This is a genomic window from Myroides odoratus (assembly GCF_001549985.1).
Lineage (GTDB): Bacteria > Bacteroidota > Bacteroidia > Flavobacteriales > Flavobacteriaceae > Flavobacterium > Flavobacterium odoratum_A.
In genome coordinates, this window is the sequence record NZ_LROZ01000010.1 from 1 (window position 1) to 57,671 (window position 57,671).

Consider the following 57,671-nt stretch of genomic DNA (forward strand, 5'->3'; position numbering starts at 1 on the left):
GTTCCATCGGTATTAGCAAGTAAAGTTGTAACGGTTTCATTGGCTTTTACTAATTGATCTAAGTTGATTACTTGATCATTTCCCGTAGCATCTTTGTATACCAAATCTGTTCCGTTATAGGTCACATTGCCCTCAACATCTTTGGCAACTTGCTCGATAATCTCTTTTACTTTCTCTGGATTGTTGTTGACAATCGTTTCAAAGTTGTTCGCTACAGAAGCTGGAATATCGATGATGGTTTCTGTACCATTTTCTGATTTGTAGGTATACGTTCCATCGGTATTAGCAAGCAAGGTAGTTACGGTTTCATTGGCTTTTACTATTGTTGATAAAAGCAATTCGATTCTTGAACCTGAGCGGTCAAGGTATTCAAATCGAGTACCATCATAAAATACATTTCCTCCTGTTTTATTGATAAGATTTTGAACCGTCTCATTTTTGACAATTTCTTCAAAATTCTTAATTACTAAATCACTAATATCCACATCGGATACGATTCGCACCCATTTTGTGGCATTCCAATAGTAAAAACCAGGAAGAATATCTCCTTGTTTTTTACTAGCATACACTACTAGACTCTCTACATTTCCATTGGAAATTGTTTGGGTATCACCTGTACTTTCTAATGTTATACTTGGAATAAGTAAACCTTTATCTTTAGAAATAATCGTAAGCTCCGCAGATTTGTTTGGTGTTTTTGTACCAATACCAACTTGAGCTTTTAGGGACAACACAAATAAAAAAGCTGCCACACAAAGTAATTGTCTTTTCATAATTCGTTGATTTATACAAACGAATGTCACAACAATTACCTCAAAAAGAGTTTACATTTGTTATTCTTTAGAGCAAGTTAACAAAATTAAAACACTTTGTTAATTCCCTCATTTAGCACGCTAACAATTCAATACCCTCTCGATTAGCCCCCTATTTATAAGGGATGAGGAAAGGAGCAATTTTATTTTTACGTTTATCAGTTCCTTCAACTTTTCTTTCTTAGTTATCTTGTTCTGAAATAAGATAAACGAACAGCATAATATCAAATTATGGAGTTTATGTTTGGAGAAATAGATAAAAACGCGGCAATAAGAAACGATAGAAACAAAAAAAGAGAGAACTTTATTGGTTCTCTCTCTTTCTTTAAGTAGTTAAACTGTATTTTACATCTTACAGCAGGATGGTGAAAAAAAATATTTCAATAGCAAACCTAAACGTTCTTTTTTAAATGAAGGGACTTGGCTGAACGAAGTCCCTTTCATAAACAACATCTGACTTTAGATAAGTCAAGCATCAAATCAATGTAATATGTAATACTAAAAATGACTATTATTGGTTGTAAATGGTAAAGAGGGAAACGAATGAATGTTCCCTCTTTTTTGGCTACCTGTAAATTTTAGATCCCACAGCAGGATCGTAGGAAAAAATAGTTGTTTTGAAATTTATTATTTTGATAAAACAAAGGATCTACCCGCTGTTTTATGGTAAGTTTCTTACAAAATGAATCAAACCGAATAGTTCTTCTTCTTTTTAAAAACGACACAATACCTTACTCATTTTTTGGAAGCTCTTTATTTAAAAGAGACAACACCAGCTAAATAAAGCCCTTTTAACCTCCAAAAACTTCAAGGTATTGTTGTCGTTACAGTAATCCCCATACAAATTTGACGTAATTTGTCTTTTTCTATTATTCCCTCGATAAAAATCGAAGCGAGTAAAATTATATCCCTGATGTCCTAGATGAAATTTAGTTAAGTTAAACAATACCTCTTTGGTTTATTGAAAGTTCTTACTAAAAGGAACAACACGATCTGCAAAAAAATCCTTTTCCTTTCAAAACCTCAAGGTATTGTTTTCACCATTTCAACTATGACCTTATTTTTCGATTCTTTTAAACGTTAGATTACTATTTTTATTAACTAAAGCAAAACAGAACAATACTTTGATTGTTGTTTAGAAAGCCCTTTTTTATCAGAGCGCAACACAAAATTTAAGCCCATTTATTTCAACCTACTCAAAGTATTGCTGTTTTACTTTCATTCAACATTCATTTTATTTATGTAATCTAGTAGTTCGCTGTAAATCAGTAGAATTTCGTACTCTATTTATCTATTTAGTATGATAAATTCACTTCGTCTATTTACTTGGTGTTCTTTTGTTGAACAAGGGACTCCATTACTACATGAATTGAGTAATTGAGTTTCACCATATCCTTTTCCGGTAATGCGTTGAGCCTCTATTCCTTGGTTAATTATCCAACGGACCGTTGCTTTTGCTCTGCGATTCGACAAACTTAAATTATACGCATCTTTTCCTCTACTATCTGTATGAGCGCGTACCTCTACTTTTAGCGTTGGATGCGCTTTCATCATTTCCACTATCTTCATTAATTCAATTTGTGCATCAGGGCGGATTGCTGACTGATCAAAATCAAAATAAATAGGATTTAGTTTTAAACTTTTAAATAAATCATCCGTTGGATTTTTTGTTTCTTGGATGGGTACTAATCCAATATTGTGTTTAGAACGTTCTTGGTGTTTAGCCTCTAGTACAAGTACTTCTTCTGAGGTGTTATACTGTGCTGCTTCTGCTTTTATATGGTACTTTTTATGACAGAGCAAATCTGGTATTTTATATTCCCCTTTGTCATTTGAAACTTGAGTAGCAATTACGTGATACTCATTATCGTAAATAGTGATTTTAGCTTGATTTAGTACATTTTTAGTTTCTGAATCAAAAACAATTCCTTCTAAAGTAGTCTGACATATTTTTTCGATAAAAGAATAGATATCGTCTCCCCCGCTACCTCCTGCTCGATTCGAGCTTATGAAACCTTTATTTTTCTGAGGATCAAGATAAAAACTAAAATCATCAAATGGACTATTAAACGGAGTTCCCATATTATGGACAGGACCTACCTGCCCGTCATCCGTAAGCTTTGCCACGAATAGATCAAGCCCTCCTAATCCCGGATGACCATCAGAAGCAAAAAATAAATACTGATCATTTGAAATGAAGGGAAATGATTCTCTCCCTGCGGTATTAATTTTATCGCCTAAATTTTCAATTGCTCCATATTCACCTGTTGAAGAAATGGATACTCTAAAAATATCCGATTGCCCTAGTGTACCCTGGCGATCTGAAGAAAAATAAAGCCATTTATCATCAGGAGTTAAGGCCGGATGAGCCGTATTAAAATCAGCTGAGTTAAACGGCAATTCGATTACTTCTCCCCATAAACCGTCCTTGTTTTTGGTTGCTTTATATAATTTCAACAAGGAAGATTGATCCGTATTATTTTTTTGTTTTCCTTTTTTATTGGAATTGTTACGGGTAAAATACATCGTATTGCCATCTTTCGTAAAAACAGCCGTAGCATCATTTACTTTGGAATTGATTTCTTTTGCAAATAGTTTAGGCGTCGAGAAAGAACCATCAGCTTTTATTGCTGCCGCATATAAACTAGTGAAGTGTTCATCCGTCCATTCGTGAACAGGCTTCGTTGTCTGTTCATTTCGGGCTGATGTAAAGATCAGTTGTTGATTGAACACCGTTGCTCCATAGTCTGAATAAGTGGAATTCAAAGCCAAAGACTTCATTTCATATCGATCTTCTTTATGCTCAATTTCAGCTAAGAAATTCTTATTTAAATTAAAGAGTTTAGCTCGTGAATCAGTTGCTTCTAAACGGGTGAAAGCTTCCATCATTTTGCTTGACTTTTCATAGTTCCCAACTGATTTTAAAGTCTGTGCATAGCGATAGAAATATTCTGATGGAATTTCTTCTTTCCCCTTATCCTCATACTCCCCTTCAAAAAGTTGTTGGTACCAGGTGTTGGCCTCGGTTAATTTCCCATTAAAATAATAGGAATTAGCTAGTTTTTGTAACAAGTCTGCATTGCTATATCCTTTTGTAGCAAGGCGTTCATAGCTTTTAATAGCCTCACTATACGCTTGGATATTGTATTCTTTATCCGCTTTTTTTTCCGTTATTCGTTGGGCATGCATGTTGACCCCAGTCAAAAAAAATAGGCTTAATACACTTATTCTTAGTAGTTGTTTTTTCATAATCTGTCCATTTATACCAACGAATTTCAAAGTATTTGCTTTAAATTGAGTCTATTTTTGTTATTCCTATGAACAACTTAACAAAACTAAAATAGCCGTTGTTGCTTTGTTTTATTGGCTAACAATTAAATACTGCCTAACATCCTTTTTGGAATACTGCTTTAAAAGATCCATTCATTTTAATTCAATTGTAGATTTTTCTTTGATTTCATATTCTCCTTGTGGACCTAAGATTTCATCGTTAAGCCTATTGCTTTACGAAATCAAAGAAAAGAAAGAATGTGTTTTTGACTTGTCTTTTTTACTCTTTCTTATCCAACAATTAAAAAAATGAACTTACTTATTTTACCATTTAATACTAGTTGTTTTACTATCTGTCTTATGCTTAAATCAAAACTCATCATAAAGTCAAAAGGATAGGTATTATTTTGTTATAATCGAGTACGTTTAAGCTAAGAAAACAAAAAAATAAAAGTATCCTAACAAAAATGAACTCATAAATTACTGTAAAACAACATTTTATATTTATATATTTTTTCTCTATCAAATGAAATATTTTTTCAATATAAGGTGTTGCATTACTAGAAATGAAACAAAAAGTCAGTTTCCACTAGTGTTATTTAATTTTAAAAGGATAGGAATCGCTACGAGAAGTGCTCTCTTTGCTTTTTTACTTATAAACAAAGTACCATAGCTAAATTGTACTAGTAAAAAAAGCCACTAACAGTTAAACTGTAGTGGCTATACTAATTGTAGTAAAATTGTATGTCAAACAAGCTAAATCAGCTTGATGTATTCAAAAGGCGTCATCCCTGTAACTTGTTTAAAACTCTTAAAGAAAGAAGCTTTAGAGTTAAAGGCACTTTGATAAAATAGTTCATTTGCTGTAAATTGCTTTTTATCTTCATGACTGTTAATCGTTTCCAATATTACATTTATTCTAAGTGAATTGATATACTCTCTAAAACTCATTTGGTGTATATAAGTAAAGTACTGCGCTAAATAATAACGCGAAATTTTGGTTTTATGTGCCAATTCACTAATCTTGAAATCTGCATTTAAATACGCTTTTTCCTTTAAGATGACTTGCTTTACTTTGATATCAATTTGAGCTAATGTTTCATCGCTTAATTTGACTTTTTCATATTTCCCATCATATGGATCCCTTTGCTCCTCTTCTGGCTTACTTTCTTCTTCAGCTTGTACTAACCGGAGGGCAAGTTCAACATCACTGTAATCTAATCCCCTATTGTTTGTTTCGTATTGGAAAAAAAAGGAAGTTGAAACGCGATAACGAAGGAAAAGGACTGTAAAATAAAAGCAGATCAAACTAAACAGTATAGCGATAAAAAATACAATAGGATCATTATTATACACGATTGAAATAACCGTGATACTAGAAAAAATAATTAGAAAACTAATTAAATAAGATAGAAATTTAATTAGTTTAAAATTATCTAAAGGGGTTTGATTCAAGAGGTTGTTTTCCTCCTTGAGGATAAAAAAACTTTTGATCGCATAGAATAAGAGGTAAACAATAAGGAATACGTATAAAAAATAATGTAGCGTATTTTGATCAATCGCAATATTTCCTTCTGATAGAAAAAAGATACAGAAAAAGACCACAAAAAATGAAATAGCGAGATAATAGTAATCTTTAAAATAATTTCTAAACAGAGGTTGTCTTTCCTTATTTCGATAATAAGAGAGCAATAAAAATACATGTGGCCCATAGAAGATGAAGATAGATATCCATAGCGGATGAACTTCAAAATTCTTAGCCATTAAAAATTGTCCGAGTACGAGTACAATCTGAATAAAAATCAAATAACTTAATATACTTAAAAGTCGAAAAGCATCATAATCAATAAGTGATTTTTTAGCTTTTATATAACGTCTATGTTCTTGAATTCCAGCTAGTAGAATAAGAATACCAAGAAAAGTAATTAGAATATACATATCTATAATTTGTAAAGAATTAAACATAAATTAAGCAAAGACAAGATGTTTAACACTAAAATTATATTAATACAATATCAAATTTAATAAATTTTCGGACTTATTCAATAGTAAAATCGCAAAATTCGACTTTTTATGAATATTGGTACCTTAAAAGGATATGCATATTTATTTAAAGCCTTATCTTTAAATAAAAAAAATGTTAAATACCAAAGCTAACACCTCCTTAAAGAAGAAACTTTTCTTATGTCTCATTATACTTTTAATCGGGATTAAACTAAGTATAAACATGAAGTACTCTTATGCTGATGTTTATTTTTACTTGATCGTGCAACTTATTCTAATACTCATTAATATTAGTAGTTATAGATTTTATTTCCTTTTAATTGCTTTAGAGGTTGGCACGATTCTGTTATTCAAACAGCATTTTATTACTAGCAATGCCTATTATCTCATTTCTTTTGGTCTTACCTTACTAGGTATCCTCTACTTCCTAAAACCTAGTAATATCAATCAATATCGCTATCAGCCCATTCATTTATATTTGCACCATACTTCTATTGCTACGCTATTTTTAGTGCTTATCAACGTATTAATCAATGTACGGTATGGGTTAAGTGAAGTAAATCCGTTTTTGGAATTTACCTCTATTTTAATTCAGATTTACATTCTCGTTTATTCTGTATTGACTTTGATTCATTATCTAAAGCACAATCTATTCCAGACCCTGATGATTGATTTCATTAAAGAAAAAGAGTATTCAGAGATAACAAAGCAAATCCTGTATTTTTTTGAAACGAATATACCCGTTTATCTAAACCCAAGTTTTAATATTGATACCTTAAGTCAGGAAATTGGTGTTCCAGTACATGAAATATCAAAGAAAATAAACAATGAATTAAATACCAACTACTATAATTTAGTGGCTTTTTATAGAATTCAACAAGCGACAAAGCGAATGAAGGAAAAACCGAATCACAAAATTGAAGTGATTGCTGAGGATTGTGGTTTTAATTCAAGAGGTACGTTTACCAAGTATTTTAAACAATTTTTAAAATGTACTCCTACGGAGTATCGAAATAAAATGGGACGTTAAACTCAATAATGATCTTTTGGGTCAAAGAAATAAATTCTAAACTCTCTGATTTTATTTGTTTTCTTTTTAACTAGTTTAAAACAAATATGATACAAAACTATACTGCTAAACCCTTATTAAGTTTCTTAAAAAGGGCCAGTAATAATTGGTTCAAATTTTTTTAATTGATTTTAAACCCTCGAAGAGCGATTAATTTCCATTATCTACTGTTCGATGTTGATGATTAAGTTATTACGCCATAGCACCGTTGACACCAATTATTTGTCCGCTGATCCATTTGGCATCATCATTAGCAAGAAAAACCACAATTTTGGCAATATCTGCTGGTTCACCCAAACGGTTAAAGGCGTTTAGTGAGGTCAGGCGGTCAATTACTTCCTGTGGTTTGCCTTTCGTGAATAATTCGGTGTTGGTCGGTCCGGGAAGGATAGCGTTTACATTAATTCCTCTCGCGCCAATTTCTTTGGCAAAAACACGGGTCAATTGCTCCACTGCACCTTTGGTAGCAACATATATACCATAGGTTGGCATCAACAACCTTGTCGTAGTGGAAGAAAAGTTAATGATACTGCCATGGTCAGCAAGTTTAGTTGAAGCCTCACGAAGCGTATTGAATACACCTTTTACGTTAATGTCGAACTGGGAGGTAAAGTCTTCGTCCGTAGTGTCTTTGATTAGCTTGGTGATCATGATGCCTGCATTGTTAACCAACACATCGATTCTTCCATAGTGATTAATGGCATGGTCAAATAATTGTTTTACCGCTTCGGCATTACTTACATCAGCTTGTAAGGCAATTGCATCACCCCCGTTGTTTTTAATGGAATGAACTACCTCTTCTGCAGCCGCTTTTCCATGAGCATAGTTTACGATAACTTTTGCACCAGCAGCAGCTAATTGTTGTGCTACTTCAGCACCAATCCCTCTTGACGCTCCCGTCACAAGGATTACTTTATTATTTAATGTACGCATGATACTTTATTTTAGTGTTAATTTCATAAGACAAAGTTGGTCTATTCGTAATCCTGCTAACGTACAAAAATCATAGCAGGTGTTGCAAATATCTAAGAAAGGCTATTGAAATATTGTTTTCTATAGCCAGCAGGGCTGATGGACATATGCTTTTTGAAGTAATTGCTGAAGTGAGGCGTTTCCAGAAAACCTAAACGAGAGGCAATTTCTTTAATGCTGAGTGCCTCGTCTTGTAGCATTATCTTAGCTTCTGTAATATTTTTGTCAGCTATCCAGGAGCTAATGGTTTTTCCCGTTTTACTGCTGATGACACTTGACAGGTAGTTCACATGCAACGCCTGCATATCCGCATAATCCTGAACCCTTAGCTGGGTGTTTGTTTTTCCACTGATTAAATCCCGGAAGTGATGTTCGAGACTTAGTTTAAATTTTTTTACAATTTGAGAGCTTCGATTTCCTTCGGATATAGGGTTATAATCCTGAAAGAAATATTCTTTGATTTTTAATAGCAAAGCAATAACTAGTGCGCCGATGATTTTATTTTTATAAAGAGCATTGCCTTTATACTCTTTATATAGCAGGCCACACAGTTCTTCCACTTGGTCAAATTGATGCTGTGTCAAAATACGCGGTGAGACAACTTCTGACAGTAAAAAAGAAAAATCAGAATAAACATCATGGTGCACATATTCCTTTAAGAAACCTTCTCCAAAAGTGATCAGGCAGGTATGTTCCAGTTTCTCCCATTCAAATATCCGATAGTTCCCCGGATTGGTAAAGTAGACCGTGTTGGAAGTCACTTCAAACCGCTGGTCGTCGATTGTATAATGCCCAAAGGCATTTTTAATAAAAAGAAAACTGAAGTAGTTCGGGCGAAAGGGTTCCGAACGAAAAGGTAAATCTTTGAAAGTCTCTTCGAGATAATGAACGGTAAAACCCGATTCTTTTTCTAGGGAATCGGTAGACAGACCAAGCTGTTGATACAGCTCGTGCAACGTTCGAGCATTTATATGACCATTTGCCATTACTACTTACATTTGAGTTTAAATTTACAAAATTAAGTGTGTAATGCTGTGTTTTATATTGAATGATTCAATAGTAAGTGCAGCTTTTTTATATCTCATCCGCTTTTGCTCATGCTATCTTGCCCTACAATATAGCCTTACCTAAACGCAAAAAGGCTCCCGTAGTGAAAATTGTTTGCTAGATTTCGATGAAATTATTTTTATCAATACAAAGCTTGTCATAATTTCTCAGCCTTAGATAACTCAATTGAGTTGTGCTTTAATCAAAATAACAGACAATTAAAGCGTTAGGGATTTCTTTATACAACTAAAGAGCAAAATCTGATAAGAAGGAATAAAATGCTCTATAGTTAAACTACCTACTTTGTTAATTATCAGTGGTTTATTTTTAATGTACAGTAACAATCTTTACATTTAGAATAACCAATTTTAAACTATTTATTATGAAAAATTTACTTTTAGTACTAGCATTTATGTTCTCTATGGGAGTATTCGCTCAAGGTCCCAAGCCTCCTGAAGAAGGTAGACCAGAATTGTGTTATTATACGTTTTCTTTTGAACCTGCATGTCCTCTTAAAGTTGTTACATCTACTGGTTTTGGCGATTTACCCCATGCAAAATATTCTCTGGAAATTTGTGGAAAAAACATAAGCTCAATGGGATCGAAAGCAATTATTCAAATGGTACAAGATTATATATGTGAGCATGGCTATTTTCCTATCTATGTAACAGTTCTTAATCAAGAGTTTATATAATATAGATTAAAAAAAGCATCCATTAGGGTGCTTTTTTAAACTTGTTTATTATCTAGCCAAACTCCTTGTTGAAAGATAAGTTTCTGCATTACTACATACATTTAAACCCTTGTTATTACTTCAATTGTGTACTTATCATTTGAGAGATACATCTTCGTAGATGAACTTACTTTCTATGACTGTAAGTGAAGATGAACAAGGAAAAATATAAGGAGCCAATCAAAGTTTACAGGCACTTAATACGATAGTTGTTCCTCTTTTTAGGGACGTTATGTATTATTGCAACCCTACTCTATTCGTTGTTAAGTGTATTAGCTATGGAGAGTATCTTTTACTTGAAAAAAACAATTCGGTAGCTAATTCTCTTTTTTTAAATGGATAATTGAGTAGGGTATCAATGGTTTTTAAATAAAAAAAGAAGAATTAAATAGGGGTTATTTCTATTTTTATACCTTCGTAAAAAGAGTAAAATAATTTATGATACGACAAATAGCAGCCAGTGATATGAATGAAATCGTTAAAGTACTTCGTCAGGTAAAACAAGATATGTATTCCAAAGGCATTGATCAATGGGATGAGCATTACCCGAATGAAAAGACGATACAAGAAGATTTAGATAAAAAACAAGCCTATATCTACAGTGAAAATGGAGAAGTTTTGGCTTATATGGTCATAAATCAAGAATATGATATAGAGTATAATGATTTAAATTGGAGTACCTCTACGCCATTTATTGTAATCCATCGTCTTTTTGTAAAACCTACAGCTCAAGGAAAAGGGATATCTAGTCAGATGATTCAATATGTAGAACAATATGCAATAGAAAATAACTATGCTTCCATTCGTTTTGATGCTTATGCTTTAAATAATACAGCTAATGCTGTTTATCTCAAAAAAGGATATACACTTGTTGGTACCGTACAGTTTAGAAAAGGGGTTTTTAATTGTTATGAAAAAGGATTAAATTCAATTAGTTAGTGAGATATACTTGTTTGTAAAATGAACATAAAAACCATCTCTAGGGATGGTTTTTTACTTTAAAATAACGCATCCGTAAGTTCTTTTACTACCATTGCTCCAGCTAGTGATCCACTAGCAACAGCTGCAGCTACTGATCTGAACGGGGTTGTATTATCTCCACAAGCATAGATTCCCTCAATTGTCGTTTTTTGAAAAGCATCTACCTTGATGTGTCCTGATTCTGTTCGTTCACAACCTAAATCAAACGGCAGGCTACAATGTTGTTCAAAAGGCACTGCTGCGTAGACTGCTTCAACATCTAGTTTGGAATTATTTTGAAAAATTATCGCTTGAACATGGCCCTGATCATGTTCTATTGCAATCACAGGATCTGCTATAATTGAAATCTTATTTTGCTCCAATTTATTTCGTTGTTCTTGAGAAAATGCAGGTCCTCCATGGGTTGCAAGGGTAATATGTGGAGTTAGATTTTTTACCAAAGAAACCAAATGAAGGGCTTTATCAGAATGAGCTAAAATAGCCGTTCGTTTATTTTGAAATTCATAACCATGACAATACGGACAATGGATAACAGATATCCCCCAACACGTTGATAGACCTGGTATAGCTGGTAAATGATCCTGAATACCTGTAGCAAAGATTAACTTCTTACTGCTAAAAGTGTGCTGTGTTGCTGTTGTGATTTCAAATCCTTCGCCTGTCTGTTGAGCAGAAAGCGCTAATCCTTCGTAAAAGGATACCGTTTTGTATGCCAACACTTGTGCTTTGGCTTTGGCTAAAATGGCAGCAGGTGTTTGCCCATCTTGGGTAATAAAATTATGCGAATGGGGTGTTTGTCTATTACAAGGCAACCCACTATCTAGGATTAGCACAGATTTTAATAAACGCCCTAAAGCCATCGCTGCTGAAAGTCCAGCATAACTTCCTCCAACAATAATTACATCGTATTGCTCTTTGTATATCATGGTCTTTATTTTTATTAATGCAATTGAGTTGCAATAATAATGATTAAATTTGTAACTGCAACAATGTTGCATTAATTTTTTAACCCATGAAACAAACTAGAAATACGCAAGCAAAGACCGAAATACTCAAGCTCATCGAAACTTCAGAGGTGGCATTATCACCTGCGGAAATACTCGCAATACTAAATGGAATATGTGATAGAGTTACGATTTATAGAGTCCTTGATCGCTTAACGGAAGAAGGCATTATTCATAAAATAGCTACGGTAGAAGGAGCCATAAAATATGCTATTTGTCAAAACTGCACGCTAGAAAAACACAACCACAATCACCTTCATTTTACTTGCGAACGTTGTCAAACGACGACTTGTATTACGGCAGTGGAACCTTCTTTTACCTTACCTCCAACTTACAAAATCAAAAGTGTAAATTTTACTATTTCGGGGATTTGCCCTGAGTGTAACTAAGGCTAGCGTGAAATAAGAAAAAGAATAAGGAGCTTTTCTATTTATTCTTGATTTTTTCTCTGTGTTTCAAACCAAATGCAATAAGTGAAGTTAATACCGGATAACTTTCTTGGGCATGTGCTGTTAGTTGATAAGAGACTGTAATGGGTTTAGTCTTGTTTACCGTTCTTGTGATAAATAGGTTGTCTTCCAATGCTTGTAATTCACTAGACAATACTTTAGGTGAGATTCCCTTCGCTTTTTCTTGCAAGTCTTTGAACCTCATTTCTCCCTTGGTGTGAAGATGATGAAGAATACAAAATTTCCATTTTCCACTTAATAATTCAAGAGCATCTCGTAGGGCCAAAATGGTTTCTGTAGGTACTGGATCGTTTTTTATTGCTGTCATATGGTTCGTTACTAACCTCAAAGTAAGTCATAGCAAAGATAAAAGAAGTGCGTCTTACTTTTGTATAGAACCTAATAAATATACAATGAAAGTAGCTTTAATCGCCAATATTTCAATCAATGGCAGAATCTTAGTATCTGATAATCCTGCCCATCAATTGCCACAAGAAGCACTAGCTTTTTACCTGGAAATGGCCCATCAAGTTGGAAACCTAGTTATAGGAAGACAAACCTTTCAAACTTTCCAAAACTTCCCACAAGAAGTGAAAGATCTTTTTGAGGGAATTGAAATTATAGTCCTCTCCAATACGACTCAAGTCATAGAAGGGTATGTCGGTGTGGATTCACCAGAACAAGCAATAGCCTATATGGCCCAAAAAGGAATAAAGGAAATCGCAATTGGTGGAGGAACAGGAACCTTCAATGCGTTTATAGCAAAAGATTTAGTAACGGATCTCTATTTGAATGTAAGTCCGATACTCACAGGAGAGGGAGATTTTTTAGGTAGGAATCATCCATTCCATACGGCATTTGAAATGATAACCCACAAAGAAAAACAGGGTTTACTTCAGTTGCATTTAGCCAAACCTAGGGATTAAAATGCAAGCGTTGATTCATGAAGTATAGTACAACAACCGCTCCTAGAGGTGTTGATCATCATTGCTTAGATTAATACTTGTAGGAACAGTTGTTGATCCTTTAGGAACTTGTATTTCCCTCAATTTTGATCCAATTAGATTAGAAAGGAGAGACAGTTTTAGACTTTAGATACACCCAGGTTTTGCTTAAATAGGGAGTAAAAATAACTAATAGGATGATAATGAATAACATCCAGCACATAAGTTCATAATAATCCATCGCATACCTCAATTCGATTTGCTTGTTTAAGTCAGTAAACAAGAGCTTTGTACTGGCTTGCTCTGCGGGTGTATGTAGGAGTCCCCTCCCCTCTAATTTGCTCGTGCCTTGCGTTAATTTTTGTTGTAGCCATGGATTAGCATAATTTAAATAATCCGCAAAACGGCTCTGATGAAGATTGCTACTATAGAGGGAATAGTAATTCATTAAGGCAATACTCGTCGTATAACCCAGATAGCGGATAGCTAAACAAATAGCTGCGGCTGAAGCTCCTAATTCTACAGGCACAGATGCAATACAATAAATAATCGTAGGCACCATCAATAGTCCCACTCCAAATCCTTGACAAAACAATAGAACGTAGTAGGAATTTGTATTCGCTGTGGGAACAAACAGCCAGTACATCCCCAGGTGGTAAACAAATAGAAAAAGGAAACCCAAACTCCAAATTAAGCGCATAGGCCATCGTTTTAATAACCAAATACAGGCAACTACGACACCTCCTACTAGTCCAATTAGGTTGTAGACATTGAGATAAGACAAATGTCGAGGATCTAAATGAAGGGAGTTAATAAAGTGCGTATTGGTTATACCTGATGCAAAACGACAGATGTATAAGATAAAGAGCAAAAACAGTCCAATCTTAAAGTTTCTATAGTTCCATACCTCCCAATTGATGTAAGGTCTTTTTAAGTGTTTCTGGCGAAGGACAAAAATTGTTAGCGCGAGTAGTATCCCCAATCCTACCCAACGAATTGTTTCATCCTCAAACCAATAGTACTGTTGTCCATAAATTGCAATATACCCAAAGAGAACAATTGCAACTGCATAAAGGACAAAGCTCTCCCAGTCCAAACTATACAAAGGCAACTTGCGATTCAGTCGTACGTGATGCATGGTAAGCATAATCAAAATTAAACCTGGAATAAAAGAAAAGGCAGCGGCTTGATATAAAAAAGCATAGTCGTACTGATCAAGTAAATCGGAGGTAATAAGCTGATTAAATGGGGTTGCACAGATTAAAATACCGTAAAAACAAGAGAAAGATATTTCCCTAGCTTTTGAGCTTTCTAGTCGTATATACAGCGTTGAGATACACAGATTTACCGTACTCGCAAACAACATTCCTTGTAAAAAACGAATAGGAAATACAATACACCACGCTTGCACATGATACAATACAAGGCAACCTAAGAGTTGTAAAACAGTAAAAATAATGAAGTATTCTTTCGTTGCGAGATAGATAAAAAAACGTCGCTCTAGACTATAAAAAGAGACGAAACCTGCATACAGTAAGGAAACTGAAAATTGGATATCTCGAGGATCACATCCAAAATAACCTGCTGCTGCAGTAGCATTGGCAGCAGGTAGAAAAAAGAGCACAATACTCGGCATCAAAAGTACAAAAAGGATGACGCGTACGGCCCATTCTGGGACCCAATCAACGAATAATGCTGTTGGTTCGCTATTTTGCATGGACTTGTTTTTTTGAAATCAGCACCTGAACATTCATCCCCGCTTTGAGCAATTCTGCTGAATCACGAGGGGCTGTAATCTCGATACGCACAGGGATTCGTTGTACAATCTTAACGAAGTTCCCTGTAGCATTATCGGGTGGTAATAAAGAGAAGCTCGATCCAGTAGCCGGTGCAATTGAGATTACTTTTCCTGTAAATTGAGTATCTGGATAAGCATCTACTGCAAGGATTGCTTCATCACCTAAATGGATGTTTCTAATCTGTGTTTCCTTAAAGTTGGCTACAATCCATTTAGGTGTTTCATCATTGACCATATAGGTTAACACTTGACCTGGTGAAATCATCTGTCCTAAGTCTATACTTCGCTTGCCCATTCTACCGCGATAAGGAGCGGTAATGACAGTATAACCCACTGTGAGGTCTTTGTAGTTTTGAAGTTGCTCCAATCGAGCAATTTCTTGTTCTAATACTTTCTTCTGTGCTTCGATGTCAGCTATGCTAGATTTAGCTGCTTGTGCATGTTCTACACTACTTTGCCAAGCACTGCGATCAAGATCGAGTTGTGCTCGTTTTTCTTCTAGCTGTTGAGCAGTAGCTGCGTCCGCTTGATAGAGTTCATAATATCGATTGTAATCTAATTGCTGTTGATTGTATTTAGACGCTCGTCCTTGGATTTGACTTTGAGCGGCAGCGGCAGTGAGCGACAAAGTAGATTGACGAGCTTCTAACTCTTTCAATTGTGCATATTGTTTCGCTATATCAGCCGTAGTTTCTGCCTGTGCATAAATATACTCTCTGTTATCTATGATGAGTAAGGTATCTCCTTGAGCAACTAACTCATTTTCCTCAAAGCGAACCTCCGTTAGGTAACCTCCTACTCTTGCAATAACAGGGTTAATATACTCTTGTACTTGTGCATCATTGGTCTGCTCGTATTTCCAATAAATCCAAAGGGTGTGAAGCCCCCAGATACAACTAAAAAATAAAACAACTAATGCGATGTAACGGGTTACACGCGTAATAAAGCGGTCTGTAATTCTAATACGTCTCTTAGTATCCATTATAATAATCCTTTGACTTGTTGAAGTGTATAATAGTGGTAAAGGCTATCTAACTTAGCCGCTTCTAATTCAAATTGTGTTTGCAAATGCTGTAAATTCGCATCTAATAAATCAGTAAGTAAAGCCAACTTATTGAAGTAGGTCTGTTTCATGATACGGGCATTCTCCGCTGCTTGGGTACTGTTCTTTGTACAAACTTCTATTTGTACTAAAGATTCAGTATAGCGCAAATAGGCTTCTTGTACCTCTTGTTTTATCTGATCTTGTACATAGTGATGTTGTATTTCTTCTTTTTCGTGTTCTAAAGCACGACTGCGTACTTTATGCGTATTGTGATACAGAGCGGAAATAGGAATGGATACTTGTACGCCAAGGGTTCCTAAACTATACCAACTGGGGTTATAAGGGTATAAAAAGATTTGCGGATTGGCCATGGTAAAATTCCCTATTAGTCCTATACTGGGTTTATTTTGCGCTTTTACTTTCTTTTGCTCAATTGCACTAAGGGCTAAATCTGTGGTTGACAATACTTGTTTATGAGCATGTACAAAGGCAATCTCTAGCGCCTCTTCATAGGATTCTAAAGGCAAAATTGCTGTTGAGCAGGCTACTGGTTTGATAAAGTCTGTATCCTTGCGTCCTAGGAGTAGCACTAATTTTTGATTTTCAATTAGAATGTCATTTTCTATCTGTACCAATGTCATTTCGCGCTTAGATACTTCCATCGTAGCGCGTAGTACATCACTTTTAAGGATAACGCCATGTGCATAGCGCTTTTTTACTTCGGCTAATTGCTCTTGTTGATCAGCAATATCGTGCTGAATAACAGTTTTAAAACGCAAGACTTTAGCTAGTGTCAAATAATGTTTCGCAGTCTCTAGGCGAACTTCTGACTGAGATAATTCGGCCATAACGGCTGTTTTTTGCTCTTGGGTTTTGCGGGTTGCTATTTCTAAATTCTGACGGTTTCCACTGTAGAGGTTGAGATACATCGAAACTCCTGTATGATAAAGCGTATGAATAACCTCATGCTGTTCAGGCTTGTTGAATATGCCATCCGAATACACGGGAATGTTACTGGCCTTTTCTACTCTTGCTATACCATTAAATACAGGGTATCTTCCCATTTCAGCATCTTTTGTGTTTTCTCTGCTGATCTGCTGTGCTTTGTTGTGGAGTAAGGCTTGCTTACTTTGGACGTCCGTTTGTTGCCAAACGTCAGATAAAGTTAGATTGATGGTGTCTTTTTGAACCATTGACGGGGTAGTGATTTGACCATAGCCTATCAAAGTACTACAGGCAAACACAGGAAATAGAAATTGACTTCCGAGATTCATATACGATTTTTAAACGGCGCAAAAATAAAGGGAGTACACTATATCTTGTACTTCGAAAATAGTCAACCTTTTATTGAAACCAGACAAAAATCATTGCTACTTTTGTACTTCAAAATAAGTAAAAGAACCCATGAGAATCATTGATTCCTTAGATTTTATAGATACGGTCCAAGATGGTGTATTTGTAACACATGAAAAATCAGATAAACGCTATCCCCTACACCAACATCAAAAGGGACAATTAACCTATGTAGAGGGAGGAATTACATATGTTACTGTAGATAATATTACCTATGTGGTTCCGGCTAAATATTTCTTCTGGATACCGAAGGGAGTTCCCCATATACTCAAACTGAGTCACTCAGCTACTGTATTGCGTTCGCTCTATTTTTATACCCAGGATGATGCCAAGCATCCTTTTTACGCTGAACTTGGCATCTACGCAGCTTCTGATTTGGTCGTGGAAATGATTGCCTATACGGAGTGTTGGCACAATCAGATGGTAAACCCTCAAACACCAAACTTTGAGTTCTTACAAGCATTAAAAAATATACTTCCCTCTTCTATAAATAAGAATATGCAGTTACAGCTGCCATCTAGCGATCATCCTCGTATCATTAAAATAACAGATTACTTGGACGTACACTTTGGCAAGCAATTAACCTTAGCAGCGATTAGTGATAAATTTAATCTTAGTGAACGTTCAGTTTCTCGCTTATTTCAAGCAGAACTTCAGATTTCGTTCTTGCAGTATTTAAAAACAGTACGTATCGTAAAAGCCATTGAATTGTTGGTAAAAACAGAACATTCTATTAGTGAAATTGCCAATACGGTAGGATATGTAACACTAGGATCATTTAGCAATGCTTTTCAGGAATATACAGGAGTACGCCCCCTTGAAATGCGACAAAAGAGATAAGATGATTTCCTAATTCGCTGACTTGAAATTTATCTGCTGGTTGATACTGGAGATTTTTACCTTTCTTCTGTCGATTGGATTATAAAATCTGATAAATCAGAAAGGGCTTCTGCTGTATAGGCTTTGCGTCCCATACAGATAAATAATCCCTTTTTCCATGCTGGCCACTGTGAAGTCAATTGATAGTTAAAATAAGCAGCCTTGAGCAAACCATGTGTACTTTGGGGGTATACTTTTATTGTTGAACTATAATTTTTTCGTCCTTTTGTTATTTCACGGTATTTTTGAGCATTGTCTTCCGCTGGAACATTGAGATCTTCTTCTCCCCATAAGGCCAATAAGGGGCCTTTCATGGTAAGAAGATCCTCTGTTGCATCTGCTTTTAAATTTCGAGCAACAAATAAAAAACGATCTTTTTCTATACCCGATTGTTCAATAGTATGTGCAGTAAAATTGCTAAATAAGGCGCTGTCGTTTTTTCTTATGGAATCAAGTTTGTTAGCGATGAGGTCTTGAGAATATCCTTCTTTTTCTAGGCGTATTTTGGTAAAATAATCGCCTTGATCTAACCAGTTTACTGCACCTCCAATAATAATTGAAAAAGCTGGATTCGTTAGGGTGCTTGCTTTAGGAATCACCCATCCAGCTTGTGAGAAACCTAAATACCCCATTTTATCAGGAGCAAAACCAACATTGCTAGACAAAAAGTCAAAGGCATCTTTTGCTTCAATTGCTCGATCTTCAATGGATTGATTAAGCCAATTCCCCTTACTCGCTCCTACTCCTTTTTTATCCCAAGAAAATACAGCAATTCCTTCTTCTACAAGATAGTTAATGAGGGGTAGATATCCTTTATTTGAGGTTCGATCTTGAGGACCATCCCCATGAATCAGTAGCACTACAGGAGTCTGCTTGCTGATACCATGCTCAGGTATAAATAAAGTAGCCGAGAGTTCTTCTCCTTTTGATTCAAATACGCAGTCTTGATGTTGCATTCTATCAAGCTCAAAATCACTGCTACCAATAACAAAAAAGTAACCAATAACAACGAATAAAAGTAGAAAAAGTAAAAAACCGATATTCCAACGCATAACAAATAACTTTAAATCTAGTGCTAGGTTGATAAAAGTAAAGTTTTTTTACCTCTCTTTATGATTTTTGAAAATAAATTCAAATCAAAAAATGAGGCAGGTACTTTACGTTCAAGATGAGGTAACTCTTTACTAGATGTTTCATTCACAAACGGGTGATTCAAAAAAAGACAGCAAATTAACGGTCATTTTTTTGTGTTTTTTATACTTTTGCAACGATTTCGTAGGAAAAGAGATGTAGACCTACTGCTGCCGTTCTTGTAGTGAGGATAGACAGGTAAAACTAAACTACCATTATATTCAGTATAGATGAAAAGAAAGCAAATTGCCAATCAGCATGTATTTAAATTAATCCTAGCTTCTGCTCTTGTAAGTATAAGCAGTTTAATTTTAGTTTTTATTACCCAACAACTAACGGAAAAGGCAGAACACCTCATTTTTGAAACCGTATCTGAAACACAAAAATTGCTGTTTATTCTCCTTCCTACCCTTGGAATAACTGCGATTTACTTTTTGCGAAAACTAGTATTTAAAGGGCGTAAGAATAAGGGAATTACTGAAATATACAAAACATTAGACCAACGCAAAGATCACCTCCCTCTATTTAAAATACCTTCTCACTTAATTAATGGCTTTTTAACGGTATCTACTGGAGGATCTACAGGTATAGAAGTATCTTCTGTCGTTGCCACCGCAACGGTAGGAAATAGGATTCACACGAAGCATTTCTCGGCAAATAAATATAAAAAAGAATTAATTTGTGCTGGAGTTACAGCGGGTGTTGCTTTATTGTTTGGTAGCCCTTTGGCGGGTTTACTCTTTGCTTTAGAAGTGATTGCAAGAAAGACCAGTAAAACGTTATTCATCAGTTGTGGTACTTCTGCCTTGTTGTCTTTGGCCTTCATCTTATACTTTAACTACGAACCTCTATTGCCCTTTCAAATAACTACTTGGAATGAATATGCAATTCCTTTGTTTTTAGTGCTGAGTGTATTGTGCGGACTTTTATCCGTTTACTTTACCTTATTGGTTACTCGCATGAAAAAGTTATTTGGAAATATTAATAACAATTTCTTACGTGTTAATCTGGGAGCTATTTCTGTAGGGATTTTTATTTTTCTATTTCCAGTGTTGTATGGAGATAGTTATCACGGATTAAAAGAGATTCTCAATCCAACGCATGTTATAACCTTATATAGCTTAGCCTTTTTAATGCTACTGAAACCTTTAGCTGCTGCTTTAACTTTAGGGGCAGGTGGAGATGGTGGAGTATTTGCACCTAGTATTGTAGCTGGTGCTTTCTTAGGCGTTTTATTTGCTCATATTTGCAATGCTCAATTCGGACTAACACTTATCCCGCTTAACTTCGCTCTAGTAGGTGCCGCAGCGACCTTATCTGCTTCTATTTATGCACCATTAACGGCTTTGATTTTGGTCTGTAACTTAGTGCCGAATGGATATCAACTGTTCATTCCCTTGTTATTGGGAAGTTTTACAGCTAAATATTTTGCAAAACGCATCTTGCCTTATAACGTTTATACGTATGATTTTTATCTAGCCGAAAAAGAAGCTAATCTAGCTGCAAAATAGCGTTTATTTAGGTCTTTTTCTTCTTCTTACTTTATGTAGGAGGATAAATGATCGAACGGGATATTGTCGTTTGTGCGGAATATTGTTGAAAATAAGCGCGGCAATGAACAAAATAGTCACACCTGTAATCACGGGCGAAACTACATATTCATATCCAAGGTTGGTAATACTACTCCCACCAGTAACAGCAATCAAAGCGGTTGCACCTCCAGGGGGATGAAGCGCCTTGGCCATCTGCATGCCAATAATGGATAAGGAAACAGCTAAAGGAGCTGCTACCCAAATATAATGGCCTAGTAGTTTATAAATGGTCACCCCAATCAGGGCTGAAATAATATGACCTAAGAATAAGTTTTTGGGTTGTGCTAAAGGACTTCCAATTGCACCATAAATCAAGACACAACTCGCCCCAAAAGACCCAATCAAAAGCGTCAGATCGTATTGTGAAAAAGCTTCAAAATGAAGATAACAAATGGTACCTAAACCAATAAATGAGCCTATAAAAGCCCAAAAGTGTTCTTTAAAATCAACTAGTGTTTCTTTGTACAGCAAATAACGAGTTCTGCGGTACATTTTGTTTTTTTTTATGGACATTTTGCTCTACCTCTGTTGGATTGCAAATATATTATATCTAGTAAAGATAAGATTCTAGTTTTACCTTTATTTAAATAAAAAAATTGTACAACCTACTCCTCGATGAGTTGTTGTACAATTTGATGTGATTCTTACTCGTTTGCTGTATAACTATACTATAGCACTTTCTTTATCCGGTTCGCCTATCTAGTTTTTAGAAATAAGGATAACAAATAGAACAATAAGAATAATAGCAAGCACAGTAGCGCATCCAATTTTCCAAGCACTATAGGGTTGTTCACCTGTGATTTTACCTGTTACTCCATTGACATAATAGGTGTATTGTTTGTTTTTATAGGAAAACGAACTGACGTATAGAGGTAAAAGAATATGTTTAAATGTAATTTGTGATAAATCGGTGTTTACTTGATGGATGCGTTGTTGATCTCCGCCAATATGCCTGCGCACGCGTTCTCTCTCTTGTTCAGACACGATACGCTTCGCCACATCATAGGCTTCTTTGATATCGATTTGGTACTTCTCTGTAATAAATCCTTTGAGGTAATCGGCTTTAATCGGCTGTATGGCTTTAGGATTCCAACTAGAAGATAAAGATTGCAATAAATCCGATTTGAGGGTTTTATTTCCAGAAATGAGGATGTCATCGTAAAAATGCGTGACTGTCCCTCTTACATTGGTCCACGAAATACGGCGTTCTCTTCTTTTATTTTCTCCACTACCCACAGTTACATAATAGGCATCTCCACGCTCGCCTTTATACTGCGTATAGGTTTGCATATCGTAGGTCCAGAAAGGAACATAGACCCCACTTAAATGCTCAGCGGCAAATAAACCTCGTTGTATTTTGTTTGGAGCAAACCAAAGCCCTTTAATCCAACCTTGTAACAATCCTGCAACCTGACTTTTATCAACGACAAAAGGAGCAATATACTCGGGTTGAATATAGCGTTCTTCGTGTATGTTTCGCTCTACGAACGGAGTCGAACAGTAAGGGCAACGCATGGATTTGACCTGTTCGTTTACAGTAGATTGCGCATGACAGGTGTTGCATTCTACAACTTTAGTCATTGTAAAGTTCTCTTTCTCATAGTTTTGCATAAAACCTAAGAAATCACGTTCCTGTATTAGATTGCTTCCTTTTTCGATACTCTTTTTACTGCCACAATATTCACATACCAGTGCACTTGAACTGGGTTGATACGTCATAGGCGCACCACATGTGTCACAAGAGGTGGATTCAGCGGTATTGCGTTTTATTTCTTCTGATGTCACTACAATAGGAATTAAAAAATATTTAGTGCAGGTGCTATCGCATCGGATTTGACCTGTTGCTAGATGAAAGTTGGTACATCTATTTGTGAAAGAAGCTACTAGAGATTAGATTCAATAGTCTCTAGTAGCTTTATCCTGTTTATACCTGAGGTAAAGGTGGTGGTGTTTGTGTCCATAAGACATTCAAATCGCTTTGATTTCCAGCCTTATCCCAAGCACTCATTCCATTTTTCCAAACTAAAGTTTCGCGGTTTACCTGTCCTTGAACGGCCATTTGTTTTAACTGTTCTAAATCAATTGGCCCTGTTTGTTGACCATTAAGGGCAACAAAATAGTGAACAAGCGCTGCTTGAGGTATTGGCGGAGGGGTACTGGCTTGAGGTGCTTGTGCAGCAGCCTGACTTTGTGCCATCGCTTGCCCAAACTGATTAGCCATCGCAAAACCAGCACCCATCCCTACTCCTGCTCCTGCTACTCCTGAAGGGTTATTCGCTGCAGCTTCCATTGCTTTAGCCGCTTTCATTTGAGTTAATTTATTTAAATCGACATGGTTTAATCGACTAAGTTCAAAAATCTCCTTCTTCACTTCTTCTGGCATCGATATATTCTCAATCAAGAATTTTGTTACGTCCATTCCATAGACATAAAAATCATCTTTCATATAAGAGAAAATCGCTGTAGATAACTCGTTGAGATTTGCTGCATAATTTTCAATCGGAAGATTGGCTTCTCCAATAGAATCTGTAAAGCGCGTAACAATAACACTTCTCAATTGATCGGTTATGTGTTCCGTTGTAAACGTTCCTGTTGTTCCAACAATCTCGCGAATAAATTGACCTGCATCCGCAATTTTAAAGGTATACGTACCAAAAGCACGTACCTCAATCATGCCAAAGCGATTGTCATTTAGAATGATTGGATTTTTTGTTCCCCAACGTTGATCAATAAATGTTTTGGTATTGACAAAGTAAACTTCCGCTTTAAATGGACTATTAAAACCATATTTCCACCCTTTTAGCGTTGCTAAAATGGGTAAGTTTTGTGTATTCAAGGTATAAGTCCCTGGACGAAAAACATCGGCTAATTGTCCTTCATTAATAAATACTGCCATTTGTCCTTCGCGAACAACGAGCTTCGCATTGTTCTTGATTTCATTTTGAAAACGCTCAAAACGATGTACAATAGTATTTTGCGTCGGATCTAAGAATTCAATGATATCAATGAATTCATTCGTTAGTCTTTTAAAAAAGTTCATATCTTCTCTTTTTCTGCGATTCGTTTATTGAGTAAATATAACAGATTTCTCTCAATTTATAAACGAAGTAATCCTCAAAAGAAGTTTTAGAATGGATCATAGGACGACATCCAAGCTAGCATTGCAAAAAAAGAAAAAAATCATTTGTACAATTTCATTTTAGTTTAGAAAAAAAAGAATTTTAGGTACAAAAAATAGGGAATATTTTGATTTGTTAAATTAAAGAACTATTTGTATTAATTTTATTTTAAGCGGAGTTAAATACAAAATATTTGATTAATTTTAAGTAAATATTTATAATAAAACCAAAAAATGAAAGTAAATACACAGAAGTTTGATAAGATACTAGAGACTTCCTCTAAGTATGGGCATGTAAATCAGGCCCCTAATGGCAATACAGAACCTCCTATTAATACGGCTCAACGTTCGATGCCCTTTGCAGATGAACCAGGTAATTATCAACGCAATAAGGGGATTCCTTCGAAAGATTTTTCTCAAAGCAAAGTCTATATTGTAGGTAGTGGAATCGCAGGAATGGCAGCTGCTTATTACTTTATACGCGATGGTCGTATTCCTGCAGCCAATATTACCTTTTTAGAGCAACTACCCATTGATGGTGGATCTTTAGATGGTGCAGGTAATGCGCAAGAAGGTTATATCGTCCGCGGAGGAAGAGAAATGGACATGACCTATGAAAACCTTTGGGATATCTTTCAAGATATACCTGCATTAGAGCTTCCTAAGCCTTATAGTGTATTAGATGAATATCGTTTGATTAATGACAATGATCCGAATTATTCTAAATCTAGATTCATTCATCAATTAGGAGAAATTAAAGATTTTAGCCAATTTGGACTCTCCAAGAAAGATCAAATGGCTCTCATCAAATTGCTATTAAAAAGGAAAGAAGAACTAGATGATATTACAATAGAACAATATTTTCATTCTTCTTTTTTGGAAAGCAACTTCTGGACGTTTTGGAGAACCATGTTTGCCTTTGAAAACTGGCATAGTTTACTAGAATTTAAATTGTATATGCATCGTTTCTTGCATGATATTGACGGGCTAAAAGATTTATCCGCTCTTGTCTTTCCTCGATACAATCAATATGACACATTTGTTGTACCGCTTCGAAATCACCTTGCTGAATTAGGGGTGCAAATCCGATTGGATACCTTGGTACATGATGTCGATTTACACAGTACGATAGACGGAAAAATAGTAAAAGGATTACTTGTCAATCAAGGCGGACAAGAAACGCGTATCGAGATGAAGGAGCAAGATTTTGTTGTGATTACAACAGGCTCTATGACAGAAGATACCTCTTATGGAACGAATACTACTGTTCCTATCCCCCAAGTGGATAACACAACAAGTGGTAAAAGCCCAGGTTGGAGTTTGTGGAAAAATTTAGCTGCAAAATCACCTGTTTTTGGACGCCCAGAGAAATTCTGTTCAAATATTGAAAAATCGTCTTGGGAATCTGCAACTTTAACTTGTAAACCTTCTCCGCTCATTGATAAGTTGAAGGAATATGCAGTAAATGATCCGTATTCTGGAAAAACTGTTACGGGTGGTATTATTACAATAACGGATTCCAACTGGTTGATGAGTTTTACTTGTAATCGTCAGCCCCACTTCCCTACGCAACCTGATGATATTTTGGTGCTTTGGGTGTATGCTTTGTTTATGGACAAGGATGGAAATTATGTCAAAAAGACAATGCCTGCGTGTACGGGAAATGAGATTTTAGCTGAATTATGTTATCATTTAGGTATTGTTGATTCACTCAATGAAGTAGTTGAAAATACCATTGTTCGAACGGCTTATATGCCCTATATCACCTCTATGTTTATGCCGCGTGCTCAAGGGGACAGACCGCAAGTGGTTCCCGAAGGCTGTCTAAACTTAGCCTTAATTGGGCAATTTGTTGAGACGCATAATGACGTTGTATTTACCATGGAAAGCTCGGTGCGTACAGGTAGACAAGCGGTGTATCAACTACTTAATTTAAATAAACAAGTACCTGATATATTTCCTTTGCAGTATGATATTCGACACTTACTCAAAGCAGCTCATGCTTTAAATGATGATCAACCTATTGTAGGTGAAGCTCTATTGCGCAAATTCTTGCAAGGCACCTATTATGAGCATATTTTGCCAACAGTAGAAAAAAGAAAAGACGACCATGAGTCTTTCTTCGTAGAACAATATGAAAAAGCAAAAGATTGGTTTAAGAAGATGCTAGGTTAATTTAGTTTTAAATAAGAAAATAAATAAACACTAAAATAAGGGGTTTTCAGCCTATTTATTTTAGTGTTTATTTATTAATAGAGCAGTGGAAAGATGGGATGGGTATAATTTGTTGTCAAATCTACTCCTTTAAAAGAGTATTTATTTATCTTCGCATGACCTAGACCTAACGTCACTTAATTCAATGAAAATAGATTTTTACCAGCCTAAAAGTCAAACCCTAGCTAAGTATATTGAAGGATATTATTTTCTTCACAGGGATAAAAATCTTTCCAAACCAATTCGCTATTGGACCTATCCTAATAATTATTGTATTCTTACTTTTAATCGAAACTTTAGTGTTCAAGAAAATGAAGAAGGAGTTGTGCTACGTGCTCATGATTGTTTGAATAGCATGACGTCTTTAGTCTCTCGTTATACCAAACCTATGCAGATCTGCTATGAAGACCTTATCGATGAATTAACTATTTATTTTAAACCTCTGGGAATTAATCAATTTATGACAGATGCCCAATCCTTATTTGAAAAAAGAGTGCATATAGACTTTGTCTTTTCTCCTGATTTTAATCAGAAAATGAATGAACTATTTGATTTAAATATAGAAGCTCAAATTGATGCATTAGAATCGTATTTATTAGTTCTCTTACATGAAAAAAAACTTGATTTGATAGAAAAAATAGTTGGTGATCTAGATGCGGATAGCAAAATAGAAGAAATAGCTAAAAAACATAATATTACGAGACAATATATGAATCGATTATTTGTTAAACATTTAGGGAAATCTCCTGCTGAGTATAGAAAAATTCAACGTTTTAGAAATTCAATTCTAAAACGCAAAGAAAGTAAGAATTATACGGAATTAGCTCAATATGGCTTTTATGATCAAGCTCATTTTAATAAAGATTTTAAACTTCTTACTGGGCATACACCGCAAACTTTTTTTAATCAAGTCAATACATCTCAAGAAAATATTTGGTTATTTATTTAAGTAGGTTACATTTTTACAATTTAAAAAGCTAGCGTTCGCCTAGTTTTGCTGTAAACTAACCAAATACTATATGATGGATTTAAAAAAATACCACCTTTATCTTTACACTTTTTGTAGATATTTTATTGCAACCATAATTATTTCCTATGCCCTAGCCAAATTAGTAGAAACTCAATTTACAACTCAACCTAGTGTTTATGATAAACCTATTTCTGATTTATCTGGATTTCAACTCACTTGGTATTATTATGGATATTCTTTTTGGTATGGAGCAGTAATTGCAGCAGCTCAATTAACAAGCGCCATCTTGTTATTTTTTAGAAAGACAACGAGAATAGGTATTCTACTTTTCTTAACCTTTATGGTCAATATTGTATTGGTAGATTTTGCTTATGATATTCAAGGAGCAAAAGGCATGGCAGTATTGTTAACACTTATGGGACTCTTTGTTTTTTTATCAGATTTCAAAGTCTTTTTTGCCTTACTTATTCAAGAACCACCTTTATTTACAAATATAGATAGGCCACAGTGGTTCCACAAAATAAATAAAGTGAAGTACGTCTATATTCCTTTAGTTTTTATCGGTTTTTTTGTACTACTCACTACTTTAAAGCAACAATATTTAGGAAGTGATCCATTTACAGGAGCATGGGAAAATGTTGAAACAAAAGAGCGTTTGTACTTTGAAGCTGCGCATAGTTTTCAAGAGATTAAACCCTGCACAACAGAACCTCATATGCAAGGAATCTATGAGATAAAAGAAAATCAACTTGTTTTAACTACAAAAGAGAACCAACAACCAGAGACTAATCTAACTTATGATTTTACGCTAAAAAATGATAGTTTGACTTTACTCCTTGGCAATCAGACACGAGTATATAAAAAAATACGCTAATTTTAAATGTAAATTGTGTAAAAAAAGACTTAGATGCTTCATCTAGGTCTTTTTTTTATGCATTATTTTACGATTAAAATCTTTTCTTTTGAGAACAATACGACTGTATTGAATCTGTTTTTGGGACTCACCTATTATACCTAAAACTTCTAATTTACAGAAAATCAAAAACTTATAATTACATTAAACCTATTCAATACTATTAATTAATGAATTAAAACTATTTTATTTGAAAAAAAATGAATAAAACGTAAAAACTAATTAAACGTTTGTTTAATTTTGTACCCGATAAAAAAATAGATCATGGCATTAAATGACAAACAAAAAGAGATTTTATTAATTGCAGAAGAGTTATTTTCTCAAAAGGGAATTGACGGAACCAGCATACGTGATATTTCGAAAGCTGCTGGAATTAATGTTGCTATGATTAATTATTATTTTGGCTCAAAAAGTGCCATGGTCAGTGCTCTTTTTGAAATACGTTTAACCCGTACTAGAGAAAAACTAATCGACTTAACGGATAATAAGCTTCTAAATTCTTTTGAGAAGCTATTGGCTTTTGTAGAGCATCTTATGGCTGTACAATTGAATAATGCAGATTTTCATCTGATTTTGATGAATCAATTGGCTAAGAAACAAAATGTACCTGAAATTTCAGAAGGTATTGTTTTATTAAAGCGCGATATCATGCAACATATCAATCGCTTTATCGAAGAGGGATATGAAAGTGGTTTATTTAAAGCCAAACCAGATCCCATCACCTTTGTCATTTTCTCTATGGGTGTAACAACCTATCTGATTCATCACGAGCACATGCTCTATGAATATTGGAATCTGACCAATCACGACGAATTTAGTTTACATATCAAACAACAGATATACCCTCATTTAATTCAATCCTTTAAATCAATACTAATCTACAATGAACAGAAGTAATTACGTCTTACTTGCTTCATTATTTATTGCCCAAGTTTTCGCTCAAACCCCTACTCCAATCACCTTAGAGGAGGCTATTGCGTTGAGTTTAAAAAACGGCAAGGAAATAAAAAAAGTAAAAGCAAGTACAGAAGCCTCTAGACTTCAGATTCACAGTGCGCAAAATATGCGTTATCCTGAATTAGAAGTATCTGGAACCTACAGCCGTCTTTTTAATGGTACAGACATCAACCTAAAAGTACCTTTACCTGCTTCTTCAGAAGACAAACAAATGCCCGACGTACAACCCAAGCATTTGATGATCGGTCAAGCAAAAGCCAATATTCCCCTGTTTAGTGGTTTTAAAATTACCAACGCGGTTACACAAAGCAAACAATATTATTCTCTCGCTCAATTAAATGAAGCATCTACTACAGAAAATGTTGTTTATCAAACGATTAATTTATACTTCGCGCTGTACAAAACACAACAGTCGATTGCTTTATTAACGGAGAATTTAAAACGCGCCCACCAACGTACTCTTGATTTTGAACAATTCTTAGCTGAAGGAATCATCGCTAAAAATGATTATCTGAGAACCCAATTACAAGAGGCTAATGTGGAGCTTTCGTTAGAAGAAACCAAGAATACGCAAAAAAATATTACCACCCGATTGAAAGTCTTACTTAATCTCGAAGAAGGGGAACCTATTTTGGCCGAAAAAGTACAACCAGTAGCTATTTTTCCGACCAAAACGGATGATCTCTCTTCTCGTAAGGATGTGCAAAGTGCACAAAAAATGGAAGAAATTGCGCAAACGGGAATCAAAATGGCGAGAGGGAACTTCTTTCCTTCTATTGGTTTAACAGCGGGATATTCGGCTATCCAATTGGATCAAGTAGTAGACATTACCAATGCAACAAGCGTGGGTGTTGGGGTGAAATACGATTTAACTCAGTTGTTCAAAAATAGAACAGAAGTCAATAAAGCAAAAGCTAAAAAAATCGAGGTAGACTATCAAGCACAATTGGTTGAAGATTTGGCTAAAGTAGAAATTGATGAAGCCTATAATGCGTATGAATTAGCTTTAAAAAAGAATGCTGTTTTGGAAAAAGCATTGGTTCAAGCGAATGAAAATTACCGTATTGTCAAAGATAAATATGACAATGGATTGACAGACACTGATCATCTATTAGAAGCAGATGTACAACAGTTACAAGCACAAATAGATACAATGTTAGGTGAAGCAGACGAAACCTTGACGCTTTATCAATATGCGTACAAGACAGGTAAATTAATGGACAACTTACAAGTAAAAAACTAAATGGAAACAAATAATACAGCCACTAAAAAACCACTAAACAAGAAATTTATCGTTGCTTTAGGAGCAATCGTACTATTCGGAGGTGGATATGGAATCTATAAATATGTACATTCATTAGCACATGAGAGTACAGATGATGCCCAAATTGAAACTAAAATAACGCCTATTGTATCTAAAATTCCAGGCTATATCAAAACAATCTACATTCAGGATAATCAGATTGTGAAAAAAGGAGATACGTTAATTCGTTTAGATGATACAGAATACGCGATTCAAGTAGAACAAGCAAAAGCAAATTATCAAGCTGCTTTGAGCCAGCTGCAAGTGGCAGAAGCAGGAGAACATACAAGCCAATCGACAGTGCTTTCTTCTCAGGCGGGTGCTTCTACAGCTCAAGCGAATGTCGCTACGGCTCAAGCCAATATTGACGCAGCGAAAACGCAATTGTGGAGAGCTTCGAATGACTATGATCGTTACAATCGTTTATACCAAAGTCAGTCTATTACCAAACAACAATATGAACAAGCTTTAGCAGCAAAAGAAACCGCAGAAAAACAAGTTGTTGTGTTACAAGAACAACTAAAAGCAGTTGAAAAACAAGCACAAGCGGTAGCTCAACAAGTGAATATTAGTAAATCACAAGCAGTTGCTTCAACTTCTCAGATTGATGCAGCGAAAGCAGGAGTTGATCAAGCAAAAGCCAATTTAGATCATGCTCTTTTGTATTTGTCTTATACCGTGATTACAGCAAAAGAAGATGGACAAGTTTCAAAAATCAATTTACAAGCAGGACAATTAATTCAACCTGGACAAGGATTATTCAATACCGTACAAAAAGGGGCTATTTGGGTAGTTGCTAACTTTAAGGAAACACAAATGCAATACATGCGTGAAGGACAACCTGTAAGTATTCAAGTTGATGCTTTTCCCAAACATAAATTTGAAGGAGTAATTAATTCCATGTCGCCTGCTACAGGTGCTAAATTTGCCTTATTACCACCAGATAATGCCTCAGGTAACTTTGTGAAAACGGTACAGCGTATTCCAGTTAAAATTACGTTTACAAACCCAGAAGATGAAATGTTGGTTTATGTAAAACCAGGGATGAATGTAGATATTGATGTCAACATTAAAAGCGGACGATAAACGAGATAACTATGAGTGAAGAAAGCCTAGTAGAGCACGGCTATCGTCGAATTATCATTACCATTACAGCTATTCTTTGTGCACTATTGGAAATTGTGGATACAACAATTGTCAATGTGGCAATGAATGACATGAAAGGGAGTATCGGTGTTTCCTTAACCGATATTGCTTGGGTGGTGACAGCTTATGCTATCGCCAATGTAATTGTAGTGCCTATGACCAGCTGGCTCTCACAACAATTTGGAAGACGCAATTATTTTGCTGCTTCTATTATTATCTTTACCGTGGCCTCCTTTTTATGTGGATATTCAACGACGTTATGGGAGATTATTCTGTTCCGTTTTATTCAAGGTTTAGGAGGAGGGGCATTATTGGTCACTTCTCAAACGATTATAACAGAAAGTTATCCTATAGAAAAACGAGGAGTAGCACAAGCCATTTACGGTATGGGGGTAATTGTAGGTCCCACATTAGGGCCACCGCTCGGGGGCTATATTATTGATAATTATTCGTGGCCTTTTATTTTTTATATCAATGTACCACTTGGAATTTTAGCAACAATATTAACCCTACTCTATGTGAAGAGTCCAAGATATGCTGAAAAAAGTAAATTAAATGAAGTTGATTTCTTGGGAATTATCCTACTTGCCGTTGCAGTTGGATCGTTACAATATGTACTAGAACATGGACAGCAAGATGATTGGTTTGAAAATTCGACCATCCTGACGCTATCGATCACTTCGGTACTGGGATTCTTTTTCTTTATTTGGAGGGAATTAACTTGTGAAAAACCAATTGTCAATTTAAGAGTTCTGAAAGATTCTAATCTGGCTATTGGTACGGTATTATCATTTATTTTAGGTTTCGGACTCTATGGTTCTACCTTTATTATTCCGATTTATACCCAATCTATTTTAGGATGGACGGCTACAGATGCTGGAATGCTGTTAGTACCTAGCTCCTTGATGACAGCCTTTATGATGCCTTTTATTGCGAGAATGTTACAACGAGGGGTGCCACCTAAATATTTAGTAGCCACTGGATTTTTAGTCTTTTTTATCTATAGTTTCTGGGCTCATAATATTTTGACTCCAGATACAGGTAGCGAGCATTTCTTTTGGCCTTTAGTGGTACGTGGAGTTGGTTTGGGCTTACTATTCGTGCCCATTACAACGCTCTCTCTATCTAATTTGAGAAATAAGCAAATTGGTGAAGGAGCTGCATTTACGGGAATGATGCGTCAATTAGGAGGTTCTTTTGGGATTGCTTTAATTACTACTTTTATTTCCCGATGGACCGTGAACCACCGATTGGCTTTGGTTAGTCATTTAGACAGCGCTTCTTTAGAAGTGCAAAATCGCGTGCTAGCTTTACAACAAAGTTTTATAGCAAAAGGATTTACAGCAGATGAAGCTTTACAGAAAGCGTATACCCTACTCGATTTAAGTGTAACCAAACAAGCAACTGTATTGACCTATATGGATGTCTTTATGTTCTTAGGCGTTTTATTCTTAATCTGTATTCCTTTTATTCTAATTCTAATTAAAAAAGGAGCTGGAAAAATCATTGCTGGTGCAGGACATTAAGTACTTACTCGCTATAAATAATAATTGGATCAGAGAAAGAATGAATTTTCAATGCGCAAAATAGTCCTTTCTTATGCTACTTAATCAAAGCGGGCGTTCTTCTAGAACGCCCGCTTTTTGTTATCCTGCTGTTATAGTGTACTCACTTGCGCCCGTTTATCCTTCATAGGAAGGATTCGAAATATAAAAATAGAACAACCGATATGATTCATCTCTTAGGGTATTAACAAGTGATACAGCAAAATTGCATATTCAACTAACAGTTCGTTAATTCAATTAATAGTGTTAAAATTTACGAGTAATTTTAAATTATCAACCTTAAAACAAACAAAATGAAGAAAAGTTTAGTATTATTTGCATTTCTATTTCTGTTAACCGGAGGTGCAATGTTGGCTCATACTCCTGTGCAGCTGACGACGGATGCTGTAGAAAAAAGTTTTGACCCAACGAAATCTTACAGTTATACAATCTTTATTGAAGAACTTAGCACAGGTACCTTAGTTTATCAGGAAACATTTTGTGCGACAGAAGCCGAGCTTCCTGCTATTTTTCAAAGAATTCTTGAACCGTTTGGAGAAGATATCTACGACAATTATCAGATCTCAATGCATGATAATGGTCGATGCAATTAGTTTCAATTTTATTACTTTTAAAACAGCTAGGCTAAATCCATTTAGTCTAGCTGTTTTTTTATGGGATAGTTGTTAGAAAAGCCGAGAGCAAACAGGTGTTTAATTAAAACCTTGGGAATTTCGGTTAAAATGAGAATTTTAAACCTAAACAATAAAACATCCAGAACCCTCAAATTGCATACGATCTATACTGATGCTAGTATTCTCTCAAAGCGAAATATTCAGGTGTATATAAGGATATTTTGAGAAAATACTCCTTTTTTTATATTGTTTTTACTAAATTTTGTTAATGAATTAGGTTATTCCAAATAAATTAAATACCTTTAACATGTTTTGAATTAGTGCTTAAGAAATATATACTATATCTTACTGCTGCTTTAAGGAGAATAACAACAAAACAGCTTTCTATGAATGAAAGCTAGATTATATCACTTCTCTAGTAGTATCTTTAAACGTTAACTGATACACTACTTCAACCAGTACAATACTCCCTTTATCCTGTAAACAGGATCAAACCACTTAGGGAAAGACAACATCTAGCGATTGTCGATACAAACTAAAACAAAAAATTATATGGTGAATGCTTAGCTATTCGGCAGGTAATTGTATGGAGTACCTTTACTTTTTTTAATCAAAGACATGGTTAAACGAGTTTTAGTAGCCTCTTTATTTTATAGTACGCGCTAAAGATTATTTCGTTTGATTGAGTAAGAAATACAGTAAAACATAACTCCCATCTAATTACATACCCCTGTAGCTAAAAACAAGTATCCTTCTTTGTTCTTTCTTTAACTAGTTCAATGTAATCCGATTTTCTTCGGTCTACCTTTGAACTATCAAATGAAAGACTAGGATGTCATGAGGAACAGAAATTATACAGATGAAGTTTTCCTGACTCCCCTACTGATAAAATAAGACAACACTAAAATCAAGATAACTATGAAAAAATCAATTTGGGTGCTTGATCCAACACATTCCGAAATCGGATTTAAGGTTAAATACATGATGTTTACCAATATAGCAGGAAAATTCACATCAATACAGGCCGTAATAGAAAATGAAAACGACAATTTTGAAACGTCTACAATTTCATTTACAGCAGAAGCCAACTCTATTGATACCAATAATGGAGATAGAGATAAACACTTAAGAAGTGCTGAGTTTTTTGATGTTGAAAACTATCCAAAACTTTCTTTTAAATCAACAAAAATTGAGAAAAACAAGGAAGGAGAGTATACCATACACGGAGACTTAACCATTAAAGATCAGACACAAAGGATTGTTTTAGCTGCAGCATATAGTGGCTTAATGAAAGATCCTTGGGGTAATACCAAAGCGGGTATTTCACTCACTGGAAAAATTAATAGAAAAGAGTTTGGATTAACCTGGAACTCAGCGCTAGAAACAGGTGGAGTTTTAGTAGGTGATGATATCCAATTGATGGCTGAGATACAATTAATAAGAAAATAATAACTAACTAATTTAAATTTTAAAAAGATGAAAAAAGTATTTTTAACTTTCGTTTTAGGTTTAGTAACAGTAACAGCATTTGGACAAAAACCAAGTCCAGAATTATTGAGTCCAACCAATCATTCCTTAGTATTGATTGACCATGAAGGGCAAATGGCTTTTGCGACGCATAGTATTGCAATGCAAGAATTGAGACAAAACACGGCCATTGTAGCAGGAGCTTCAAAAATATTTAATGTACCCACTGTGATTACCACAGTAGCAGAGAAATCATTTAGTGGGCCTGTTTTCCCTGAAATTATGGAGTTTTATCCACAAGCTACTTCAAACTATGTTGACAGAACTAGTATGAATACTTGGGAAGATGTAAAGGCTCATAAAGCAATTACAGGAAAAGGAAAAAAGAAGATAGTTATGGCAGGATTGTGGACTAGTGTATGTATTGTTGGACCTGCATTATCTGCTTTACATGATGGATATGATGTTTATGTCATTAGTGACGCCTCTGGAGATGTTTCAGAAGAAGCACATAATCAAGCGATGACTAGAATGATTCAAGCTGGAGCAAAACCAATGACTTCAATTCAATATTTATTAGAGTTACAACGAGATTGGGCACGCCAAGAAACGTATAAAGCAGTGAACGATTTGATTGCTAAGTATGGAGGATCTTATGGTATAGGTATCCAATATTCTAGAGAAATGTTGAAACATTAATCTTACAGCGGATACGTTAACACGTATCCGCTTTTTTTAATTTAAAATTAGAGTGATGAAAAAAAAATATACTGTTTTCATATTGAGTTTGATAACGGTTTTTTCATTGTATGCGCAAAAAGCAGATATTATTATCTCCAATGGAAAAATTACCACACTCAGTGATACAAAACAAGAAGTAGAAGCAATTGCTATTGCAGGGAACAAAATATTGGATATTGGTTCAAATAAAGACATTTTGAAGCATAAAGGAAAAAACACAAAACTAATTGATGCCAAAGGGAAACGCGTAATACCAGGGCTATTTGATAGTCATTTACATGTTATTCGCGGAGGTAGATTCTATAATTTAGAATTGCGCTGGGATGGTGTTACTTCATTGAAAACGGCTTTAGGAATGCTTAAAGAACAAGCTGCTCGTACGCCAAAAGGACAATGGATTCGAGTAGTTGGTGGTTGGAATGAATATCAATTTGAAGAGAAAAGATTACCAACCCTAGAGGAAATTAACGAAGCTACAGGTGATGTGCCCACTTTTATCTTATATCTATATGGAAAAGCCTGGCTAAATAAAGCGGGAATCCAAACCTTAAATATTACTGGAGATACGCCAAATCCAGCAGAAGGCCTTATACAAAAAGATGAACAGGGAAATCCTACTGGATTGCTCGTTGCTGAACCGAATGCGTTTATCCTATACTCTACCCTAGCTAAACTTCCAACGATGACTCGAGAAGAAGAGGTGAATTCAACCCTGCAATATATGACAGAGTTAAATCGCTTGGGTGTTACTGCAGTTATGGATGCGGGGGGTGGGTTTCAAAACTTCCCTGATGATTATACGATTACAGATGAGTTGAATAAACAAGGAAAAATTACGGTTAGACTACCCTATTTCTTATTTGCTCAAAATAGAGGATCGGAATTGAAAGATTACACCAAATGGTTGGGTATGGTTAATATAGATGAACACGCACCTAATGGTCATAATGATATTGATTATCATGTGGGAGGTGGTGGTGAAAATTTAGTGGGTGATGCTGGTGATTTTGAAAACTTTCTATTTCCACGCCCAATACTTCCCAGTGCCATGGAACATAATTTAAAATCGGTAATTAGTCTTTTGGTTCAAAATAGATGGCCTTTCCGCTTACACGCTACTTATAATGAAAGTATTGAGCGATTCTTAAATGTAATTGAAGAGGTAAATAAAGAGACGCCACTAAATGGGCTTGTTTGGTTTTTTGATCACGCGGAAACGGTGAGCGAAGAAAATATGAAAAGAATTAAAGCATTGGGCGGTGGTATTGCCATTCAACATCGCATGGCCTACCAAGGAGAAAGCTTTATCAAACGCTATGGTAAAACCCCAGCGCTTGCCTCTCCTCCAGTTAAGCGAATGCTAGAATTGGATATTCCTGTTGGATTAGGAACTGATGGTACACGTGTAGCCTCTTATAACCCATGGATTGCTTTATATTGGATAACAACAGGTAAAACGGTTGGAGGAAATCAAGTGATGGCTAAAAGTAATACGATTAGCCGTATAGATGCCTTGCGATTAGCAACACACAAAGGATATGAGTTGTTAAAAGAACCTAATAAAGGGAAAATTCAAAAAGGATACTACGCAGATGTTGTGATCTTAGATCAGGATTACCTGACAATACCAGACCAGGCGATTAAAAATGTTACGAGTGAACTAACAATTGTAGATGGGAAAATTGTTTATGGAAATAAAGCATATAAAATGTTTGCCCCTACACCACTTCCTGTGATTCCAAACTGGAGTCCTGTAAAATATTTTGGTGGTTATCAGCATCAATAAAGGGAATAGAAGATTTCGTTAAAATCAGTTGAAACACATAAATCTCTCTATTGGCCAAAAGATCAAAGTGGTGGAGTATTTTAGAAGTGGCAGTAGGCTTGAAAAAGAAAGGATATCGTGTGTTTCTGATTTACATCATTCAAAAACTAAAAATAGATGTATATAAATATACTTAACAATGTGGGGCGGTCTGTGAAATTTACTGAAGAAGAAGAAGAAATCTTTATCAGTCTTTTAAAGAAAGAAACTATCCCTGCAAAAACAAAGCTTTTACGAGAAGGGGAAATATGTAATTTTGAAGGGTATGTACAAAAAGGTTGTATCCGCATTTATTATGTTAATGAAGATGGTTTTGAAGTTACTATTTCCTTTGCAATAGAAGATTGGTGGGTAAGTGACATTGCTTCGTTTCACGAACAAACGCCTTCAGATTTATATATTGAAACTTTAGAAGACACGGAGCTCTATGTACTTACTCCTATAACAAAAGAGCAATTAGTACAAGCAGTTCCAAAATTCGAAAGAGTATTTAGAATACTAGTCCAAAGAAATCTAACGAGTGTACAAAATCGCTTAATTAATACCATTTCAAAAAAAGCATCTGATAGATATCTGGAATTTATTTCATTGTATCCAACGATCCCCCAACGAGTGGCGCAATATTACATTGCCTCTTATCTAGGGGTGACAGCTGAATTTGTAAGTACAATTAGAAAGCGATTGCTCGAAGAATAAATAAGAAGAATAAATAAAGGGACTGTCTTGGAAGACGGTCCCTTTTTGTTTTTGAACACAATTTATAAATATAATATCAACATTACTTTCTCCCGAATTCTCCTTGATGGAAAACAGGGAGTACTAAAGAAAGCCGTGTTTGTACGATGTGTTTGTTTTTATTGTGGAACGGTATCAAAATTAACCATCCAGTTTACGCCAAATTTATCTGTAGCCATACCGAAATAGGCTCCCCAAAACATTTGATCCATCGGCATAATAATTTGTCCACCTGCAGAAATAGCAGTAAATAATCGATCTGCTTCTTCTTTACTTTCGGCATTGATTGAAATAGAAAAATTATTTCCTTGTACAAATGTAGGAGTACAATCTCCTCCTGTATCACTACCCATTAATACCGTATTACCGATAGGTAAACTCACGTGCATTATTTTATTTTTATCTGCTTCAGGAACTGTAAATCCTTCTTGTGGTGGCATTTCGCCTAGTCTTCCAATATAGGTGAATGCTCCACCGAAAACGGATTTATAAAAGTTAAATGCTTCTTCGCAATTGCCGTCAAAATTTAAATAAGTGTGTACTGTAGCCATAATTTGATTGGATTTAATGGTTTATAAGATTGGATTATAACGTGAGGATAGAAACTTCGTTTAATTATCAGGAATTGTAGGTTCAACTAGCTTCTTTAATTTGTCTAGGCTTTCCTGCCAGCCCAAATAACACATTTCTACAGGAATAGCATCTGGAATACCTTCTTGTGTAGCTATAATTTCCGTACCACATGATACTTCTTTCAAACGAATGGTGGTTATCATTTCTCCAGGTAGTTGAGGATCATTAAAGCGATCGGTATACTTGATTACTTCCTTGTCAATAATCTCAACATATTGTCCGCCAAAAGCATGGCTCGTTCCTGTTGAAAAATTGGTAAAAGACATTTCGTACGTCCCTCCTACCTTAAACTCCATGTGGTGAAGTTTGGCTGTAAATCCATAGGGAGGTAACCACGAAACAAGTGCATCAGCATCAGCAAATGCCTTAAAGACTTTAGCTGGACTTGCCGTAAATACACGATGTAAAGTTACTTTGTTTGCCATAAAAAGTAGATTAAGGTTACTTTTTCAGTTTACTTTCATATAAATCAATCCACTGTTGAGCACTCATTTTTTGCATTAATTCTCCAATGAGTTGGTAAGGAATTTCCTCTAATTTCTTAAATCGAATACAGCTTTTTCCCATATCCAATTTTTGCTTACTATGTTTAGGGTATTCTGTAACAAACCAATCCAATAAAGTTGGATCTGAATAAATACCCATATGATAAAAATTAATCGAATTCTTTTGAGAAGCTAGTCCTGCAAAAGGCAAAGGTTCAATGGGTTTACAGTGATATCCTGCTGGATAAAGGCTGTGAGGAACAACATAACCCAATCCTCCATAACTAATTGCAGCTTCAAAACCGGAAGGCAAATGATCGACGATAGTCTGATGTAATTTTTTAAAAGCCTCTGCTCGTTCTGCTGGTATATGTAATAAAATTTCGTCTACTGTACTTCCTACTGCTTTCATGCGAATGGGTAATTTTTACTGTGAATTAATTTAGAATTAAGTTGTTCTTTTGAAAACAGTTATCTCAATATCTTTTCCATTTTCTTTCCTTTGGCTAGTTCATCAATTAGTTTATCGAGATACCTAACCTTTTTGGTTAATGGATTTTGAATTTCTTCAATTTTATAGCCACAAATAACGCCTTTAATTTCTTCCGCTTTTGGGTTTAATTGGGCTCTTTCGAAAAAGACTTCAAAAGTAACTTTTTCGTCCACCAATTTAGTTAGCTTTTCTGGATCAAAACCCGTCAGCCATTCAATGACTTGATGCAGCTCTTCAATGGTTCTTCCTTTACTTTCTACTTTCGCAATATAATGTGGATAAACAGAAGCAAATGTCAGCGTAGCCATACGAAGATTATGTTGTTCTGTTTCTTTCATCTTATTTTTTTATTAGTAGCTTTTCAAAATTAAAATAGCACCGGTTGGATCAGCTATTTTATTTAGGCTTAATCGTTCTACTAAGGTAGTAAAAACAAGAATATGAAGTATTTATAGGGTTTATTTATGTAAATCCTATATTTATTTAACATAAAATACTGGATTTAAGAAATAAGTATAATTTGTTTATCCTCTTTTTTGGTATTAAATAAACCTTTATTATGATACTATTTCCTATTATTTAACCCCATTAATCCCGCTAACTTTTAAGTTTAAAAAAATTAAGAACCTAAAAAAATGATATTTAGCTTATTTTTTGAGGTAAACAATCTTCATAAAACGAGTTTTTTCTGGTGCGTGATCATACCAAGTAGATGCTCGTTGAAGAACTAATGTTGACTTATCAACATCTATGATCTCATATTCAGTAAGATCTATATAATCATCTCCGCGAAATTCAGTTACGAGTTGATGGTTATCTAAAGTATAACTATGCGAAGTTGTGCCTTCTTGACAACTATCATGATGCTCATATTGATAACTGAAATGTTCAATTAAAGTCTGTTCTTTAATCTCAAGACGCGTTAATGGACAATTATGAATATTAAAAGCATCTATCTCTTTTACTATTTTCTTGTGTTCATCCAAATACACAATTTTTGATTCCTCCCAGATTCCCTTAATTGCAGTAGAGTAATCAATACCAGGACAAACAATAACAGAGTCGGAATCATCACTAGAACAACTTGCTGTTAAAAGTCCAACTCCAAGGAATAAAAGGAATAAAAAAACATTCTTCATAATGTACCATTTAAATTAATTACAATATTAAGCTAATTTTAAGCAAAAATGAATTTGTTTTTTGTTGGCTGCTAAAATAATTCAAATAATATTGTTTATTTAATTTAAAAAACAGTTGACAAACGGATGGTTTTTTGAATAAAAGATATATCGGCATAAAAAACAATGCAAAATACGAACAAAATAAACATAACATGATGAGCGAGACCAATACAGGTTGCAGTTATTTTATACGTGAGATCAGACTATAAAATAAATTTATGTCGGCGATAATCACTAGGAGAATATCCCGTTACCTTTTTAAATAACCTGGTAAAATAAGAAGGCGAATTGTATTTTAATTCAAAGGCTATCCCTGCAATATCTCTACTTTTATCCTGTAATAAAATTTGACTGTGTAAGATACTAATCTCGTTAATCCATTGCTTGGGTGGCTTATTTGTAGCTTCTTTGACACATTTGTTTAAATAATTTTCTGAAATATGAAGTAAGTTAGCATAGAATAAAACATTCTTGTGATCGATGTGAAATTTTTGAACCATTTCTCTAAAGCGAAAGGCAATATCCAGCTGTCGGCTCATAGGTGTTTTCTTTTCCATATCTACGCGAATTACCTTCATTAAAACCGTTTCCAACAACGTAATACAAATCTCTTCATCGCGTTGTTCACTGGTGCTTTCTTCCTCCAATAAATCAAGCGTTCTCCCGACCCAATTGGCATTGACTTCATTTAATTTGACATAGGGATTCATGGTGAAAAACTTCAAGTCGTTCGCACCCAATGAAATATCGGTAATCACATCATTTTCATATACTACAAAATACCCTTGAATATCATCTGAAATAGATAAAGTCGCAGTAATATTGCCATTTTTAACATTGATAATCTCATTTTGGGATAAGGTGTACGCCCCACTATCTAAATATTGTGTCATCTCTCCCTTAGTCAATAAGATTAAAAAATTAAATGTGGTGCGATAGGGAATAACTGGCATTAAAATACCTCGCAAATAGTCTTCCAAACGATAGACTTGTATTTTACTATCGTTTTTTAAATAACTATCACTCAAATGAGGCAAAAACAACTTTTTATATTGATAGTTGTTTAATATTTCAATAGAAGGTTTCGACATGTTGAATCCAAAAAATAAAACAAAGTTTATAAAATAAAGGTAACATCATACGTAATCAAGAACTAATTTTTTATTATTTCGAATGAAATAATTCATTCCATAGCCTATTTATTCCTAGTTCATCTAGTTTTAATACAATCCATTTGTCCAATCGCTTAATGGGATACATTACCCACATGGCAAATACAAACGGAAAGGTTAAAGTGGTCCATCCGTATTGAATCATAAAGATATCAAAATAGGTGGAGATAATCACACTAATTAGCACATACATCCCAGCACGTACTTTATCCTCTCCCATGGCTATTCCACAGAGGACAGCATTAAAGCTAAATACACCTTCGTTAATTAACGCATTGGAAGCGTGATTGCTGTGTGAAATATAAACGCTGACAATAACGGCTACAAATCCATATAAGGCTTGTATAGGGCGACTGATAAAGACGCCTAAGAAAAAAACGACTCCTGCAACAAAGCTCCCTTGAAAAAGTACTTGACCAAAAGCATGCCCTTGAATTAAAAAATCATCGAGTTCTTGAATATCGACGAAATGTTCTGGAACAGAGCGAATCGCTAAATCGGGAATACTCAAAATAAACAAGGAAATCCATGTAAAAATAATAAAGGGAAAGGTATAAGCTGGCAATTCGCGTTTCATCGCCCAATGCATGAGTACAGTTGAACTAATGGATGAGGCAATCATCAAAAGATACACCCATAAGCTAGGCTGAAAGTAAAACATCAACGCTATAGCAATCAAACAAGGATTAAAGCCATACAGTCCATTTTCGATGTCCTCTTCCTCGTACTTTAATAGTTTAGCCGTTAAGATGGCCACAACATTACTCAAAGACGCGGCCAAGGCCATATCCGTTGAATCATAATAGATTGCGGCTAAGAATAAAATCCCCGTTAGCGCATTCGCTTGCAGCATAATTTGTCCAAACCCCTTAAAAAAGGCATTAAAACAATGGATTAGTAGTGCTTTCATTCGTTTTTATTTTTAGTATTTGTCGGGGTTTATGTTGTATTTAAGATAGCATGAGATCATCCCAGAGCTTCTGCTGAATCGCTTGAAAAATGGTAAAGAGTTTCTCTGCGCCTTGTCCTAAAAGGCGAACCATAAAACCATCTCCTTCTACTGCACTAATTCCAAAGGCAATGGCCTCCATTTCTCCATATTGCTCATGAAAAAAGTCGATGTATGTTTGTACGCTTATTTTAGCCGTATTATAATAAATCAACGTTCCTTGATGCGTATACCCTTCTAGAATACCTAATCCTTGCAGCGGCATTAACTCTGGTTGTAACAACACATTATCCTTCAGTTGGAGCTTTCCTTCATAGTAGAGTTCAGTGAGATTTTGAAAATGATCATATTCAAATTCCTCTCCCGATAGTTTTCTACCACAAGTAATGATATCAGACAATAAAAAATGACAATTGGCCTTTAGTTCTACCCTATTTCGACTAATAAAAGTAGAAGCGCGTTGAGGCACCACAGGATGTGGAACATAAGCAAATACACTTCCCTCTTCCATTTGAATCGTCGTCGTTTGTGTCGATTTGTTTTTCATGTGAAAAAGACGTTGGTACGCCTGTGTTTGCAATTGTAGTTTTGTATTTGGTGCAAGATTAATGGTGATCTGATGTTCATCATTATCTAATAATCCAGGGGATGAACTCATAATCATCAAATACGCCGCTTTGTCCTTTTTGTATTGTCCAACAGGTACAATGCGGAAAGGTTGCGTAACGTAAGCATCTTTTAAATAAGATAAGCCTTCGCGCTGTTCAATCTGAATGGCTAAAGAAGAAACCATATTATCGCACTAAATTTGGTTCATCAATGTCTTCGAGTAAGGCATATTTTTTGATCCATCCCACAATCTCTTCTAATCCTTCTCCTGTTTTTAAATTAGAGAAAAGAAAAGGAGCTCCTTTGCGCATGCGTCTCGCATCGCTTTCCATCACACTTAAATCTGCACCAACATAGGGAGCTAAATCGATTTTATTAATCAATAATAAATCAGAACGCGTAATAGCTGGCCCTCCTTTTCTCGGTATTTTTTCTCCTTCTGCTACATCAATTACAAAGATGGTAATGTCTGCTAAATCAGGACTATAAGTTGAAGAAAGGTTATCTCCCCCACTTTCAATGAGAATTAATTCCAAGTCAGGAAAGCGATTCGCCAATTCTTCCACGGCTTCTAGGTTCATACTAGCATCTTCACGAATAGCAGTATGGGGACACCCCCCGGTTTCTACTCCTATGATTCGATCTCGATCCAGTAAGCTGTTTTTAGCCATGAATTCAGCATCCTCTTTGGTATAAATATCATTCGTAATAACAGCTAAGTCGTATTCATTTAATAAACGGCGACTTAAGCGTTCTAATAAGGCAGTTTTTCCAGATCCAACAGGTCCTCCAACGCCAATTTTTACATATTTTCTAGTTTCCATGATTATTTAATCTGTTTAATTTGTGATTTAGGATAGATATAGTCTTGAATACAATCGCTCGTGTTGCATAGAGCGAATGTCAAAACCAATGGTACATAATCCTATTAAATTGCGGTCCATTTGCAGGGATTCTTCACTTAATTGAAGCAAGTCATCGTGTAAGTAATACAGAATGTCTTGTCCATCTAATTGTCCTAAAGGCACTAATTTAACCGCATTGGTTACCATACCAATAGCAGCATTATAGTAATAGGCATGCATGGCTTCAACTAAGGGAATTTGCATGATAGCAGCAAATAAACCATACAGAATACAATAGTGATTGTATATGGCTTTATTTTGTATTTGGGTTCCCCACGCTTGTACGAGAGGGTGTTCTTGATGGTATCGACTAAATATTTTATACAACCGCAAACCTAATTTCTGACTTGCTACTCTCGTTTCCATTGGCGCTTTTAAGGCATTACATTCTTGGTCTAAAAGAATTAATTCTTCTAGTTGAGCCTGTTGTGTTGCATCATAGGCTAATTTCATCAAGGCAGCATCATTGTATTTTAAATTATACCACAAATAATGTCGGACATACTGATCTGCCGTGGTCTTATCACAGACTCCTCCGTTCTGTACATAGGTTTCTAATCCATTAGAATGGGTATATCCTCCTATGGGCAAAGTTGGATCTGCTAAATGCAATAGTCGACCTAAAAATGATTCTTGCATGAGTTAAATCTTTAGTACTAAACCGCCCTGAGGTAGTTTAAATGATATTTTTTTATGTTGTTCGTAATCCACATTGGCATTCAACGGATTACTCAGTTTTTTTTGCTCTACTTTGGGCTCATATCCTTTGCTCGTTAACCAATCTTGCATCGGACGCTCATAAGGCATATACAAATAGGCTCCTTCTACAAAAAGAGGAACGTGTTTGTTGCCAATTTCATACGCCAACCAACTTAGCTGACTCCAGTGATCTGTAGCAACAACAAGCGCCTCACAAGGTAAAATATAAACCATAATTACCTTAGATTCATCTTCATATAAAATATCTCCCTCAGTTAACCGTTGATTTTTGCCTAAAAATCGAATAGCAATCGCTTGCCCATCAGCTGTAGTAAGTCGTTGGATGCGTTTGCTTGTTTGGTACCAAGCGATAAACAAAAAATCAATCTGCTTTTCTACTTCTTGAGGAAGGCAATTGCGTATGGCTTGTGTTATAATCATTTTTAAACGAAAAAGTGAGAATACAAGGCCACTGTGTGATCCTTGTATTCTCGAGTTGAATTGGGCTATGTTTGTTGTTTCTCTACTGAATTAAAATAAGAAGTAACGCTGTCCTAAAGCAACTTCATCTATGGGTTGACAGGTAATCTTTTTACCGTCAATGCTTACCTCATAATTTTCTGGATTCACAATAATCTCAGGTGTAGCGTGATTGTGAATCATATCTGCTTTGGAGATATTTCTACAATTGACTACAGGAAGTAAGGTGCGTTCAATTCCGTATTCTTCTTGAATGCCTTTGGTTAAAGAAACCTGAGAAACAAAGTTGAAACACGTTTGCGTTACGGCCTTACCCAAACCACCGTACATGGTGCGTAATATAATCGGCTGTGGGGTTGGAATTGAAGCATTTGCATCTCCCATTTTAGAGGCAGCAATCATTCCCCCCTTGATAATCATCTCTGGTTTTGCACCAAATAAAGCAGGTTTCCAAATGACTAAATCCGCTATTTTTCCAGGTTCAATGGATCCGATATACTGAGAAACTCCATGTGCAATTGCTGGGTTGATGGTGTATTTGGCTACGTAGCGTTTAGCGCGGAAATTATCATTGTCCTTTCCTTCGTCTTCCGCTAATGGTCCTAGCTGCTTCTTCATCTTATCTGCCGTTTGCCAAGTTCTAGTGACAACTTCTCCAACGCGTCCCATGGCTTGCGAATCTGAACTCATGATACTGAACACGCCTTGGTCTTGCAAGATATCTTCTGCCGCTATCGTCTCTGGGCGGATGCGTGAATCAGCAAAAGCAACATCTTCTGGGATATCTTTGCTCAAATGATGACAAACCATCAACATATCCAAATGTTCATCAATCGTATTTTTCGTAAATGGACGAGTTGGGTTTGTTGACGCAGGTAATACATTGGGATACATGGCAGATTTAATAATATCTGGCGCATGTCCACCCCCTGCTCCTTCGGTATGGAAGGTGTGAATTACTCGGCCATTAATTGCTTGCATGGTATCTTCTAAGAAACCTCCTTCGTTCAAGGTATCCGTATGGATGGCTACTTGAACATCATATTGATCTGCAACAGTTAAAGCTCTATCGATGGTAGCTGGCGTCGCTCCCCAATCTTCGTGTATTTTAACCCCTAAGGCTCCTGCCTCAATTTGTTCAATAATTGGGGCTTCTGTACCAACATTTCCTTTTCCGAAGAAACCAAAGTTCATCGGCAAGTGATCAACGGCTTGCATCATGCGTTTCAAGCTCCATTTTCCTGGTGTTACGGTTGTAGCATTTGTTCCATCAGCAGGACCTGTTCCGCCGCCAATCATGGTGGTAATACCGCTATATAAAGCCGTTTCTATTTGCGTTGGACTAATATAATGGATGTGAGTATCAATCCCTCCAGCAGTCACAATATAACCTGCACCACCGTGTACTTCTGTTGAAGCTCCAATAATCATATTAGGCGTTACATCATCCATTGTATCTGGATTTCCTGCACGTCCTACTCCTACAATTTTACCGTCTTTAATTCCAATATCTCCTTTGACAATCCCCCAATGGTCAAGGACAATGGCACCCGTGATAACTAGATCAAGTACGCCTTCATGACTCAAATGATTGGACGATTGCATCATTCCATCGCGTACTGTTTTTCCCCCACCAAATTTGCTTTCATCACCGTAACTTGCAAAATCTTTTTCCACTTCAATGATGATAGCTGTATCTCCTAAACGCACACGATCACCAACTGTGGGACCAAAAATAGCGTTATAGTTTGCTCTACTAACTTTTAAACTCATACACTTTTGTTTTTAAAGTATTGTTTTTCCACTTTTTTCATCGCTGCTATTTTAGCTTCTTCCGAATGAGTTTCTCCGTTAACCAAATCATTGTGCCCGTATATCTTACGTGCTCCGGCATAAACCACTAGTTCAACTTCTTTTTCTTCTCCGGGCTCAAAACGAACAGCTGTACTTGCAATAATATTGAGGCGTTTTCCAAAAGCCGCAGCTCGATCAAACTCCATCATTTTATTCACTTCAAAAAAGTGATAATGTGATCCAACCTGAATTGGTCGATCTCCTTTATTTACTACCGTAATGGTAGTTATAGCTCTACCTTCATTACAGATAATAGCTTCTTCTTTACTAAAATATTCTCCTGGAACCATGGTATTACTGACTTAATTAACGTATAGGATTATGCACCGTTACTAACTTTGTTCCATCGGGAAATGTCGCTTCAATTTGAACGTCGTGAATCATTTCAGGAATTCCCTCCATAACATCCTCACGCGTTAATAAAGTAGCACCATACTGCATGAGTTCAGCCACAGTTCTTCCATCACGTGCAGCTTCTAAGAGCTCACTGCTGATATAGGCAATCGATTCGGGGTAGTTTAATTTTACCCCCCTCGCCTTGCGTTTTTTAGCCAGTTCCCCAGCTAAATGCAAAAGCAATTTTTCCGTCTCTCTCGGTAATAAATGCATAACTATTTTTTAATTAAAATTGAACAATAGATGAGTAGCTACCCTATTTTAAACTAGGTAGTTACCATAAAAAAAACATGCTTTTGTAATAAAGGTGGTATCACTTTTAGGAAGCGATCTCATCTGAATCGTTTAGGCTAAACGATAAGGAATCTTAATCGATTGATATAACAAGTACTTCGCTCGATGCTGTTGCAACACGATAGTAACTTGTTGTGCTCCTACCAAAGGTTTAGTCCAAGCTAACTCAAAAACAGAAGTCATAAAAAAATAAAACGAATCGCTTAAGTCGATCGTTTGAATAGGAAGATCTTGGTTCTCAACGGAAGTAATAAGTTCTAGATTTACTTCAATGGAACAAAAGTCAACACTACTCTCTTTTTTAGGGGTTGAATTGGATATAAAAGTTTGATCCAAGACGACAACATGAGACTCTACTTTTGCATGTTGATGGGCAAATCCCAAGCCAAAACGCAAAAGAAAAAAACACAAAACGAATAGTCGAAATAATGCTTTCATAATAGTCTTACACCTTGTTTTTAATTACGCAACAAAGATAAGTTCAATCGGGGTTCATAAATAGCACAAATCTTGACTAAGCTAGGATAAAATAGGCAATTCTTGTGCCTTTTACAGCTTATTCATCACTTCGCCTTCCTAATTCTCTTTGTTCTATTCACATAAAGTAGACAGCACTATTTAAAAAGATCTATTGTTTAGTATTGGCCATCCCATTTGTTTGAAAGCGCAGGCTTGCTGTTCCCTTTTTTTTGTGATTTTTAAATTAAAAAGCGCCATTTTCTAGAATAAACTTATATTTTTCAGCTTGTTCTTGCTGGATAGAAGAAATTGCACGATAAATCAATTCTTCTAAACTTTGTGCAACTACCATACGAGTCCAGGCTTCATTTTGCAATTCAATAATTTGTCCATACCCCCCTGTTTTACTCGGATCGGTGTCAAACAATAAATAATCGCCATTTCGTCCTTCTGCGAAAGGAATCCATCCTTTATTCGCATAACTATTGCATTTCAGTTTAGTATCAAACTGAGCTTTTGTTTCTTCATCAATCTCTTCCTCTTCGTCAAAAAGTTCCTGTATCATCTCCCACTCATGAGGAATACGGTCAAAAGGTAGTAGATCATAATCCCAACCATTTACGTGTATACTAAAAGCAGAAGTTACAGCATCCCATTTTACATTACCCGCTTTATAAAAATTAACTAAATGTAGAGGTAATTTTATTTCGTCAAACTCTGCTTCCACTTGAGTCAATTGCTCTTGTGTAAGGCCATGAGTCAGATTGTAATAGCGATTATCCGAATCAATAACTTGTTCAATTGCAGTTTTCCAATCCTGCCAAACGACGTGTAAATAGGCAAAATCCTCTTCCAAAGGCAAGATCTCAACAGACTCCACTAAGGGTTCTTCATATGCACTTAAGGAAAGGGAATGTAGGATTGTATCGCGAATGGAATACCAAACGGATACATCCTGAAACACAAAGGCACCCGACGAATCACCGTCCCATAGTTTAACGCGTTCTTTTTTATGTGTATCATAATAAACACGAGGATCTACTTCTCCATTCATAATAAATAGACCACTAAAACTAGAACGGACTGCACTCGTATACTCTTCCACTTGATAGGTAACCTCAAGAGTGTCAATGCCAATGCTGTCTTTTGAAAACCCTCGTAATCCCAAATCATGCCAAATATAAACCTCATTGTATTCACTCGGAAAAACAACTGGAGGTCCAAATAGCTCAATTAGCGTTTCTTTTTTTAGCGGAAAGCTATACTCCTTTCCATTGATTTGAAGGCCTTTAGAAGTACACTCAAAATGTATCATATCGATGCAGTTTAAAGGTGCAAGATACTCTTTTTTAGTACTTTTTTTAAGACAATTCAGGTAAATAAAAAGAAGTAAATAGTGAAGTAAGGTAGCTTAAGCTAGTGCTTCAGTAATATAAAATTTATCACAAAGTGAATCGATAATCGTCTCAAATAACGCTTTTAAAGCAATTAACTCATGTTCTTCTAATCGTTTAGACTCAACATATATCGCTACTTCATACTGACTACCAATTAAGGGATCTCCCCAGATTCCGTCTTGCGTATCTATAAATAAACCTTCTATGTTAAGGTCCAATAAGCTTCGTCTAATCGCGGGAGATAAGAAAACACAAGTATTAGGATTTGTCGCATGTACATGATACTGACGATCAAATTCAGCATCTAGTGTTCGATATAAATTACCCGTAAATATATTAATTAAACGATTTAAGAAACTTGCTTTTTCTATTCGAATCTTTAAGGATTGAGGATAATTAAATTTACAGTAAACACGAGTAATAAAAGACTCGTAGCTTCTAGTACCCACTGTACTAGTAAAATAGTAATTATCAAAAACAATAGAAAAACCTTTATAGGTGTAAATTGCTTTTGGAGAATACCAATATTGTCGTTCTACAAACTCGGCTTGAATAGTATCACTAAATGCTTTCCAATATACATTGTCCTTTTCTGTAAACATAAGTTTTAATTTGAGTCAATAAATATAAATTTAGTATAAAATATTTGATTTTTTTAATAGAAAAGGCGCTAAATCCTTTTCTAGCTAACGAATTTTTAGTTACCAAATGAGTCTATTGTTTTTTTGTTCCATGGTTTCGCTTATCCTGGCATCCCATAGCATTAAAAAACCCTCAAGAAATTTTACTTCCTTTGAGGGTTAAAAGTAACTCAAGTAAAATAATTCGTTTGTTTCTAGGATAAGGTTAAAAATTATAGCTTAAGGCTACCATCACATTACGAGGAGCTCCAGCAAATACGCGGGTATAATCAAAACCACCTAAGAAATAATACTTGTCAAATATATTATTCATATTTACGGCTAATTTAAACTTATCCAGGTGATAATATACCGCTGCATTCGCTGTAGTATAAGCCGGAAGATACCCCCATGTAGCATTTCCATCGGCATCTTTGCCTACACTTTCACTCAATCGTCTTTGATCAACATAATAAGCCCCTACACCAAATCCTAAGCCTTTCAAAGCAGTATCTGAGAATACATATTTCAACCAAACACTAGCGGAGTTTTTCGGTGCTCCAGGTAATAGTTCTTCTTTTTCTGAAGGGATAGCCGATTCCTTAATTTGTGTATCATTGAAGGTATAATTCGCCATGATTTGAAATTCCTTGGTAATTTGTCCACGTACATCTAACTCTACCCCTTGAGAAATAACTTTTCCCGATTGTCTGTAAACAGGTAATCCTGCTTCAGTGAGTTGTCCTGTTCCAAGAAGCATATCTTTTCGTTCAATGCGGAAAAGCGATAGATCCATTTGCAATTGATTTGCAAAGAAACCCGTTTTTAAACCTGTTTCTATTTGAAAACTACGTTCTGATTTGAAAGCACTGTCTGCACCATAATCTTTATAATTCGAAACAAAGTTGGCTGCAATTGGCACATAACCTTGGGAGTAGCTTGCAAAATAGTTGATTTTATCATTGATGAGATACGTCAACCCTACACGAGGTAACCATACATTTTGTGTCGCTTTAAATGTCTCTTTGGGATCTGTTGTTTCTGATTGATAGCTTTCATGTCTTACTCCTAGAACCATTTTTAATTTTTCCCCAACCGAAATTTGATCTTGAATATAGATTCCCGTACTCTTATAAGGGCTCATAAAAGGATATTGTGTATTCGATCGCCAAACGTAATTTGTGATATCCGCTCCTTGGTATACAGGATTATTCATGTCAAAGGTCAACGCTACCGTTTCTCCATTTACGTTTTTACTACGCGCTTCTCGTTGGTAGCTATTTTTATCCCCTTTGTATTGAGCATAATCAATTCCCACTACAACATGATGATCCAAATACTTGCCATAGGTATCCCATTTCAAATAAGACACAAAATTATCCGTATACTCCTTCCCATGGCGGTCAAAAAAGCGCAAATTGACAATCGTATTTTCTGGATTAGCATATGTATTAAGTGTGCGATGTTCATTTAAGTCCTCTTCATAGATGGACTTCATATAGTTGACATGTAGATTTAAATTGTCTACAATACGCTGGGTCAAACGCCCACTAATCGTTGTCGTTTTTGTTTTAAAATAATCTGAAGGCTGACTTAACGTAAACGTACGCGGTAAACCATATAAATCTCCCCCTTTAGTACTCATTCCGCGATCCAAATACCCATTGAATTGGTCAAATACTAAATCGACATCTAAGGTAGTTCCTTCAACCGGTTTAAACGTAAACGAAGGCGCCACTGCAAAGTTCTTGCGGTTGTTGATATCTCTAAATGTTTTGGAGGTTTCATATCCCGCATTCAAACGATATAAGATTTTCTTTTCTTTGTCTAATGGACCACCCACATCAATAGTTGTACGGAGTGTTTCAAAACTCCCTGCTGAGAAAGAAAGAATTCCTTTGTGTTCTTCTCTCGTTTTTTTAGTGACCATATTGATGGTTCCACCCGGTGCGATATCTCCAAATAAAGAAGCCCCAGGTCCTTTTAGCACTTCGATACTCTCAAAGTTAATCGTCATTGGTGAACGGTAATAACTCTCTCCAAAACCATAAGCCGAACGCATTCCATTAATCAATCGAATCCCATTGTCATACCCACTTTTAAAACCGCGGATTACAAATTCATCGTAAACAGATGCTTGTGTAACCCCAGCTAAATCTGGAATAACATCAGCCACTTGAAAGACTTGTTTATCTTCCATTAACTCACTAGATACAATCGAAATTGATTGTGGTAAATCTTTAATTCGACCATTGTATTTCCCACCTAAAACCGTAGAATTCGTTAAATAAGAATTATCTCGTCTTGAGGTTACAACAATTTCATCCAATTGATTCGTATCCTCCTCCAATTGAACTACAAAACCTGCTTTGTAATTGGCTTCTGTTAGGGTTACTTGCTTGGATTTATACCCTGGAGCGTGAATCTGAATGACCAATGGAAAATCTAATGCAGTTGCACTTTCAAATGCCCCTTCTCTATTGCTTTGTTCAATATGATGCTGATCTAAAACCACCGTTGCTGCAGCAATGGGGTTGTTTTTCTCTCCTAAAATACGCCCCGCAATACGCTGTGAGCTTTGTGCCATAAGCACAGCAGGAAATAAAAGCAATAATGCCCCTATTCCTAGTTGTTGTATCTGTTTTTTCATTGTTTTAAATTATATAGTAATCAACCGTCAACCGTCAACCATCCTATCCATATGCCAGGTCGTAAATCCCCCGTCTATGGAAGTGGTACGATGCTGAAAGCCTTGTTTAAGCCAATACTCAAAAGCGCCTGTCAAAAAAGGATGTGTATGTAAATACAAACATTCAATCTCTTTTTCTTTGGCTACTTCAACTAAAGCTTGAAATAGTTGAGTTGCTAATCCCGTTCTTCGATAAGCAGGTTCAACAAAAAGGCGAGCAACTTCTACCGTTCGTTGATGCTGATAATCAAGGTAATCAAAACGGTAATCATAAGGCATCATGCCAATGACGCCGATTAATTCCCCTTTTTCATTATTCGCTTGTAGAAAACACCCTTGAGAATGATCCAAATAAGTTGCCTTAAAATAAAGTAAGTCATTGGGAATTTTTGTATTGTCAAGCATAGAGAATAAATGCTGGCGAAAAGCTTTGACATACGTCAGCACCTCTTCCATTTGACGTTCGCCTACCCTTGTTATGGTAATTTCAGACATATTAAACTTCAATTAAGGGCATAAACATTAATTTGCCCTGATTATTAAGCGGATGCAAAGGCAATTGATACGTTTCTTCTAACACTTGCTGAATTTCCTTATTTTCGAGAGATTGAATATCAATTAATCGATTATTTTGCATCAAATAAAAACGATCACCAAACATAAAAGCCAGATTGGGATCATGCATAACGCAGAGAATCGTTGTTCCTTCATTAGCCAATTGTTTGATGCATTTCAAAACCGCCACTTGGTAATGTAAGTCGAGGTGATTTGTTGGTTCATCCAACATCAATACTGCTGGTTTTTGAACCAAAACACGACAGAGTAAAACCAATTGTCGTTCTCCACCTGAAAGTGCGGTATACGGTTTATCGATTAAATGAGACAATTGAAAACGAGCTACGATTTCTTCCACTTCTTGCTGGTCTTCTGTCGAAGGCTTAAAAGCAGAGAAAGAAGCGCGTCCCGTTAAGATGACTTCCCGTACGGTAAAAGGAAAAGTCGTTTGATGAAACTGGTTTAAAAACCCCAATCGAATAGGGTGTATTTGTTTCCCTTTTCGCTCGATGCCATCAAAGAAAACCTGACCTTGGTATTTTTTTTCTAACCCAGCCAAGATGTTGAACATGGTTGACTTGCCACTGCCATTTCGCCCTAAAATGATTGATAATTTCCCTTTTTCAAAAGAAGCATCGACTTGATCCAAGACCAATTGCTTCTCATAAGCAAAGGATACCTGGTGTAACTGAATAAACTGTTTCATGCATTCCACTGGGTTAAACTTTTCTTCATGAGATAAATAAAAATTGGCGCTCCTATTAGCATGGTAAACACACCAACTGGAATTTCAAAAGGCATCACAGCACGAGAAAAATCATCAATGACTAGTAAAAAAGAACCGCCAATGCTAATATTCGCCCAAACGCCAATGGTATTGTTGGGTCCAAAGATCATCCTGCTGATATGAGGGACAATCAAACCAAATAAACTAATAACTCCTACAGCTGCTACAGCCGATGTGGTAATCATGGTGGCTACACCAATCAATAGAAGCTTGAGGTATTTTGGATTTACCCCTACAGCTAATGCTTCATTATCCCCTAACGCTAAAAGATTCAATTTCCAACGCAAGAGCAAAATAACCAACAAACCAATTAAAATGGGTGCAAAAGCCGTATGTACTTTCGCCCAAGAAGCGGTATGTAGATTTCCCATGGTCCATTGTACAATTGCTTGTAGTTTATACGGGTCACTTAAATATTGCAACAAGGTTAGTAAAGCCGTAAAAATACCAGAGACAATGATTCCTGATAAAACCATACTGACAATAGAGGTTCGTTGTCCTGCATAAGAAACCATATAAGTTAAAAGAACAGCAAACACACCAAATACAAAGGCAGATACATTGACTGAAATAAAGGGAAATAGCATAGCTAAGGCGGCACCAAAAGCAGCACCAGAAGAAATCCCCAGGGTAAAAGGATCTACAATAGGATTTCTAAATATAGCTTGCAACACGCCCCCAGATACCGCCAAAGCGGCCCCTACCAAAAAAGTTAAAATAATTCGGGGTAAACGCACCTTCCACAAAATCGTTTCAATGGGATCTATTGTATCTCCTGTATGATGTAGCGCTTGACTGATATAATGAACTAATTCTACAGGTGAAAGATTCGTTGTAGTTCCCAACAACAGGGAACCAATCAGCAATAGAATAGGCACAATCCCCAATAAAATAAGAGTAAAACTAACTTTCATATAGCAAGTAAACCTTTAATTTTTAGTAGCGTATAGGGTGTGCATCGCTTCCATTAAATCTGCTTGTAAAGCTTCTTCAGTATAGGCGGGATAGCTCCACTGCCTTACCTGTTTAGCAAATAATAAAAATTTTACGGTATGAGGATCAAATAAAAAAGACGGCTGCATTACTTTTACTTGTTTATGAACAACTGCGGGTAAATTCGCTAATTCACTTAATTCATATACATCACTTTCATTAGAATTCCATAATAGAATGATATCCGGATTCCATTTGTATAGCATTTCTGCTCCAACATTGGGCGCTTGCATTTCGAGTGGACAAGCATTGACAGCCCCTGAAAGCGAAATAGCCATATCCATTAATGTTCCCTTTCCTGAAGTAGAAAGAACACGTCCTTTAGACCAAGCGTAATAGACTTTCTTTTGATTGGTTATTGGGGTTGCTTGCATTGCTGCAATTTCCTTTTGAATATAGGCTGTAATATTTTTAGCGCGTTCCTCTTTACCAAGTAATGTTCCAATTCCTTCTAACTCCTTCATAATACCTTCTTGATTCTCACTGGCAATGGTGTATACGGCAATACCCAAATTTTCTAATTGAGCCACCACTTCTTTATCTTGATCAAAAGTAAGTACAAGATCTGGTTGTAGTCCAACCAAAGCCTCCACATTCGAAGAACCCCCTCCAAAAGTTGGAGTAGCAATTTCCTTTTTGGCCATGCGACTATCTAAGGTTGAAAAAAAAGCAAAAGCATCTTCATTTAAATAAGTTTGCTGAGGAATCCCCACTAATTTATCTTGGGCATCTAGCATAAAAACATCGTCGACGAGCGCTTCATATAAAGCGACAACACGCGTAGCTGCTTTGGGTAATTGAACCTCTTTACCTCTACTATCAATGGCGTGTACTGCTGTGTCTGCATCAACAGCAGAAGGTGCCTTAGTCTCTTGTTTACAAGCTTGTAAGAGGCTTAAAAGGAACAAGAGCGGAAAGAAAAATAATTTTCTCATGAATCTATAATTGTGTATGTTGTTGCGTCAAAAGCTGCGTAGCATGCAATGGCTGTTTGACTAAGGTGATATAAGTTGGAAACTTTGCTGTTACTTGTTCGTATAACTGACCATCATAGGGCACCAATAATTGATTCTTTTCCTTTTCAATAAAAATTGGCAGGTGTCTATTGCCGATATAGTAAGTAAAATCTGCAATTGGCGCACCATTTGTTACTGAAAATTGAATGGCCCAGGTTGGTTTGATTACGACTTGAGCTACTACGAGGCCATTGCAATAAAGAGCGTCTCCTTGCTGCCAGATATGTGCCTCTTTTCTTTCGATATGAAGTTCAATCCCCTGTTTTGTTTTTCGCTTAAACAAGTGTTTTTGCGTTTCAAACCATTCGATTTCAAACCAATCAACTCCGTCAATGAGCGAATCTTGGAATTGAA

The 57,671-nt window shown here is 35.7% G+C and carries 55 protein-coding genes and 1 pseudogene (1 of these 56 running past the window's edge); 19 read left to right on the forward strand and 37 right to left on the reverse strand.

What is annotated here, in order from left to right:
• From AWV75_RS11280 to AWV75_RS11290, 3 genes and pseudogenes are all read right to left on the reverse strand, one after another.
• Positions 1-773 (reverse strand): annotated as a pseudogene (locus AWV75_RS11280) (hypothetical protein); the annotation flags it as partial.
• Between the two features lie 1,326 nt (positions 774-2,099).
• Positions 2,100-4,061, reverse strand: coding sequence for an OmpA family protein (locus tag AWV75_RS11285; RefSeq protein ID WP_060874467.1), 1,962 nt, complete (start codon positions 4,059-4,061; stop codon positions 2,100-2,102).
• Positions 4,062-4,838: 777 nt separating this feature from the next.
• Positions 4,839-6,020: a helix-turn-helix domain-containing protein gene (locus AWV75_RS11290; RefSeq protein ID WP_231738092.1), complete on the reverse strand. Its 1,182-nt coding sequence runs from the start codon at positions 6,018-6,020 to the stop codon at positions 4,839-4,841.
• Positions 6,021-6,309: 289 nt separating this feature from the next.
• Between AWV75_RS11290 and AWV75_RS11295 the strand changes: the two genes are divergently transcribed.
• Positions 6,310-7,116, forward strand: a complete 807-nt coding sequence (locus AWV75_RS11295) for a helix-turn-helix domain-containing protein (RefSeq protein WP_231738093.1) — start codon at positions 6,310-6,312, stop codon at positions 7,114-7,116.
• A 231-nt stretch (positions 7,117-7,347) separates the two neighbouring features.
• Here the strand turns inward: AWV75_RS11295 and AWV75_RS11300 are convergent, their stop codons facing one another.
• Together AWV75_RS11300 and AWV75_RS11305 are read right to left on the reverse strand one after the other, a co-directional pair.
• Positions 7,348-8,088, reverse strand: a complete 741-nt coding sequence (locus AWV75_RS11300; RefSeq protein WP_060874470.1) for an SDR family oxidoreductase — start codon at positions 8,086-8,088, stop codon at positions 7,348-7,350.
• A gap of 92 nt (positions 8,089-8,180) precedes the next feature.
• A complete protein-coding gene (locus AWV75_RS11305; protein WP_060874471.1) occupies positions 8,181-9,113 on the reverse strand; it encodes a helix-turn-helix domain-containing protein in 933 nt (310 codons plus the stop codon).
• Positions 9,114-9,556: 443 nt separating this feature from the next.
• Here AWV75_RS11305 and AWV75_RS11310 point away from each other — a divergent pair, with 443 nt between their 5' ends.
• Both AWV75_RS11310 and AWV75_RS11315 read left to right on the forward strand, forming a co-directional pair.
• On the forward strand, positions 9,557-9,868 hold the full coding sequence (locus tag AWV75_RS11310) for a hypothetical protein (RefSeq protein ID WP_060874472.1): 312 nt from the start codon (positions 9,557-9,559) through the stop codon (positions 9,866-9,868).
• Positions 9,869-10,345: 477 nt separating this feature from the next.
• Positions 10,346-10,846, forward strand: a complete 501-nt coding sequence (locus tag AWV75_RS11315) for a GNAT family N-acetyltransferase (RefSeq protein ID WP_060874473.1) — start codon at positions 10,346-10,348, stop codon at positions 10,844-10,846.
• A gap of 59 nt (positions 10,847-10,905) precedes the next feature.
• Here AWV75_RS11315 and AWV75_RS11320 read toward each other — a convergent pair whose 3' ends face one another.
• Positions 10,906-11,814, reverse strand: a complete 909-nt coding sequence (locus AWV75_RS11320) for an NAD(P)/FAD-dependent oxidoreductase (RefSeq protein ID WP_060874474.1) — start codon at positions 11,812-11,814, stop codon at positions 10,906-10,908.
• Between the two features lie 86 nt (positions 11,815-11,900).
• On the opposite strand from AWV75_RS11320, the gene AWV75_RS11325 reads away from it, so the two are divergent.
• Entirely contained in the window at positions 11,901-12,281 is a 381-nt protein-coding gene (locus AWV75_RS11325; RefSeq protein ID WP_060874475.1) for a Fur family transcriptional regulator, read from the forward strand.
• Positions 12,282-12,318: 37 nt separating this feature from the next.
• On the opposite strand, the gene AWV75_RS11330 is transcribed toward AWV75_RS11325, so the two are convergent.
• On the reverse strand, positions 12,319-12,669 hold the full coding sequence (locus tag AWV75_RS11330) for a winged helix-turn-helix transcriptional regulator (RefSeq protein ID WP_060874476.1): 351 nt from the start codon (positions 12,667-12,669) through the stop codon (positions 12,319-12,321).
• An 85-nt stretch (positions 12,670-12,754) separates the two neighbouring features.
• On the opposite strand from AWV75_RS11330, the gene AWV75_RS11335 reads away from it, so the two are divergent.
• Positions 12,755-13,267, forward strand: coding sequence for a dihydrofolate reductase family protein (locus tag AWV75_RS11335; protein WP_060874477.1), 513 nt, complete (start codon positions 12,755-12,757; stop codon positions 13,265-13,267).
• 139 nt (positions 13,268-13,406) lie between these two features.
• Here AWV75_RS11335 and AWV75_RS11340 read toward each other — a convergent pair whose 3' ends face one another.
• The 3 genes from AWV75_RS11340 to AWV75_RS11350 are packed head-to-tail and all read right to left on the reverse strand — an operon-like array spanning position 13,407 to position 17,402.
• Complete coding sequence (locus tag AWV75_RS11340) at positions 13,407-15,002, reverse strand: MFS transporter (protein ID WP_060874478.1); 1,596 nt, start codon at positions 15,000-15,002, stop codon at positions 13,407-13,409.
• Positions 14,992-16,065 (reverse strand): HlyD family secretion protein, encoded by a 1,074-nt coding sequence (locus tag AWV75_RS11345; RefSeq protein WP_060874479.1) that lies wholly within the window; start codon positions 16,063-16,065, stop codon positions 14,992-14,994. The genes AWV75_RS11340 and AWV75_RS11345 overlap by 11 nt, the downstream gene beginning before the upstream one ends.
• Entirely contained in the window at positions 16,065-17,402 is a 1,338-nt protein-coding gene (locus AWV75_RS11350) for a TolC family protein (RefSeq protein WP_060874480.1), read from the reverse strand. The genes AWV75_RS11345 and AWV75_RS11350 overlap by 1 nt, the downstream gene beginning before the upstream one ends.
• A gap of 130 nt (positions 17,403-17,532) precedes the next feature.
• On the opposite strand from AWV75_RS11350, the gene AWV75_RS11355 reads away from it, so the two are divergent.
• Positions 17,533-18,321: a helix-turn-helix domain-containing protein gene (locus AWV75_RS11355; RefSeq protein WP_060874481.1), complete on the forward strand. Its 789-nt coding sequence runs from the start codon at positions 17,533-17,535 to the stop codon at positions 18,319-18,321.
• Between the two features lie 56 nt (positions 18,322-18,377).
• Here AWV75_RS11355 and AWV75_RS11360 read toward each other — a convergent pair whose 3' ends face one another.
• Positions 18,378-19,412 carry an alpha/beta hydrolase family protein gene (locus AWV75_RS11360; RefSeq protein WP_060874482.1) on the reverse strand — a complete coding sequence of 345 codons (1,035 nt, stop codon included), beginning with the start codon at positions 19,410-19,412 and terminating at the stop codon, positions 18,378-18,380.
• A gap of 309 nt (positions 19,413-19,721) precedes the next feature.
• On the opposite strand from AWV75_RS11360, the gene AWV75_RS11365 reads away from it, so the two are divergent.
• Positions 19,722-21,002, forward strand: a complete 1,281-nt coding sequence (locus AWV75_RS11365) for a chloride channel protein (protein ID WP_060874483.1) — start codon at positions 19,722-19,724, stop codon at positions 21,000-21,002.
• Positions 21,003-21,005: 3 nt separating this feature from the next.
• On the opposite strand, the gene AWV75_RS11370 is transcribed toward AWV75_RS11365, so the two are convergent.
• From AWV75_RS11370 to AWV75_RS11380, 3 genes are all read right to left on the reverse strand, one after another.
• Positions 21,006-21,575, reverse strand: coding sequence for an HPP family protein (locus tag AWV75_RS11370; protein WP_060874574.1), 570 nt, complete (start codon positions 21,573-21,575; stop codon positions 21,006-21,008).
• Positions 21,576-21,782: 207 nt separating this feature from the next.
• Positions 21,783-22,868 (reverse strand): hypothetical protein, encoded by a 1,086-nt coding sequence (locus AWV75_RS11375; RefSeq protein WP_231738095.1) that lies wholly within the window; start codon positions 22,866-22,868, stop codon positions 21,783-21,785.
• Between the two features lie 139 nt (positions 22,869-23,007).
• Positions 23,008-24,123, reverse strand: coding sequence for an SPFH domain-containing protein (locus AWV75_RS11380; RefSeq protein WP_060874485.1), 1,116 nt, complete (start codon positions 24,121-24,123; stop codon positions 23,008-23,010).
• Positions 24,124-24,435: 312 nt separating this feature from the next.
• Here AWV75_RS11380 and AWV75_RS11385 point away from each other — a divergent pair, with 312 nt between their 5' ends.
• The 12 genes from AWV75_RS11385 to AWV75_RS11440 all read left to right on the forward strand — a co-directional run bounded on the left by AWV75_RS11385 (position 24,436) and on the right by AWV75_RS11440 (position 38,612).
• Positions 24,436-26,376 (forward strand): oleate hydratase, encoded by a 1,941-nt coding sequence (locus tag AWV75_RS11385; RefSeq protein ID WP_060874486.1) that lies wholly within the window; start codon positions 24,436-24,438, stop codon positions 26,374-26,376.
• A 184-nt stretch (positions 26,377-26,560) separates the two neighbouring features.
• The gene (locus tag AWV75_RS11390; protein WP_060874487.1) at positions 26,561-27,364 is read left to right on the forward strand and encodes a helix-turn-helix domain-containing protein; all 804 of its coding nucleotides are present in this window, start codon (positions 26,561-26,563) and stop codon (positions 27,362-27,364) included.
• Between the two features lie 70 nt (positions 27,365-27,434).
• Entirely contained in the window at positions 27,435-28,259 is an 825-nt protein-coding gene (locus tag AWV75_RS11395) for a hypothetical protein (RefSeq protein ID WP_060874488.1), read from the forward strand.
• A 303-nt stretch (positions 28,260-28,562) separates the two neighbouring features.
• Complete coding sequence (locus tag AWV75_RS11400; protein WP_060874489.1) at positions 28,563-29,195, forward strand: TetR/AcrR family transcriptional regulator; 633 nt, start codon at positions 28,563-28,565, stop codon at positions 29,193-29,195.
• The gene (locus AWV75_RS11405) at positions 29,182-30,498 is read left to right on the forward strand and encodes a TolC family protein (RefSeq protein WP_060874490.1); all 1,317 of its coding nucleotides are present in this window, start codon (positions 29,182-29,184) and stop codon (positions 30,496-30,498) included. Before AWV75_RS11400 ends, AWV75_RS11405 begins: the two co-directional genes overlap by 14 nt.
• Positions 30,499-31,644 (forward strand): HlyD family secretion protein, encoded by a 1,146-nt coding sequence (locus AWV75_RS11410; protein ID WP_060874491.1) that lies wholly within the window; start codon positions 30,499-30,501, stop codon positions 31,642-31,644. It abuts the gene before it with no gap.
• 11 nt (positions 31,645-31,655) lie between these two features.
• On the forward strand, positions 31,656-33,230 hold the full coding sequence (locus AWV75_RS11415) for a DHA2 family efflux MFS transporter permease subunit (protein WP_060874492.1): 1,575 nt from the start codon (positions 31,656-31,658) through the stop codon (positions 33,228-33,230).
• Between the two features lie 332 nt (positions 33,231-33,562).
• Entirely contained in the window at positions 33,563-33,862 is a 300-nt protein-coding gene (locus AWV75_RS11420; RefSeq protein ID WP_060874493.1) for a hypothetical protein, read from the forward strand.
• A gap of 939 nt (positions 33,863-34,801) precedes the next feature.
• On the forward strand, positions 34,802-35,332 hold the full coding sequence (locus tag AWV75_RS11425; protein WP_060874494.1) for a YceI family protein: 531 nt from the start codon (positions 34,802-34,804) through the stop codon (positions 35,330-35,332).
• 27 nt (positions 35,333-35,359) lie between these two features.
• A complete protein-coding gene (locus tag AWV75_RS11430; RefSeq protein ID WP_060874495.1) occupies positions 35,360-36,049 on the forward strand; it encodes a hydrolase in 690 nt (229 codons plus the stop codon).
• Between the two features lie 55 nt (positions 36,050-36,104).
• On the forward strand, positions 36,105-37,877 hold the full coding sequence (locus tag AWV75_RS11435; RefSeq protein ID WP_060874496.1) for an amidohydrolase: 1,773 nt from the start codon (positions 36,105-36,107) through the stop codon (positions 37,875-37,877).
• 156 nt (positions 37,878-38,033) lie between these two features.
• On the forward strand, positions 38,034-38,612 hold the full coding sequence (locus tag AWV75_RS11440; protein ID WP_060874497.1) for a Crp/Fnr family transcriptional regulator: 579 nt from the start codon (positions 38,034-38,036) through the stop codon (positions 38,610-38,612).
• 158 nt (positions 38,613-38,770) lie between these two features.
• Here AWV75_RS11440 and AWV75_RS11445 read toward each other — a convergent pair whose 3' ends face one another.
• The 23 genes from AWV75_RS11445 to AWV75_RS11555 all read right to left on the reverse strand — a co-directional run.
• Positions 38,771-39,202 carry a VOC family protein gene (locus AWV75_RS11445; protein WP_060874498.1) on the reverse strand — a complete coding sequence of 144 codons (432 nt, stop codon included), beginning with the start codon at positions 39,200-39,202 and terminating at the stop codon, positions 38,771-38,773.
• Positions 39,203-39,262: 60 nt separating this feature from the next.
• Positions 39,263-39,709, reverse strand: coding sequence for an SRPBCC family protein (locus tag AWV75_RS11450; RefSeq protein WP_060874499.1), 447 nt, complete (start codon positions 39,707-39,709; stop codon positions 39,263-39,265).
• A 16-nt stretch (positions 39,710-39,725) separates the two neighbouring features.
• Entirely contained in the window at positions 39,726-40,181 is a 456-nt protein-coding gene (locus AWV75_RS11455) for a DUF1801 domain-containing protein (RefSeq protein WP_060874500.1), read from the reverse strand.
• Between the two features lie 59 nt (positions 40,182-40,240).
• Positions 40,241-40,600 (reverse strand): DUF2200 domain-containing protein, encoded by a 360-nt coding sequence (locus AWV75_RS11460; protein WP_060874501.1) that lies wholly within the window; start codon positions 40,598-40,600, stop codon positions 40,241-40,243.
• Positions 40,601-40,909: 309 nt separating this feature from the next.
• Positions 40,910-41,401, reverse strand: coding sequence for a hypothetical protein (locus AWV75_RS11465; protein WP_060874502.1), 492 nt, complete (start codon positions 41,399-41,401; stop codon positions 40,910-40,912).
• Between the two features lie 245 nt (positions 41,402-41,646).
• Complete coding sequence (locus AWV75_RS11470) at positions 41,647-42,534, reverse strand: helix-turn-helix domain-containing protein (RefSeq protein WP_060874503.1); 888 nt, start codon at positions 42,532-42,534, stop codon at positions 41,647-41,649.
• Positions 42,535-42,607: 73 nt separating this feature from the next.
• Complete coding sequence (locus AWV75_RS11475; protein WP_060874504.1) at positions 42,608-43,525, reverse strand: urea transporter; 918 nt, start codon at positions 43,523-43,525, stop codon at positions 42,608-42,610.
• Between the two features lie 40 nt (positions 43,526-43,565).
• On the reverse strand, positions 43,566-44,357 hold the full coding sequence (locus AWV75_RS11480; protein WP_060874505.1) for an urease accessory protein UreD: 792 nt from the start codon (positions 44,355-44,357) through the stop codon (positions 43,566-43,568).
• A 1-nt stretch (position 44,358) separates the two neighbouring features.
• On the reverse strand, positions 44,359-44,997 hold the full coding sequence (ureG, locus tag AWV75_RS11485) for an urease accessory protein UreG (protein ID WP_002992420.1): 639 nt from the start codon (positions 44,995-44,997) through the stop codon (positions 44,359-44,361).
• A 27-nt stretch (positions 44,998-45,024) separates the two neighbouring features.
• The gene (locus AWV75_RS11490) at positions 45,025-45,717 is read right to left on the reverse strand and encodes an urease accessory protein UreF (protein WP_060874506.1); all 693 of its coding nucleotides are present in this window, start codon (positions 45,715-45,717) and stop codon (positions 45,025-45,027) included.
• A 3-nt stretch (positions 45,718-45,720) separates the two neighbouring features.
• The gene (locus tag AWV75_RS11495) at positions 45,721-46,218 is read right to left on the reverse strand and encodes an urease accessory protein UreE (protein ID WP_060874507.1); all 498 of its coding nucleotides are present in this window, start codon (positions 46,216-46,218) and stop codon (positions 45,721-45,723) included.
• Positions 46,219-46,308: 90 nt separating this feature from the next.
• Positions 46,309-48,030 carry an urease subunit alpha gene (gene ureC, locus AWV75_RS11500; protein ID WP_060874508.1) on the reverse strand — a complete coding sequence of 574 codons (1,722 nt, stop codon included), beginning with the start codon at positions 48,028-48,030 and terminating at the stop codon, positions 46,309-46,311.
• On the reverse strand, positions 48,027-48,401 hold the full coding sequence (locus tag AWV75_RS11505; RefSeq protein WP_002992412.1) for an urease subunit beta: 375 nt from the start codon (positions 48,399-48,401) through the stop codon (positions 48,027-48,029). Before AWV75_RS11505 ends, ureC begins: the two co-directional genes overlap by 4 nt.
• Positions 48,402-48,417: 16 nt before the next feature.
• On the reverse strand, positions 48,418-48,720 hold the full coding sequence (gene ureA / locus AWV75_RS11510; protein WP_002992410.1) for an urease subunit gamma: 303 nt from the start codon (positions 48,718-48,720) through the stop codon (positions 48,418-48,420).
• Between the two features lie 132 nt (positions 48,721-48,852).
• Positions 48,853-49,239: a hypothetical protein gene (locus AWV75_RS11515; protein ID WP_060874509.1), complete on the reverse strand. Its 387-nt coding sequence runs from the start codon at positions 49,237-49,239 to the stop codon at positions 48,853-48,855.
• A 265-nt stretch (positions 49,240-49,504) separates the two neighbouring features.
• Positions 49,505-50,575: an SMI1/KNR4 family protein gene (locus tag AWV75_RS11520; RefSeq protein WP_060874510.1), complete on the reverse strand. Its 1,071-nt coding sequence runs from the start codon at positions 50,573-50,575 to the stop codon at positions 49,505-49,507.
• A 96-nt stretch (positions 50,576-50,671) separates the two neighbouring features.
• Positions 50,672-51,259, reverse strand: coding sequence for a hypothetical protein (locus AWV75_RS11525; protein ID WP_060874511.1), 588 nt, complete (start codon positions 51,257-51,259; stop codon positions 50,672-50,674).
• 244 nt (positions 51,260-51,503) lie between these two features.
• Entirely contained in the window at positions 51,504-53,927 is a 2,424-nt protein-coding gene (locus AWV75_RS11530) for a TonB-dependent receptor (protein ID WP_060874512.1), read from the reverse strand.
• 27 nt (positions 53,928-53,954) lie between these two features.
• Entirely contained in the window at positions 53,955-54,461 is a 507-nt protein-coding gene (locus AWV75_RS11535) for a GNAT family N-acetyltransferase (RefSeq protein ID WP_060874513.1), read from the reverse strand.
• A 1-nt stretch (position 54,462) separates the two neighbouring features.
• The gene (locus AWV75_RS11540) at positions 54,463-55,227 is read right to left on the reverse strand and encodes an ABC transporter ATP-binding protein (RefSeq protein WP_060874514.1); all 765 of its coding nucleotides are present in this window, start codon (positions 55,225-55,227) and stop codon (positions 54,463-54,465) included.
• Positions 55,224-56,222 carry a FecCD family ABC transporter permease gene (locus AWV75_RS11545; protein WP_060874515.1) on the reverse strand — a complete coding sequence of 333 codons (999 nt, stop codon included), beginning with the start codon at positions 56,220-56,222 and terminating at the stop codon, positions 55,224-55,226. Before AWV75_RS11545 ends, AWV75_RS11540 begins: the two co-directional genes overlap by 4 nt.
• A gap of 15 nt (positions 56,223-56,237) precedes the next feature.
• A complete protein-coding gene (locus AWV75_RS11550) occupies positions 56,238-57,236 on the reverse strand; it encodes an ABC transporter substrate-binding protein (protein WP_060874516.1) in 999 nt (332 codons plus the stop codon).
• 4 nt (positions 57,237-57,240) lie between these two features.
• Positions 57,241-57,671 carry the 3' portion of a hypothetical protein gene (locus tag AWV75_RS11555; protein ID WP_060874517.1) on the reverse strand. Its footprint extends 28 nt past the window's final position, so only the last 431 of its 459 coding nucleotides appear in the window; its start codon lies beyond the right edge, outside the window — the gene reads right to left on this strand; it ends in the stop codon at positions 57,241-57,243.

What these genes read in the sequence shown, in the direction of transcription:
- AWV75_RS11295 (WP_231738093.1), top strand. Translation starts at nt 6,310, where the DNA reads ATGAAGTACTCTTATGCTGATGTTTATTTTTACTTGATCGTGCAACTT.
- AWV75_RS11475 (WP_060874504.1), bottom strand. Translation starts at nt 43,525, where the DNA reads ATGAAAGCACTACTAATCCATTGTTTTAATGCCTTTTTTAAGGGGTTT.
- AWV75_RS11315 (WP_060874473.1), top strand. Translation starts at nt 10,346, where the DNA reads ATGATACGACAAATAGCAGCCAGTGATATGAATGAAATCGTTAAAGTA.
- AWV75_RS11390 (WP_060874487.1), top strand. Translation starts at nt 26,561, where the DNA reads ATGAAAATAGATTTTTACCAGCCTAAAAGTCAAACCCTAGCTAAGTAT.
- AWV75_RS11425 (WP_060874494.1), top strand. Translation starts at nt 34,802, where the DNA reads ATGAAAAAATCAATTTGGGTGCTTGATCCAACACATTCCGAAATCGGA.
- ureC (WP_060874508.1), bottom strand. Translation starts at nt 48,030, where the DNA reads ATGAGTTTAAAAGTTAGTAGAGCAAACTATAACGCTATTTTTGGTCCC.
- ureG (WP_002992420.1), bottom strand. Translation starts at nt 44,997, where the DNA reads ATGGAAACTAGAAAATATGTAAAAATTGGCGTTGGAGGACCTGTTGGA.
- AWV75_RS11470 (WP_060874503.1), bottom strand. Translation starts at nt 42,534, where the DNA reads ATGTCGAAACCTTCTATTGAAATATTAAACAACTATCAATATAAAAAG.
- AWV75_RS11515 (WP_060874509.1), bottom strand. Translation starts at nt 49,239, where the DNA reads ATGAAAGCATTATTTCGACTATTCGTTTTGTGTTTTTTTCTTTTGCGT.
- AWV75_RS11325 (WP_060874475.1), top strand. Translation starts at nt 11,901, where the DNA reads ATGAAACAAACTAGAAATACGCAAGCAAAGACCGAAATACTCAAGCTC.
- AWV75_RS11395 (WP_060874488.1), top strand. Translation starts at nt 27,435, where the DNA reads ATGATGGATTTAAAAAAATACCACCTTTATCTTTACACTTTTTGTAGA.
- AWV75_RS11535 (WP_060874513.1), bottom strand. Translation starts at nt 54,461, where the DNA reads ATGTCTGAAATTACCATAACAAGGGTAGGCGAACGTCAAATGGAAGAG.
- AWV75_RS11345 (WP_060874479.1), bottom strand. Translation starts at nt 16,065, where the DNA reads ATGGATACTAAGAGACGTATTAGAATTACAGACCGCTTTATTACGCGT.
- AWV75_RS11480 (WP_060874505.1), bottom strand. Translation starts at nt 44,357, where the DNA reads ATGGTTTCTTCTTTAGCCATTCAGATTGAACAGCGCGAAGGCTTATCT.
- AWV75_RS11430 (WP_060874495.1), top strand. Translation starts at nt 35,360, where the DNA reads ATGAAAAAAGTATTTTTAACTTTCGTTTTAGGTTTAGTAACAGTAACA.
- AWV75_RS11300 (WP_060874470.1), bottom strand. Translation starts at nt 8,088, where the DNA reads ATGCGTACATTAAATAATAAAGTAATCCTTGTGACGGGAGCGTCAAGA.
- AWV75_RS11385 (WP_060874486.1), top strand. Translation starts at nt 24,436, where the DNA reads ATGAAAGTAAATACACAGAAGTTTGATAAGATACTAGAGACTTCCTCT.
- AWV75_RS11465 (WP_060874502.1), bottom strand. Translation starts at nt 41,401, where the DNA reads ATGAAGAATGTTTTTTTATTCCTTTTATTCCTTGGAGTTGGACTTTTA.
- AWV75_RS11400 (WP_060874489.1), top strand. Translation starts at nt 28,563, where the DNA reads ATGGCATTAAATGACAAACAAAAAGAGATTTTATTAATTGCAGAAGAG.
- AWV75_RS11550 (WP_060874516.1), bottom strand. Translation starts at nt 57,236, where the DNA reads ATGAGAAAATTATTTTTCTTTCCGCTCTTGTTCCTTTTAAGCCTCTTA.
- AWV75_RS11380 (WP_060874485.1), bottom strand. Translation starts at nt 24,123, where the DNA reads ATGAACTTTTTTAAAAGACTAACGAATGAATTCATTGATATCATTGAA.
- AWV75_RS11405 (WP_060874490.1), top strand. Translation starts at nt 29,182, where the DNA reads ATGAACAGAAGTAATTACGTCTTACTTGCTTCATTATTTATTGCCCAA.
- AWV75_RS11505 (WP_002992412.1), bottom strand. Translation starts at nt 48,401, where the DNA reads ATGGTTCCAGGAGAATATTTTAGTAAAGAAGAAGCTATTATCTGTAAT.
- AWV75_RS11420 (WP_060874493.1), top strand. Translation starts at nt 33,563, where the DNA reads ATGAAGAAAAGTTTAGTATTATTTGCATTTCTATTTCTGTTAACCGGA.
- AWV75_RS11285 (WP_060874467.1), bottom strand. Translation starts at nt 4,061, where the DNA reads ATGAAAAAACAACTACTAAGAATAAGTGTATTAAGCCTATTTTTTTTG.
- AWV75_RS11540 (WP_060874514.1), bottom strand. Translation starts at nt 55,227, where the DNA reads ATGAAACAGTTTATTCAGTTACACCAGGTATCCTTTGCTTATGAGAAG.
- AWV75_RS11370 (WP_060874574.1), bottom strand. Translation starts at nt 21,575, where the DNA reads ATGTACCGCAGAACTCGTTATTTGCTGTACAAAGAAACACTAGTTGAT.
- AWV75_RS11530 (WP_060874512.1), bottom strand. Translation starts at nt 53,927, where the DNA reads ATGAAAAAACAGATACAACAACTAGGAATAGGGGCATTATTGCTTTTA.
- AWV75_RS11335 (WP_060874477.1), top strand. Translation starts at nt 12,755, where the DNA reads ATGAAAGTAGCTTTAATCGCCAATATTTCAATCAATGGCAGAATCTTA.
- AWV75_RS11340 (WP_060874478.1), bottom strand. Translation starts at nt 15,002, where the DNA reads ATGCAAAATAGCGAACCAACAGCATTATTCGTTGATTGGGTCCCAGAA.
- AWV75_RS11290 (WP_231738092.1), bottom strand. Translation starts at nt 6,020, where the DNA reads ATGTATATTCTAATTACTTTTCTTGGTATTCTTATTCTACTAGCTGGA.
- AWV75_RS11460 (WP_060874501.1), bottom strand. Translation starts at nt 40,600, where the DNA reads ATGAAAGAAACAGAACAACATAATCTTCGTATGGCTACGCTGACATTT.
- AWV75_RS11455 (WP_060874500.1), bottom strand. Translation starts at nt 40,181, where the DNA reads ATGAAAGCAGTAGGAAGTACAGTAGACGAAATTTTATTACATATACCA.
- AWV75_RS11435 (WP_060874496.1), top strand. Translation starts at nt 36,105, where the DNA reads ATGAAAAAAAAATATACTGTTTTCATATTGAGTTTGATAACGGTTTTT.
- AWV75_RS11490 (WP_060874506.1), bottom strand. Translation starts at nt 45,717, where the DNA reads ATGCAAGAATCATTTTTAGGTCGACTATTGCATTTAGCAGATCCAACT.
- AWV75_RS11415 (WP_060874492.1), top strand. Translation starts at nt 31,656, where the DNA reads ATGAGTGAAGAAAGCCTAGTAGAGCACGGCTATCGTCGAATTATCATT.
- AWV75_RS11360 (WP_060874482.1), bottom strand. Translation starts at nt 19,412, where the DNA reads ATGCGTTGGAATATCGGTTTTTTACTTTTTCTACTTTTATTCGTTGTT.
- AWV75_RS11350 (WP_060874480.1), bottom strand. Translation starts at nt 17,402, where the DNA reads ATGAATCTCGGAAGTCAATTTCTATTTCCTGTGTTTGCCTGTAGTACT.
- AWV75_RS11330 (WP_060874476.1), bottom strand. Translation starts at nt 12,669, where the DNA reads ATGACAGCAATAAAAAACGATCCAGTACCTACAGAAACCATTTTGGCC.
- AWV75_RS11320 (WP_060874474.1), bottom strand. Translation starts at nt 11,814, where the DNA reads ATGATATACAAAGAGCAATACGATGTAATTATTGTTGGAGGAAGTTAT.
- AWV75_RS11525 (WP_060874511.1), bottom strand. Translation starts at nt 51,259, where the DNA reads ATGTTTACAGAAAAGGACAATGTATATTGGAAAGCATTTAGTGATACT.
- AWV75_RS11440 (WP_060874497.1), top strand. Translation starts at nt 38,034, where the DNA reads ATGTATATAAATATACTTAACAATGTGGGGCGGTCTGTGAAATTTACT.
- AWV75_RS11310 (WP_060874472.1), top strand. Translation starts at nt 9,557, where the DNA reads ATGAAAAATTTACTTTTAGTACTAGCATTTATGTTCTCTATGGGAGTA.
- AWV75_RS11355 (WP_060874481.1), top strand. Translation starts at nt 17,533, where the DNA reads ATGAGAATCATTGATTCCTTAGATTTTATAGATACGGTCCAAGATGGT.
- AWV75_RS11445 (WP_060874498.1), bottom strand. Translation starts at nt 39,202, where the DNA reads ATGGCTACAGTACACACTTATTTAAATTTTGACGGCAATTGCGAAGAA.
- AWV75_RS11520 (WP_060874510.1), bottom strand. Translation starts at nt 50,575, where the DNA reads ATGATACATTTTGAGTGTACTTCTAAAGGCCTTCAAATCAATGGAAAG.
- AWV75_RS11305 (WP_060874471.1), bottom strand. Translation starts at nt 9,113, where the DNA reads ATGGCAAATGGTCATATAAATGCTCGAACGTTGCACGAGCTGTATCAA.
- AWV75_RS11450 (WP_060874499.1), bottom strand. Translation starts at nt 39,709, where the DNA reads ATGGCAAACAAAGTAACTTTACATCGTGTATTTACGGCAAGTCCAGCT.
- ureA (WP_002992410.1), bottom strand. Translation starts at nt 48,720, where the DNA reads ATGCATTTATTACCGAGAGAGACGGAAAAATTGCTTTTGCATTTAGCT.
- AWV75_RS11365 (WP_060874483.1), top strand. Translation starts at nt 19,722, where the DNA reads ATGAAAAGAAAGCAAATTGCCAATCAGCATGTATTTAAATTAATCCTA.
- AWV75_RS11495 (WP_060874507.1), bottom strand. Translation starts at nt 46,218, where the DNA reads ATGATTATAACACAAGCCATACGCAATTGCCTTCCTCAAGAAGTAGAA.
- AWV75_RS11410 (WP_060874491.1), top strand. Translation starts at nt 30,499, where the DNA reads ATGGAAACAAATAATACAGCCACTAAAAAACCACTAAACAAGAAATTT.
- AWV75_RS11545 (WP_060874515.1), bottom strand. Translation starts at nt 56,222, where the DNA reads ATGAAAGTTAGTTTTACTCTTATTTTATTGGGGATTGTGCCTATTCTA.